This window comes from Caballeronia sp. LZ065, from assembly GCF_031450975.1.
GTDB lineage: Bacteria > Pseudomonadota > Gammaproteobacteria > Burkholderiales > Burkholderiaceae > Caballeronia.
Window position 1 is genome coordinate 299,825 of the sequence record NZ_JARUXV010000003.1, and the last position, 57,671, is coordinate 357,495.

A 57,671-nucleotide genomic window follows, 5' to 3' on the forward strand; every position below is an offset into this window, starting at 1 on the left:
TTATCCATGCCCTCGATCTCATCGCTACGATGCTCAAGGTTAACAGGATGCCCATGGAGTTAACAGCCCCTTCAACGTCTTTTTGAAACCACCTCTAAGCAATTTGCACTTGATCAACATTGCGAAGGGCATAAGAATGCTTGGCTGAAAGAAAGTTGATAGAACGAACTTTCTTGCGTGGCCACCAAGGTCTTCTCTTTCCGTTTGGAGCAACTCATGCAGCTTATTTCCCGTCTGGTTCGAATCCTTTCCGTGACCGCTACAGCTGGCTCGGCGCTGATGGTCCTGTCCACCGCTCATGCCAATACGCCGGCTGCCTCGGAAGTCGGCGCGCAAGCTGCACCGCAAGCCCATACACTCGACATGAAGGCAACCGTCGTGAAGGTCCACGCTGATGCCAGCAGTGTCGAGGTGAAGGGGCCGAAGGGACACGTCGTGGTCATCGATGTGGATCCCACGGTCGCGGACCTGAAAAAGCTCAAGGCCGGCGACGAGGTACACGTGTCCTATCGCGGCGCCCTGTTGATTTCGGCCGACCCGGTGAATCCGAAGGCCGCCGAGTCGCGCGTGATCGCCGACGAAACTTTGCCGGCTTCAGGCGGTGTCGTCGTGAAGAAGCACGGCGTGCAGGTGGTGGCGGTGATCCAGAAGATCGATGCGGCGGCGCGTGAAGTCACCTTGGCCGGTCCGAAGCATACGGTCACGGTGCAGGTGGCGCCTGACATGCCGCTCGACAAGATCAAGGTCGGCGACCGCGTCAGGGCCACCTACGTCGCGGCCACCGCCATGAACGTCACGCGCAACGGGCACGTCGTCAAGTAATCGGCTTGAATGCATCGGCGGCTGCGGCCGCCTCGCGTCACATGTTGGTCCAGGACGAGCACCAGCCTCGTCCGGCCACGAGCTTGTCGCCGAACAGCGTGCAGCCGCCCCATGCATCCGTGGATTTACCTTGAAACAGCGAGCAATTGGCGCAGGTCTGATCCGCCGCGTAGTTCGGGAATTTCTTCTTGTCGACCTTCGCGGCATTTTCCGTGTAACCGACGGCCACGGCCGCCGGGTCGGATTCGCTCAAATGGGCGGCATCCGCGCGGACGCGCGTCAGCCACAGCGCGGGCAATGCCCCCGCGCCGGCAATGAGGAAACTGCGGCGGCTCATGGGCTTTGTGGGTTTCATGGCGAACCTTGGTTTGTGCGGGGATGTCCTGCGCGCCAGTTTTTCCTGTCTTTTCCAGCACTTGGCGGCAAGCGTTTGCGAATCATACGGCCGGTCGTTTTTCTGCGGAGGCCGTGGGGCTATTCTCGTGCAACGCGCAGGCTACGTCGCGCAATCCGTGCGCTGCTAAACCTTTGCGCGCCGCTGCCGTAATCAGGCCAGAACGCGTTTGCAACTGCGTGAATCATGCCCGCGGCGCCCCGGCTGCGGATCAATTCGAAGGAGAAGAACCGTGAGTGGAATGGACTGGATGATGGCAAGCGTGTATCTGACGGGACTCGTCGGCAGCACGCTGTTCATGAGCGCGCTGGCGCGGCGCAGCCTGAATCGGGTGGAGGATCACGGTCACTGAGCTTTACAGTTCGCTTTAAATGACCTTCCTTTGTCATTGGAATACCGCCTTTCCGCAGGCGGCGCAAGAAGGGTTGCAGGGATAGTCCCGCGCAAGGCGCAAAAACAAACGCGTCGGGCAATCGGCTCGAAAGCCCATTGCCCGGCGCGTCATTCAAAAGCTTCCCGCGTCTTAGTGAAACAGCTTGACGGCCTGCGTCAGGGTATTCGTCACGCCCCATGCAAGCGGTATCAGAACATACGCCCAGAACAACACCAGCAGCCCCATGTTCGACGAACTGCCTTGCTGGCCATCATTACCCGAGTGACGCATATTCATTGCGAATCTCCTTTCTTCAGTCTCAGTTCGCGGTCTGCGCCGACAGGTTCATGTGATGCTTCTCGTGTACGCGCGTCACGAGCAGGTTGCAGACAAAACCGATCACGAGCAGGACGGCCATGATATGCAGCGTCATCGTGTAGGCATCCGCGCCGGTCACGCCGTGGGCGACCTGATAGGCGCGCACATAGTTGACGAGCACCGGCCCCGCGATGCCCGCCGCCGCCCACGCAGTGAGCAGGCGTCCGTGAATGCCGCCGACGAACGCCGTGCCGAACATGTCCGCGAGATAGGCGGGGATGGTGGCGAAGCCGCCGCCGTACATCGACAGGATGATGCCGTAGGCCAGCACGAACAGCGCGATGTTGCCGGCGGTCGCGAACTGCGGCACGAGGAAGTACAGCACCGCGCCGAGCACGAAGAACACGAAGTAAGTGTTCTTGCGGCCGATCCAGTCCGACGCCGACGCCCACACGAAGCGCCCGCCCATGTTGAACAGCGACAGCAGCCCGACGAAGCCGGCCGCCGCGCCCGCGGTGATCGAGGTCTTGAAGCTTTCCTGGATCATCACGGAAGCCTGGCCGAGCACGCCGATACCCGCCGTGACGTTCAGGAACAGCACGAGCCACAGCAGATAGAACTGCGGCGTCTTGAGCGCCTGATCGATATGCACGTGGTTCTTCGTGATCATCTTGCTGGCGGTGACGGGCGGCGTCCAGCCGGCCGGTTTCCAGTCCGCCGGCGGAATGCGGATGGCGAGCGCGCCGATCGTCATCGAGATGAAATAGAGCACGCCGAGCACGAGGAAGGTTTCCGCCACGCCCGCGCTGGTCGCGCTCTTGAAGTAGTTCATCAGCGCGACGGAGCCGGGCGCGGCAATCATCGCGCCGCCGCCAAAGCCCATGATCGCCATGCCGGTGGCCATGCCGCGGCGGTCCGGAAACCAGCGGATCAAGGTGGAGACCGGCGACACATAGCCGAGCCCGAGGCCGATGCCGCCAATCACGCCATAGCCGAGATACAGCAGCGCGATCTGATGCAGATAGACGCCGAGCGCCGAGACGAGGAAGCCGCCGCCGAAGCAGCAGGCCGCCGTGAACATGGTGCGGCGCGGACCGACCTTTTCGAGCCACTTGCCGGCGAAGGCCGCCGAAAGGCCGAGGAACACGATGGCGAGCGAGAAGATCCAGCCGAGCGTCGTCAGCGTCCAGTCATCGGGCGCCGATTTGGTAATGCCGATGATCTTCGTGAGCGGCGCGTTGAACACCGAGAATGCATACGCCTGGCCGATGCACAAGTGAACAGCGAGGGCGGCGGGCGGCACCATCCAGCGCGAGAATCCGGGCCGTGCGATGGTCGCCTCCTTGGAGAAGAAGGGTGTCGGGCCGTGGGCGGCCCCTTGATTGATTGTGCTGTTCATGGTGGTCTCCGTGGCGCGTCATGCAAGCACGTGCGCGCGCATCGTTACTAAGGTGCATGTGCCGGGGTCGCCGGTGCCGCAGCCCGCCGTGGTTCATGCGTGCGCGCGATGCGGTTTGCATCCGCGCCTGCAAGGCCATTTCGCGCCGCAAACATGCTGCGAAAGCACATATGCATGCGGCGCTTTGCCACGGCTGGGCATGAACATAGACAACTGTGAAAGGCTTTGCAATATGAACACTCGTGCCATAAGCGTTTGCCCTCAGCGCAAGGCACTGGCCGGTGTGGCGCATCGCTACAGCGGGGCGCAGGTGTTCTGAATGTGAACAGCGCAGATTCTCCCCGTACAAACCCTGAGCACATCGCGCCGAGCCGCATGCCGGCGCGGTCGGCGAACGCGCAACGCGCCCGACAGGCTCATGGCATGGAACTCGCAAACAAGAGCGACCGGCGCCGGCCTCGGCTGTGCCGGCCCGTTCACGTCGACATGCGAGGAGCACACAGAATGAATCACGCGGAGATGCAGTTCCTGAGCACGGAGTACCCGTACAAGAAGCAATACGGCAACTTCATCGGCGGCAAGTGGGTTGCGCCTGCAGGTGGCGAGTACTTCGACAACATCTCGCCGATCACGGGCGAACCGTTCACGTCGATCCCGCGCTCGCGCGAGGCCGACATCGAAGCCGCACTGGACGCGGCGCACGCCGCCAAGGTGGCATGGGGCAGGACGTCGGTCACGGACCGCTCGAACGTGCTGTTGAAGATCGCGGAGCGCATGGAGCAGAATCTGCAGCGGCTCGCCGTGGCGGAATCCATCGACAACGGCAAGCCGCTGCGCGAAACCATGGCCGCCGACATTCCCCTGGCTATCGATCATCTTCGTTACTTCGCGGCGGCGGCGCGCGCGCAGGAAGGTGGCATTTCGGAGATCGATCACGATACCGTTGCGTATCACTTTCATGAGCCGCTGGGGGTCGTCGGGCAGATCATTCCGTGGAATTTCCCGATCCTGATGGCAATCTGGAAGCTTGCGCCCGCACTGGCCGCGGGCAACTGCGTGGTGCTCAAGCCCGCCGAGCAGACGCCGGCTTCCATCCTTGTGCTGATGGAAACCATCCACGACCTGCTGCCGCCGGGCGTTCTCAATGTGGTCAACGGCTTTGGTCTGGAGGCCGGCAAGCCGCTCGCGTCGAACAAGCGCATTGCCAAGATCGCCTTTACCGGCGAAACCACGACCGGCCGTCTCATCATGCAGTACGCGAGCCAGAACCTGATTCCCGTCACGCTGGAACTGGGCGGCAAGAGCCCGAATATCTTCTTCGAAGACGTGCTGAACGCCGACGACAGCTTCTTCGACAAGGCGCTCGAAGGCTTCACGATGTTCGCGTTGAATCAGGGCGAGGTGTGTACGTGTCCGTCGCGCGCGCTGATTCAGGAATCGGTCTATGAGCGCTTCATGGAACGCGCGTTGAAACGGGTTGAGGCGATCTCGCAAGGCCATCCGCTCGACACGAAGACGATGATCGGCGCGCAAGCTTCGCAGGAGCAACTGGAGAAGATTCTTTCGTATATCGATCTCGGCAAGCAGGAAGGCGCCGAGTGCCTCTCCGGCGGCGAGCGGAGGAACTTCGACGGCGAGCTGAAGAACGGCTATTACATCAAGCCGACCGTCTTCAAAGGCCATAACAAGATGCGCATCTTCCAGGAAGAGATCTTCGGACCGGTGCTATCCGTGACGACCTTCAAGACCGAGGAAGAGGCGCTCGAAATCGCCAATGACACGCTTTATGGACTGGGCGCCGGCGTGTGGACGCGCGATGGTACGCGGGCCTATCGCTTCGGCCGCGCGATTCAGGCAGGACGCGTGTGGACCAATTGCTATCACGCCTATCCGGCGCATGCGGCGTTTGGTGGTTACAAGCAGTCGGGCATTGGACGCGAGAATCACAAGATGATGCTCGATCACTATCAGCAGACGAAGAACATGCTCGTCAGTTATAGCGACAAGCCGCTCGGTTTCTTCTAAAACCAAGCCTTTCCGACAGTCTGTCAGGCCGCCGTTGATGCCGGCGGCGGCCGCTTCGAACACGGGGACATCATGAGCGAACAGGATGTGCTGCGCGTGACTGCAACACCGGCTGCCATTGAACTGATCGAGAAGCTCAGGGCCGAACATGGCGACGTATTGTTTCATCAATCCGGCGGCTGCTGCGACGGCAGTGCGCCGATGTGCTTTCCAGTCAACGAGTTCATGGTCGGCGGGTCGGACGTGAAGCTCGGCGCGATCGGCGGCGTACCGTTCTACATGACCGAATCGCAGTATGAGTACTGGCAGCATACGCAACTCATCATCGATGCGGTGCCTGGGAATGGCGGGATGTTCTCGCTGGAGCGTCCCTCTGGATTGCGTTTTCTCACGCGTTCGCGCTTGTATAGCGATGACGAGAATGCGTGGCTGGAGACGCATCCGGTGGAGAAGGTGCAATAGACTCGACAACGCGTGTATTCGCGCCGATGGATGATTTCTCTGAAGGCGCGTGCCTCGTTGCTTCAGCGTCAGCAGCGATTCCTGATCAAGGGAACGCGCCCGAAACAATCCCGGTTTCCAGCGATGCCTCGCCCGATTGAAAAATATCGGCGCGGGTTATCGCTTTCTGTTTGATGGCTTTGCACTCAATGCTCTGAGTCAATAAAGTCATATTCTGATGAAGGCTAAAGGCTTACGACTGCGTCACGTCACTATCGGCGTAAGGCAAGCTCAAGCCTGCCAGGCACCTGAAGAATTGCGACTCTGGAGATGAGTCTCGCGAGCGAGGCTTCGCATGGCGTCAACGAACCTGCTCTCCATGACGTTCTCCTCGCGTCGAGACTTGTTTCGTCTTCTGCGTGAACCAACGAGATGTCGCAGGCGGTGCCGTCAAGGCTCGGCGTGCCATGCCGAGCATGAATTTCCCGAACAGGAGAGAGTCCGATGAGCGTGACGACAAGTTTTCCCGGTGTCTATGTAACAGAAGATCAATCCGCAGCATTCTCGATTGGAACCGCTTCGACTACGATTCCGTTGTTCAGCATGCACTATGAGTTCGCGCAAACTGCGGTAGGGTTTGAATCCTGGCTTGACGTCGTGAACTATTTCGGGTCCGGTCTGAGCCTTGAAGATCCCGCAACAGCGGGACTTCGGGCTTACTTCGCTGCCGGTGGCGGGCCTTGTTATGCCGTCTCACACGATTACCTCGAAAGAGAGGCCGCCAATCTGTCTTCCACAGTTAGTCTGGTAGTCGCGAACAACTTCGACATTCCCGCTGAGTTTACGGATCTGAACTCGGACGATGGCATCTTTCTCATCCTGGATGGACCCAAGGACGAACTCACCACCGCAAACCGGCCGACCCGCTATGGCAAGAATGCACTGGCAGCCGTGTATTATCCCTGGCTTAGAGCGGGATGGACCGAGACTGACATCGCGCCAAGCGCGGTCATCGCGGCGCTCTACTGCAAGAACGATCGAACCCGGGGAGTATGGAAAGCGCCCGCCAATATCGCGTTGCCTGGAGGTTTCACACCCAAGTACAAGGTCACCGATGATCTCCAGGGGCAGTACATGTCAGCACCGGCGATCAATATGATCCGTACCTTCCAGGATCAGAATCCGGTTATTTGGGGCGCACGGACGCTGGATGAGAGCGGTGAGTGGACCTATGTGTCCGTACGGCGCCTGTTCATCAGCGTCGAGCGGGATATGCGCGCCGCGATGAACACCTTGATGTTCGAGCCAAACATCCCACTCACATGGGAGAAAGTGAGATCCGCTGCGGCGAACTACTTGCGTCGCCTATGGCAGCAGGGCGGTTTGGCGGGCTCCTCGGAGGAAGATGCCTTTTTTGTGCAGATCGGCAAGGACGTCACGATGTCGGACACGGACATTGCGCAAGGCAAGATGATCATGAAGATCGGCCTTGCCGCCGTACGGCCCGCCGAGTTCATCCTCCTCCAGTTCACCCAGAGCATGCCGGGAGGCTGACACTTACTCCCAGCGCGGCGGCCGCTTTTCAATGAACGCCTGCGTGCCTTCGAGCGTGACGTCTTCCATCATGTTGCAGGCCATCGTTTCAGATGCAAGCGCATACGCGTCCTCGATGCCGCTTTCAAGCTGCCGATAGAACAAGCCCTTGCCGGCCGCGACGGCTTCACGCGGCTTTGCGGCAATGCTCGCGGCAAGCCTGCGGACGGCATCATCGAGGTCGCCCGGCGAGGCAACGCGGTTCACCAGCCCGCGTTCCCGCGCCGTGGCGGCATCGATGAATTCGCCTGTGACCAGCATCTCGAACGCCGCCTTGCGCGACAGGTTGCGCGACAGCGGCACGCTCGGCGTCGCGCAGAACAGCCCGAGATTCACGCCCGATACGGCAAAGCGCGCATCGCTCGACGCCACCGCCAGGTCGCACATCGCGACGAGCTGACAGCCCGCCGCCGTCGCAATGCCATTCACGCGCGCAATCACCGGCTGCGGCATCTGCTGGATCGTGAGCATCATCCGCGAGCAGCGTGTGAAGAGCGCGCGATAGTACTCGCCCGAGGGCTCGGCGCGCATCTCCTTCAGGTCGTGGCCCGCGCAGAACGCGCGGCCTTCGCCGGCCAGCACGAGCACGCGCGCCTGCGACGACGCCACCTCCCGCAACGCGTGTTCGAGCGCGTCGAGCATGGCTTCGGACAGCGCATTGAAGGCTTCCGGCCGGTTCATCGTCAGCTTGACCACGCCCTTGACGTCATACGCATCGTGTTCGACCCGCACCAGTTCGCTCATTGGATCCGCTCCTTCAGACGTTGAGTGCCGCAACCGATCCCGCGCGCTTGCGTAGTTCGAATTTCTGGATCTTGCCGGTCGAGGTCTTCGGCAGCTCGCAGAATTCGATGGCGCGCGGCACCTTGAAGCCCGCGAGCTTCGATTTGCAAAACGCGAACAATTCCTCGGCGCTGACCTGCGCGCCCGCCTTGAGCTCCACGAACGCGCAGGGCGTTTCGCCCCAGCGGGCATCCGGCTTCGCGACAACCGCCACGGCCAGCACCGCCGGATGTCCGTACATCACGTCCTCGACCTCGATGCTCGATATGTTCTCGCCGCCCGAGATGATGATGTCCTTGCTGCGGTCCTTGATGCGCACATAGCCGTCCGGATAGGCAACGGCAAGATCGCCGGTATGGAACCAGCCGCCCCGGAACGCTTCTTCGGTGGCGGCCGGGTTCTTCAGATAACCCTTCATCGCGATGTTGCCGCGGAACATGATCTCGCCGATGGTTTCGCCGTCAGCGGGCACCTGTTCCATCGAATGAGGATCGCGCACGGTCACGGCGTCCTGCAGGTGATAGCGCACGCCTTGCCGGGCATTGAGGTGCGCGCGCTCGTGAACGTCGAGCGCGCTCCATTCCGCCTGCTGCGCGCAGACCGTGGCCGGGCCATAGACTTCGGTCAACCCATAAACATGCGTCAACTCGAAGCCCATCCGCTCCATGCCTTCGATCATCGCGGCAGGCGGCGCGGCGCCCGCGACCATCGCGTGCACTTTCTGGTTGATACCGGCTTTCCATTCGTCCGGCGCGTTGACGAGCAGGTTCTGCACGATCGGCGCGCCGCAGTAATGCGTGACGCCTTCGCTGCGGATCAGGTCGAGCACGTCTTTCGCATCGATCCGTCGCAGGCAGACATTCACGCCCGCGCGCGCGGCGACCGTCCACGGAAAGCACCAGCCATTGCAGTGGAACATCGGCAGGGTCCACAGATACACCGCGTGCTTCGGCATGTCCCATTCGAGAATATTGCTGACGGCATTCGTGTATGCGCCGCGATGGTGATACACGACGCCTTTCGGATTGCCGGTGGTGCCCGACGTGTAGTTCAGGCAGATGGCGTTCCACTCGTCCGAAGGCGGCGACCATTCATACTCGGGATCGCCGCCCGCGAGCAGCGCCTCGTATTCGATCTCGCCGATGCGCTCGCCGGGACCGGTGTATTGCGGATCGTCGATGTCGATGACCAGCACGCTCTGCGGCACGTCCTCCAGCGCGCGGCGCATGACCTCCGAGAACTCGCGGTCCACCAGCACCGCCTTCGCTTCGCCATGCGTCAGCATGTAGCCGAGCGTGGCGGCGTCGAGTCGCGTATTGAGCGTGTTGAGCACGGCGCCCGACATCGGCACGCCAAAATGCGCTTCGACCATCTCGGGCGTGTTCGGCAGCAGCGCGGCCACGGTATCCCCCCGGCCGATGCCGCGCGCCACAAGCGCCGACGCGAGCCTGCGCGTGCGCGCGTAGGTCTCGGCCCAGGTGCGTCTGAGCGTGCCATGCACGACAGCGGGGCGCGCCGGATAGACCGACGCGGCGCGCTCGATGAACGAAAGCGGCGTAAGCACCGCGTAGTTGGCGGCGGTTTTGGGCAGGCCTTCTTCGTACATGCCGGTGGACATCGTGATCTCCGTGTGCGCAAGGGTGCGGGTGATGGCAGTGTCACCCGGTTGTATTAGCTGATGGTTATGATGCCCGCGAGCGGCGTCCGCAAGACGCCCGGCTCGCTCATGGTTTGCCCTGATCAGGCGAGATCGTCGAGCTTCACCTCGAAGCCGCGCTGCACGCTCGGGCGGGCAAACAGCGTGTCGTACCAACGCTTCACGTTGGGGAAATCGTCGAGGGAAACCTGATGACGCTCGTGACGCCAGGCCCAGCCGAGGATCGCGAAGTCCGCCACTGACAGGGCGCCGGCGACGAACTCCACCTGACCGAGACGGGTGTCGAGCACGCGGTACAGGCGGCGGGTTTCGTCGGAATAGCGCTTGAGCCCGTAACGACGGTCGCTCTCCGGCTCGACGGCGCGAAAATGGTGCACCTGTCCCGGCATGGGTCCGAAGCCGCCCATCTGCCACATCAGCCATTCGAGCACCGGCACGCGGTCGCGCAGGCTCGCCGGCAGAAACTTGCCGGTCTTCTCGCCGAGGTAGAGCAGGATGGCGCCGGATTCGAACACGCTGATCGGCTGATTGCCGGGGCCGTCGGGATCGACGATTGCCGGGATGCGGTTGTTCGGGCTGATGCGCAGGAACTCGGGCGCATGTTGTTCGCCCTTGCCGATGTTTACTGTCCTGACTGCATAGGGCAGTTCCATTTCTTCCAGCGCGACGCTGATCTTGCGTCCATTCGGTGTATTCCAGGTATGCAGTTCGATGCTCATGGCGGCGGTCCTTATCTTGTGTTCAGCTCAGAGCGGGGGCGACATGACGTTGAAACCCCGCGCGCTGCGTGACGCCGATGTACCAGCGTTCGAGGTCGGGCAGCGCGGGACGGACGAGTTCCGTGATGCCGAACCAACGGCGTGCATACGCGCCGATGACGATATCCGCGAGCGTGAACGCATTGCCTTCCAGATAGTCGCGATCCTTCAGATGCGTATCGATCACGCGCCAGAGCTTCTCCGTTTCGCTTGCGGCGGCGGCGAGCTGCGCCGCGTTGCGTTCGGCGGCGGGTGTGCGGACGTAGCCCCAGAAGACCGGGCGTTCGGCGGGCTGGAGCGTGGACAGTGACCAGTCGAGCCAGCGGTCGGCACTTGCGCGGGTCTTTGGATCGGAAGGATAAAGCGCGTTGTGCGGCGCGTATTGCATCGCAAGATAGCGCAGGATGGAGTTGGATTCCCACAGCACGAAGTCGCCATCGACCACGGTGGGCACGCGGCCTGTCGGATTCATGGCGAGATAGCCTGACTCGTTGTTGCGGCCGTATTGCATGCCCGCGTCGATGCGGTCGAAGGGAAGATTCAGTTCCTCACAACCCCACAAGACTTTCTGCACATTGACGGAGTTGGCGCGGCCCCAGATTGTGATCATCGGGTGGATCTCGTTGAGTGGAGAAGTATCGCTATCTTAGCTGCGTTCGGATCCTCCGGGTTTCGGCCGGTTTCTGCAGGTACGGAAAGAACGCCTTGACGTCGTGTCCACCGCTTCAGAAAGTCATCCCGACGCACTGCACACATGCTGCTTCAACGCGCGAAGTTATCTCGCGCTTATTGTCATGCTTCCGATTCGAATCGCGTCTGCATTGCTCTGCACATTACTCTGCATTCGATGCTTGATTGGCCACACTGATGCGCTTCGTTTCCAATAACTTCTTATAAGAAAACGGCGCCTCCCTCTGTTGGTTTAGATCTATCCGAACGTTCGATATGACCGATCGGAGAACGCTTGAAATTCAATCAGCTACGGCACACAGGTGACATTGTAATGAGCGTTAAGCGCCTGCTTCGCGCGGATTCATGATTGCCGTGTTCCAACGATCACTCAGCAGAGTGTGAGGCGCGTCACGAAAACAGGAGCTCCAGCAAATGGCGACAACTTCGGCACAAATGGCTTCGTCTTATCCCATCCCGACTTATCGATTCATCGTGTCGGTCGGAAGCGAGGATATTCCCTTCAACAACGTCTCCGGTCTCAACATCACGTACGACACGATCGAATACAAGGACGGTCTCGGCAACTGGTATCGGATGCCCGGCCAGCTTCAGGCCGTGGATATCACGTTGAGAAAAGGTGTGTTTCCTGGCGATTCGAGGCTGTATGACTGGATCAACCAGATCGCGCAGAACAAGCTCGAGAAGAAGGATTTGACGATCAGCCTGACCGACACGAGCGGTACGACTCCGCTCATGACCTGGACGGTCGACAACGCCTACCCGAAATCAATGTCGTCGCCTTCGCTGGACGCGACGAGCAACGAGATTGCGGTTGAAGAGCTGTCCCTGGTGGCGGATCGCGTGACGTTGAAGATGGCGTCTTGAGCAAGGAGCTTCCCATGACTGTTGTTACGAGTTATCCCGGCATCTATATCGAAGAGGACGCGTCGCCGGCGCTGTCGGTCAGTCAGCTTGCAACCGCGGTGCCGCTGTTCTGCATGACGGAAAGCTTTGGCGACGACGTCATTCGCTTCGGCAGCTATCTCGACGTGGAGCGCTATTTCAATGGCAACCCGAATTTCGCGGACGCGAGTGTGTCGGGCCTGCGCGCCTATTTCGAATCGGGAGGCGGGCCCTGCCATGCGGTGTCGCTCAAGAGCGTCGTGCACGCAGCGGACGTCTGGAGGGACTCCATCACGCTGGTCGTGGCCAACGGCAATGACATCTCCACGAACGTTGGCAGCATCGCGGATCTGGCCGCCTCGCTGTTCGTGATCCTTGACGGGCCGAGCAAGGAGATCATCGACGAAAAGGCTGCGGACGGTTACACCGCCAGCCCGTACGTCGCGGTGTACTACCCCTGGTTGACCGTGGCATGGAGCGAGGCGGACATTCCGCCGAGCGCGGTCATGGCCGGTCTCTATTGCAGGAACGACCGGTCCCGTGGCGTCTGGAAGGCGCCGGCCAATCTGGCGGTGCCGGGCGGATACACACCGAAGTTCATCGTGAACGACGACCTGCAAGCGAAGTACAACACGGGTCGAGCAATCAACATGATCCGCACCTTCAACGGCACGGGGCCGCTCGTCTGGGGCGCGCGCACGCTGGAGGACTCGGACTACTGGCGCTATGTGTCGGTGCGCCGGCTGTTCAACAGCGTAGAGCGGGATGTCAGAAGCTCGATGAACACGATGGTCTTCGAGCCCAACACGCCGCCCACTTGGGAGAAAGTGCGTTCCGCCATCAACAGCTATCTGCATGGCTTGTGGAAGCAGGGCGGCCTTGCGGGTGCGTCGGATGAAGAAGCCTATGTGGTGCAGATCGGCGAGGGCGTCACGATGTCGCGCGACGAAATCAATCACGGAACGATGAAGGTCGTCGTAGGACTGGCTGCGGTCAGGCCAGCGGAATTCATCATCCTGCAGTTCACGCAGGACATGGGTTGAGCACGCGGCATTCGCCGTAGCCGGATGCACATTCCTCGCGGAGAAGATTCCAATGACAGAAGTTGTCTCTTATCCAGGCGTTTATGTAGCGGAGGATACTTCTCCTTCGATTTCCGTCAGTCAGTCTGCCACTGCCGTGCCGGTTTTTATCGGCGAGGTGTATAAGACCGACGGCAGCCAGTTCAAGGAATTCGAATGCGTGCGCGTGAGTTCCTGGCTCGATTTCTGTTCCATCGCGAAGGTCGACGCCCACGTGCTCGTGACGATAACATCCTTTCCCAACACAGACAACGGAACCTATACGTATGCATCCTCTTCTACCATCTCCATGCCGAAAGTCTCCATCGGTATCAAGCACTATTTCGAGAATGGAGGCGGCGCCTGCTATATCTGCCCGTACTACGATATATCGCAGGGCAGCAAGCTCCCGACAGCGATAAAGAATTTTCCGGAAATCACGTTGCTAGTGCCGCTCTGCGAAACGCGCGGCGGCTTTCTGGATGCAACGTATGTGGATCTGAACGAGCTGCTGGGTTCGGGCTCGAATTATTTCCTGATTGCGGATTCGAGCGATGGCTCCAAGGTGCCCTCGACCACAGCCGAATTCACCGCGGTGTACTACCCGGCGTTGATCAGGGACACCCGTGCGTGTATCCCCGGCGACGCGGATATTCCAGTCGTGGGATATATCGACGAGAAAGGCAGCATTGTCAATACCATGGCGGACCTCAAGTCGATCCAGCCGAGTCTATATCAGGCTCTTACCGAGGGACAAGCTCCGTTTTTGCCGACGGAATATCCACTGACACCCGCCGCCGCGATGGCCGGCATCTACTGCTCGGTGGACCGGACGCGCGGGTGCTGGAAGGCGCCGGCCAATGTTCCCATCCATGGCGTGCTTGCCTTGGAGGTGACGGTCACCAATGCCCAGCAGGGCAAGATGAACAGCATGGGGATCAACGTGATCCGTGACCTGCCGGGTCGCGGCATCACGCCGTGGGGTGCGCGCACCCTTGCCAACTCCGATGCCGACACGAGCTGGCGCTTCGTGCCCGTCCGGCGCCTGTTCAACAGCGCCGAGGCGGACATCAGAGAGTCGATGCGGACCATGATGTTCGAGCCGAACGTCGCGCCAACCTGGGAGAAAATGCGCAGCGCGATCGACAGCTATCTGTTCTCGCTGTGGCGCAGCGGCGCTCTGGCCGGCACTGCTCCGGAAGAAGCGTACTTCGTGCAGATCGGCAAGGGCGTCACGATGAGCGACACCGATATCGCCGCCGGCAAGATGATTGTCAAGGTTGGCATGGCGGCCGCCGCCCGGCTGAATTCATCATCCTGCAGTTCACGCAGGACATGGGTTGAGCACGCGGCATTCGCTGTAGCCGGATGCACATTCGTCGCGGAGAAGATTCCGAGGACCGAAGTTGCCTCTTGTCGGGGCGCTTGTGTGGCGGTGGATTCTTCTTCCTCGATTTCGACAAATCATTCGGCCACTGCGGTGCCGGATGTACGCAATCGCAGGATAGGGCTTGAACGCCCGGCATCCGTCGTAGCCGGATCAACATTTTTAAAGGAGAAGATTCCAATGACCGAAGTCTCTTATCCAGGCGTTTATGTAGCGGAGGACTCTTCTCCTTCGATTTCCGTAAACCATTCTGCTACCGCCGTTCCGGTTTTCATCGGCGAGGTGTTAAAGAACGACGGCAACAAGTTCACGGAATTCGAATGCCTGCGCGTGAGCTCCTGGCTCGATTTCTGTTCCATCGCGACAGTCAACGCGACCGCGAGCGTGGCCGTGACACCCACGCTCGACAAGACGGCCGGGACCTATTCGTACACGGCCGAATATGATTGCTACATGCCGATCTTCTCGCTCGGTATCAAGCATTATTTCGAGAACGGAGGCGGCGCCTGCTATATCTACGCACAATATCCTGTTGATGACGCCACTGAGCCTTCGGAAGATACTCCGACCGTAGACGATAAGATTTTAGGTGCAATAAAGAACTGTCCCGAGATCACGCTGCTGGTACCGCTCGACGACAAGTACGCGGATCGTTCCACCACGTGTACGAAACTGAACGATCTGTTAATTGCCGGATCGAATTATTTCCTCATTGCAGATTCGGATGATGGAACAAAAGTTCCGTCGACCGAGGCCGCATTCACTGCGGTGTATTACCCCAGCCTGATAAAGGACGTCAGCGGGATGCGCCCCGGCGATGCAAGCATTCCAGTCACCGGGTATGTGGATACAGAAGCACATGAGGTCAAGACCATGGCCGACCTCAAGTCGTGCAACACCACGCTTTACGACACCGTCACGGAGGAGCTTGCCGCGACATACTTTCCGCCAGTCTCGCTGACACCCGCCCCCGCAATGGCCGGCATCTACTGCTCGGTGGACCGGGCGCGCGGCTGCTGGAAGGCGCCGGCCAATGTTCCCATGTATGGTGTGCTGGCCCTGGGAGCGACGGTCACCAATGACCAGCAGGGCACGATGAACAGCAAGGGGATCAACGTGATCCGTGACCTGCCGGGCCGCGGCATCACGCCGTGGGGTGCGCGCACCCTTGCCGGCGCCGACTCCAATGCCGACACGAGCTGGCGCTACGTGCCCGTCCGGCGCCTGTTCAACAGCGCCGAGGCGGACATCAGAAAGTCGATGCGGGCCATGATGTTCGAGCCGAACGTCGCGCCGACCTGGGAGAAGGTGCGCAGCGCGATCGACAGCTATCTGTTCTCGCTGTGGCGCAGCGGCGCGCTGGCCGGCACTGCTCCGGAAGAAGCGTACTTCGTGCAGATCGGCAAGGGCGTCACGATGAGCGACACCGATATCGCCGCCGGCAAGATGATTGTCAAGGTCGGCATGGCGGCCGCCCGCCCGGCTGAATTCATCATCCTGCAGTTCACGCAGGACATGCCGGCCTGAGCCATTGCGACGACGCGCGCGCATCTGAGGAGAGAGTTTCCATGATTGGCATCGAACAGCCCGACGTGAGCTACAGCGCAGAAGTCCTGACCGGCGAGCCTCCGCCGGAGGATACCGCCGTGCCCGTCTTCATCGGGTTCACCGAAAGCGGTCCGCAATGGTCGCTCGCGGCGGTTCATTCGCTCGCCGATTTCGAGGCCGCCTATGGGGGCCCCGCACCCGAAGGCTTCGTTCTCTATCACGCGGTCCGGCATTACTTCGACAACGGCGGAAGAACGGGTTACGCGCTGTCGCTCGGCCTGTACTCCAGTCTGACCGACTTGAGTCGCGACGCCTTGCTCGACGCGCTCTCGGACGAGCGCATTGCCCAATGCGTGCTGGAGGAGGATCGCATCACGCTGGTGTGCATGCCGGAGATGATGCGCCTGTCAGATACCGACACGGACGGCTGGACCGAGGCGTGGAACGCGTTGTCGCGCATCGTCCAGGCGCGTCGCGGCGTGTTCGGCATTCTGGACACGCCGGAAGATCCGGCCGTGGCGCGTGCGGGCCTGGACCGCTTCGCCACGCAGCAGGCGGATGCGGCTCAATGGACCGGCGCCTACTGGCCGCGACTCCGCACGGACTACGTGGACGATGTGGGCGCCGCGATCACGATTCCGGCTTCGGCGGCCGTCGCGGCGGTCATGGCGTCGGTGGACCAGGAGTACGGCATCTGGAGCGCGCCGGCCAACGTCGCGCTGTCGCGGGTGGTCGAGCCGACCCGTCCGTGGCTGCAATCCTCTGGCTTGTTTCAGACGAACGGCGCGTCGATCAACCTGATTCGCAGCTTTCCCGATGGTAGCGTCCGCATATGGGGCTGCCGCACGCTGATCCAGGACGCCGGCTCGGCCTGGCTGTACGTTCACATCAGGCGAACCCTCGCGTGGATCGAAGCGCAGGTCGCGCAGATCGTCAGACCGTTCGTGTTCGAACCGAACATCCTGCTCACCTGAATCCGCTTGCGCGGCATGGTCCATATCTGGTTGCGGGAATTATGGCTCGAAGGCGGACTGTATGGCGAAGAGGAGAGCGACGCCTTCTTCATCCAGATCGGACTTGGGGAGACCATGAGTCAGGAAGATATCGACCAGGGGCGGATGGTCATGCATATCGGTGTGGCCGTCGCCTATCCGGCCGAGTTCATCGAGGTGAGCATCACGCTCGATACCCGGTCGTCGCTCGTTTCTTCAATGGAGAAAAGCTGATGGAACGTGGCTATTTCGAACCCTCAACGGCGCATCATTTCTCGGTTCTTTTCGTACTCAATCGGGTACCGATACCCGACGTCCTCGACATGAGATTTCAGAAAGTCCATGGCCTGTCGCGCGAACTGAACGTCATGACGCACAACGAAGGCGGTGAAAATCTGCGCAACCAGTATTTCACCGAAAAGCTGTCGCACGGCTCACTGGTGCTCGAGCGTGGCGTGATGGCGCTGACGCCCCTCACCGCCTTGCTGAGCGCTCAGTTCGCGAGCGGCAAGATCACGTATCTGAGTGCCGTCATCACGCTGTTGCATCCCGGACTGATGCCGCTCACGAACTGGCTGGTGACCAAGGCGGTGCCGGTGCGTTGGCAGACCGGTGACCTCAACGCGCAAGGCAACGAAGTGCTCATCAATACGTTTGAGCTGCGTTACCGCGACATGATCCCTCTGGGAGTGAAACTCTGATGCTTGAAATTCGCGAGTTGATCATTCAGGCCCGGGTCACGGCCGAGGAGCCTGGCAAGCCAGGCAGCGAGCAGTCGGGGCGCGATCCGGGCGAGCGCATGGTCGAGGTCATTGCACGCCGGGTCTTGGAATTGATGCGGGAACGTGAACGGGAGCGGCTGCAATGAGTTTTCTGTCGAGACGACCCGCCAAGCTCAAGATCGAATCTTTCAACAACCCGGACGCGAACGGTCGGCCGCTGTACATGTATGCGATGTACAACCCCGACTCGGTGACGCTTGGCTATCACACGGACTTTGCATCGGACACCTTCATCAACACGAACGGGAGAAGCAACCGGTTCGTTCAGACCAAGCCCAGCGGGCTGTCCATCGAACTGCTGTTCGACGCGAAGATGCCGGGCAAGCGGGTCGACATCGACCGGCAACTGGGCGGGTTGCGCGAGCTTTGCTATGACGTCGACGAGACGCGTTGTGAACCGCGCTATATCAAGGTGATCTGGGGCAAGATGAAGTGGAGCGGCTCCGGCTATTTCTTCGGGCGTCTGCAAACCCTCTCGGTGCGCTACACGCTCTTCGAAAAAGATGGCAGGCCGCTGCGAGCCACGGCGACCCTGCAGCTCGCCGAGGATCAAAGCTTGAAGAACCAGCTTGCCGGGGCGCTGAAGAAATCGCCTTCGAAAGCGGTCGCCATCGCGACGGCCGCCTCCTCGCTGGCCTCGATAGCGAAGAACCTGAAGGGCAAGATGAAGAAGAGTCCCGGTTATCTGAAGATTGCCAGGGACAACGACCTCGACAGCATCGATGGCTTCAAGACCGGCGACAAGCTGAAGGTCGAGTCGGACAAGGGGAGGCACTGATGCGCGCGAGCCCTTCCGTTAGCGTTCTGGTCGGCAAGGCGCGCCTGCCGCTCGACGGGTTCAGTCCCGAGCGCGTCGAGGTCCTGCATCGCATCAATAGCGTGCCCAGCGCGCGCGTGGTGCTGACAGTACAAGGCAATCCGCTCAGGGACATCTTCGATGAGTTCCAGGCGGAAGTTGCCCGATGCGCGGCGGGCGAACCTGTCGCGCTGATGCTGCTGGACACGCTGGAGCGCGAGCATCTGATCTTCAAGGGCGTGATCGAGCAGCAGACCATGAAGGCTGACCGGGAGCGCACCGAATTGACGCTGCGGCTTCGGCACGACCTGGAGAAGCTGCGCAATTCGCACCGCTCGCAGGTCTTCCAGAACATGTCGGAGGCTACCGTCGTCGGCAGCCTGCTGGCCGCGCAGCAGATTCCCGCGACCATCGACGACATGGACCTGCGCTGCGAGCAACTGGTTCAGTTCGGCTGCTCGGACTGGCGCTTCATTCGTGAGCGTCTGAGCGCCAACGGCGTATGGGCGTTTCCGTCTCCGGAGCGCGTCGTGATCGCGGCTCCTCCGGGTACCGCTTTTCCCACGCTCATCATTCGGCAGCGTGCCATATCCGACTCCGTGCTCGTGGAGGATGCAAGCTGGAGTTTCAGTGAGCGGGCCCAGCCGGAGAAACTGAAGACGTCCACTTGGGACGATCACGAACAGCGTCTCGACACTGTCAGTGCCGCCGACGTTTCGCTCGGCGCTGGGGCCTTCGACAGCACGCGCGGTAACGCCATCAACCGCGAGCCCTGGCAATTCAGCTACAGCGCGCCGCTCGGGCTGCAACGGACGACGGCTCTTTCGCGCGGCCTGTTGTTGAGCCTGCAGGCAGGACGGGCAAGCGGCGAGTTCAAGATCAACGGCACGGCTGAAGTCGATCTGGGCGATACGGTTTCAATAGAGGGATACGGCAAAGCTTTCGACGGCGATGGAATCGTCACCGCGATCCGGCATCACATCGATAAAGAGGCTGGCTGGCGCACCACCTTGACGCTCGGATGCGACGACATGAGCAGCGAGGTCGTGCTGCCCGCACAGGCAAGCGGTTTGCAGATCGGCGTGGTCAAAGACTTCAAGAAGGACTCGGGCGGCATGAACCGGCTGCAAGTCCATCTCCCGGTGCTGGGCGACAAGAGCGATCCGTTGTGGGCGCGTCTTGCCAAACCCTATGCAAGCGACATGAGCGGCTTCTGCTTCTATCCGGAACCGGGCGATGAAGTGATCGTCGGTTTTCTCGATGGCGATCCTAGCTTCCCCGTGATTCTCGGCTCGATGCATAACCCGAAGAACCGCGCGCCGCTTGATCTGGACGCGAAGAATGACGCGAAGGGGCTCATCGTGGGGAAGCAGGGCGCTTCATCGCAGCTTCTTTTCGATACCGGCAAACCTCGCGTCGAATTGAGTTCTCCGCAGGAGCAGCTGGTCTTCGAGAAGGGCTGCAAGCTGATGTCGGGAGGAACGCTCGCGGTGACGAGCAATCAGCTGAAGCTCTCGGGGGCGAGTTCCGTTTCCGTCGAGAGCATGTCCGTGGACTTCGCGCAGAAGTCGACCCCGCCCAAAAAGTCCTAGTGATCCCGAGGTGATTTGCCATGATTGACGACTCTGTTCTAACCAGCATCTACGGTCGTGGCTGGGCGTTTCCGCCGGCGTTCTCGCTCGAGGAGGGCGTGGTCATGTCGGAAGGCGTCGAGGACGTCAGGCAAAGCCTGCGCATCCTCTTCGGCACCGAGCCCGGCGAACGGATCATGCGGGAGGAATACGGATGCGCGCTGTATGACGTCATGTTCAAGAACATCGACAGCGAGCTGAGCAGCGACATCGAGAGGCGCATTACGGATGCCGTCCTCCGCTACGAGCCGCGCGCGAATCTCACGGAGATTCTCATTGTGCAGGCGGAGAGCAGTCGAAGCGCGGTGAAAGTGGGCGTGACCTATCGGCTGCGCGGCAGCGAGATCGATGAGTACCTGTCCGGAACGCTCGATTTGAATCAGGCCCTCAGAGGGGACTTCCAGTGAGCACTCCAATCGTGTGCGACGGAGACCAGGTGATGTTCGAGCCGATGTTCGGTGCGCGCCAGGTGGTGCTTTCCGCGCCGGCGTCGATCACCGGAACGGGGCTGGCGACGATCGGCAAGCGGCGCATCTGCGTGACCGGTGATGAAACACGCGCGCAATGGACTGCGCAGTATTTCATGCCCGGCTATACGCCCGGCACGGGCACGGTGCGGATCCTGATGCTGGATTCGAGCCAGAGCGCGCCGTTTGTGAAGGGCCGCACGCCCTTCATCCTCAAAGGGCTGCAATTCACGGCGCAGTTCATGCCGACCGTGCCGGCCGTGCTCGCCTCACCGCCCGGGACGCCGGACTCGACGGCGCCCAGCACCGGACGCGGCATGTTCATGCCGCGCCAGATGTTCGCATGCGCGTGATGCAAGTGAATGGGTGAATAGGTGATCGGGAAGGAGGATGTCATGGATAAGACGACAGTGAACGGGCTAAGGACAGGACATGGCGGACATTAGTCATCTGATGAACAAGCTTGTTCCCCATGGGGCAGGCGAGCGCTTCCGTCTCGATGGACGAAGCGACGAACACGTGCTGCAGCAGTTGAAGGACTATGCGTCTCTGATTCCCTTCGATGCATCGCATAGCTGGGCGGATGTGCTGTTCACGGCCGACGTGACGCCCGCATCGCTGGCTGAAATATTCAGCCAGCCGAACAAAGCCGATGGCGAGCTGGGACCCCAGCAGGCGTTCATCCTGGCGTTCATGCAGATGCTCAAGACGCCGCGTGCGCTGCTCAATGCATTGCCTTTCGCGCACCGTGAGATGTACTACCGGGACCTGCTGGGTCTGGCAGAAGCGCCTGCGCGAGGCGATACGGTGGCGCTTGGCTTCGCGCTCGCCAAATCCGCACGCGAGTGCTTCCTTCCGGCGGGTACGTTGTTCGACGGCGGCGAGATCGATGGCGTGAAGCTGCGCTATGCCCTCGATCAATCGTTGCTGGTCAATCCGGGCGTCTGGACGGACCTGCGCTGGAAGATCCCCGGCGAGGGCAGCGCGGCGCTGACGTGCATCGCCTTCGATCAGACGCAAGGCGAATGGAACGCCGATGGCGTGCGGCTGTTCGATCCGGAGGCCACACAGACGCCGATGTTCGAGGGTCGCCTCGTGGCGTCGGGCGCGCTTGCCGCGCCTGCGGGAAAGCGCACGTTCACCGTCACGTTTGCAAGTGCCGTGGATCGGACCAAGGTCGCGTCCGCACAGGTCAGCAGCGAGGACGGATGGCTGCCCTTGAGCTATTCCTCGCTCTTCGACGACGGGTTGACCATGACCTGGTGGCTCGGCGACGATCAGCCGGCCATCGTCGCGCCGAATGACCTCGATGGCCTGACGTTCGACACACCGGTCCTCCGGCTCGGCAATGACGGCGGCTTTCAGGTGCCGGCGGTGACGGAACTGACTGTCACCGTGGAAGGCGATAGCGCGCTGGTTTACGGCACCGACAGTGGCGCCGCGCCGCTCGATGGAGCGAGCTATCCGTTCGGCACGCTGCCGGTCACGGGCGCGGGCTTCAATCTCATCGCGCCGGACTGGTGCGGTCAGGCCACCATCGCCGGGCTTACCGTCACGCCTCGCTGGGTGGGATTGCCGACGACGAAATTCTCCGACTGGTACGCAAACTACAGTAAGCCGCCTCAGAGCAATGGCGACTTCAAGGTCCAGGCGCTTCTGATGTCGGGCGTCGAGCGTGTCGAGCTTTCCTCGAGCACGAGCGATCCGAGCACGACCGCGCCGCAGTCGCTGTTCGCGGACGGGGCCAATACCGTGCCGGTCGCGGCCTCGCTCACGGTTGCCGTGCCGGCAGCGCTGGCCGCGCCGAGTGAAGCGGCTCCCAATCCCACCGACTGGCCCCGCTGGATTCGCTTTGAACTGACCGGGCGCGATTTCGGTCATCAGGATTATCAGAAGCTCGCGGGCAGCAAGACGCTCAATCCGCCTTATACGCCGCAGATGAACGGCGTCGGGGTCAAGTGGACGATCCACGTCACGGATCTTGCGCAGTACGTGCTGACGCCCTTTGGCTATGACGATTCCCCGGAAACGGCGTCCCAGGATGCGTCGCAGGCTTGCCTCTATCTCGGCTTCACGGATGGAACGCCGGGCGAAACGATCTCCCTGTATTGGGAGCTGGTGAGTCCGCAGGCAGTCGAGCCGGAATGGCAATACCTGACTCAGCAAAACGACTGGGCGAGTCTGGCCGATACGCTCGTGGACGGCACGAACGGTTTGCGCGACAGCGGCATCATGAGTGCCGTCCTGCCGCACGACGCGTCGGACTGCGCTGCCCAGATGCCCCCGGGACGCTACTGGATGCGGGCGCTGGTGGCGAAGCCGACGCTGGTCATGGACGATGGCGACGCTTCGACTCCTGGCGCGGATCCGGAGTATGCCTATGTATGGCTCAAAGGCATTCTGGCGAATGGCATGACCGCGTCGCTCGAGTCTCCGGAGAGCGCACCGGCGAGCCACTTTCTTGCGCCACTCGCGGCATCGACGATCACCCGGACGGTGGAACCTGTCGCTGAACTGTCGCCGGTGGTGCAGCCTTGGCCTTCGAGCGGCGGCAAGGCGGCGGAGACGTCGGCGCAGTTCATGTCGCGCAGCGCGGAACGCCTGTTTCATCGCTCGCGCGCGTTGACGTGGCACGACATGGCCTCGCTCATCAAGGCCCGCTTCGACAATGTGTTCGAAGTCGCGGTGCCGTCGGCCGACAGCATTACCGATCTTCCAGCACCTGATCCCCTGAACCTGCTCGTCGTGCCCGTCACGGAGAGAAAGGATAACGACGATCCCTTGCGGCCGCGCCTGAGCCAGTCACATCTCAATGCGATTCAGGCCTATGTGCAAGGCATGGCTTCGACGTGGGCCAGGATCGCAGTCGTGAACCCGACATACCGCGATGTGCTGATCACCTATGAGATCTCCTTCAATGTCAATCCGGACTACGGTTATCGCCAGCTCCAGGAGCAACTCGAACGCCGTTACATGCCGTGGATGCAGGGCGGTCAGCGCGGTCTCACGCTTGGCACCACGCTGGACTTCTACGGCATGGTTGCCTTCATCAAGGCGCAGCCCTTCGTGACGGAAGTGGTGAGCATGACGCTCGATGGCGACTGGGTGTCAATCCATGCGGCGTCGAACGAAGTGCTGATCCTGACCTGGACGAGCGCAATGGAAACCATGCTGAAGCTGGCGAACCCTGGCAGGAGGAATGATGCAGTCGAAGCTTGATGTGTTTGAGCAGGTGCAGGACGACGTTCATTTCGATTCACTCTGGGAGCAGGCGAAGCAAACCGTCGAGCAGTTCGGTGGTCAGGTCTGGACTGACACGGGCGATCATGACCCTGGTGTGACCTTCCTGCAGGGTTATGCCTACGGCGTGTCCGACCTCGGGTACCGGCATACCTTGCCGCTGGTTGATCTGCTTACGCCGCCGCTGGCCGAGCAGACCGAAGGCGGGGGCGTATTTCCGTTGGAGTTTGGTCCTCACCAGGCGCTGACTTGCGGGCCGATCACGCCGGAGGATTACCGCCGCGCGCTGCTGGATCTGACGGACAGCACTGGAAGCTACTTTTTGTTTCGCAACGTGCAGTTGCTTCCGCTTGATTCGGATGGTACTGATGCCCGGCAGCAGGACTATCGCTATTACTATTCGCCGCAAACGCTCGAGTTCAGCTTCAAGCAGCCGCAAGACGAGACCGCCGTCAAGTACTGGCTTCGCGGAAATTATTCCTTGCGCTTTGAGCGGACACGCGAAGGGCTGATTAATACGACTGAACCGGATAAGCAGCTGAACGCGTTCTTGACTGACAACCGGAACTTGTGCGAAGCCGTTACGCACACGATTTGGGAAAAATGGCAGAAACTCGACCCGATAGTCGAGATAGAGCTGAAGGAGCACGTGCAGGATTACGCGGCTGTCTTCGCAGAACTCTACCGCACGGGTGAGGATCATGTTTCGCCGCGCGTGTCACATGAAACCGCCGAGACGCTGGAAGGCCGGGGCGCTTCGGCGGCTGAAATCTATAACGGTCCCGCTTTGTCCCATGGCTGGCAGAGTCGGCTGCCTCCGGCAACGGATTACACCACCCAGATTTCAGTGAACCTCAGCGGTCTCGCTGCCCGCTGGACGCGGGTAGCGGGCGTCAAGAGCGTCCTGTCGATTAAAACCGACATGGCATCAAGCGAACCTGGCTGGGGCTGGCTGTCCACTGCGGGATACTATCCGCTGCTCTGGGGCGACGACCCGCTAACCTTGATGACGAAGTCCGTCAAGCTGATCACCGCGGACGGAAAATATGTGACGGCAACGAAAGCGGAGATTCAGGCGAAGCTGACATCGACGCCGGTGGAAGACAATCCGCCAAGGGTTCTGCCCTACGGAAAGGCACGCGACGTCGCGCAGTATCACCCTGTCACCGACAAGATGCCTGCCTGCTACAACCTGCAATTGCCGCCAGACTTGGGTGGCCCTCAGGCGCTGTACCAGTTTCTGCTGCCCTTCGAACAAGCGATGTCGAACGGTTGCAGCCAATTGTCCATGCTGCCGAAATTGCTCTCGTTCGTCCGCGAAGGCGAAACGACGTGGGGTGCGCAATGGCCCTATTCCGAGGGCAGCGCGGGGGATGTGGCGCACGCGTCGTACAAGGCCGGACTCGTTGAGCACAGCGCCTCTGTAGCGGTGGATGGGGCTCAGGAGCGGAGCCTGATCGATCATCTGCTTGGCTACTTCGGCACTGAAGCGGCTTCCCCGATGCTCGACACGTCCGAGAGCGAGTCTCTGACGATCCAGCAGTCCGCTCTGAGTCAGATCACCACGCTGGCCTATCAACGGGCGAACATACGCGTCGATCAGGTGTCCGCGTTGCAGAAGCGAATCGCCGCGCGCATGGGATGGGGGCAGGCACTGTTCGACGAGGATGTCGACATGGGCGCGCTGCCGTTCTATCTGGTCGAGCATCGTGCGCTTCTGCCGCAGAAGCCGTCTTCGCTCTACGACAGTCCCATGAAGCCGAAGAAGCTCACGCTCTCCGCCGACAACCTGACGCTGACTGTTGATTGTGGCAACGCGAAGCCTATTGACCAGATGGTGGTCGGACAACTGGTCGATTTCACCTACACCGAGGCGAGCGGTACACACACGGTGCAGGGTGTGATCGTGGATAGCTACGATTGTCACGCTTATACGTTCACAGTGGATCTGGTGGATAACCCGCATCTGCGGGTCGTACTTGAACCCGTCCTGACGGCGCAGGACGAGCAACAACTGACCTGGAATAACACGGCGGCGTGGCTGAAGGAGATCGTCTATCCGTTGCAATACGGACCTGGCACGTCGGAGACGCCGGGTCAGCGAGTCCAGCTGACAATTCCGCAGGGCTTGCCTTTTCCTGCCCTCCTTCAAAAAGGCTACGCGCTGTCGATCGATTCGATTACCCAGATGGGTCTCGAACCGTGGTCGATGAAAGTCGAGCTCGTGAGTGTGGACAGAATCGCAAGGACCCTGTCGATCAAGGTCCCGGACGACGAGACGCGTGCGCTGCCGCCGGTATCGACGCAACAGAAGTATTCCTGGCACGCGCTCGACACGACCGACCGCTTCTCGATGATCGTGAGCCTGGTGTTGAATCGCAACATGCTGCCGGAGAACGGTGATGTCCAGGCGACTGAAGCGTGGATCAAGCGCTGCGTACAGGCTGAATTGCAGGCGCATATCAGGCTGATGATCCACTGGCTCGATGCGGACGAGGGCAGCCCGCAGTCGTTCGGCAGCTTCGCGTTGAGCTATGCCGCGTGGCAGAACGAGCAGACGGCGACCAGTACGTCGAGTTTTCAGCTTCTGTGGAAGCTGGGATTGGGGAGGCCGCCCGCCGCAATGTACACCGGCCTCGGCGCCGTCCGGATTGCCACGCCCGAACAGCGGAGCGCTGCGCTGGGACCCGATGGCGACCAATGGAATCTCGACGTAATCGTCAAGGACGCACTGTTTATTGTTCCGGACGATGTATACCGCAAGCGCAATGGACTCAATTGAGGAACAAGGCACCATGGAAAAGGAAACGAACCAACTGGCAGGCGAGTCGGTCTCCGGCAGCAACGGGCCGACCAGTTCGGAATTGAAGGCCCGCTTCGAAGCCGGATCGGTACCGCTGGACACTGACTTCGCTGCGCTGATCGACATGGCCGAATGTGGGCGCAGGGCCGTGGGACAAAGTGCTGATCAGACCAGCAATACAGTGGGACAGGGCTTGCAGATCGCGGCGGATAGCGATGCCGCCAACAAGGGCAAGCTCTCGGTCAAGCTCGCGAAAGGCCTCGTGTTCGAAGGCGGCGGAATCAGGGTGGGCGAGGGATCCGCCATTAACGTAAGCGATGAAAAAGTCAGCGTCCAGGTGGGTGTCGGTTGCGAGATAGCCAGCGACGCCGTCTGTGTGAAGGCCGACAAGTACATCAAGGTCAGCGCCTCCGGCGTGACGGTCGATGTCGATGCGCTCTTCCCGATGGGCATGATCGTAGCGATCAACGTCACCAAAGAATCCGACATTCCGGCTGGTTGGGCACTTTGCGATGGCCGTGCTGTCACGATGAGAACCGGGGCTACGTGGCATACGCCAGATCTGCGGGACAGGTTCATCATTGGCGGTACGCCGGGGGAAATAACCAGGAAGGGCGGCTCGACTTGGACGTGGACGGATTCCAATCATACAGCTGGATCGTTCTCTTCAGCGACGGATACGGCAGCTTCAAATATCAAGGTTGGAGACCATACTCTCACAACGGAGAATCTTTCCAGCCATACGCACGATCTAACTCTTATGCAAAAAGACATTTACTACACTGAGGGCGACACCCACCTCTATTTTTACAGTTCCATAGGTGACCGGCCTAATGCCTTCGAAGTCGGATGGACCGGAGAAGGCAAATCCTTCAGCCACACAGTAACGGATAGCAAGCATTCGCACACCGTTTCCGTGACTCCGCCTTTCCAGGTGCTCGCCTACTTCATGAAACTCTAGCCACCCGGCTCTCGATCATTCGGTCTTGATTATCATGCGCACGACTCTCCAGAGCGTCTCACTAATCGTGGACACGCGCCACGATATCCACGCCACGGTGACGGACCATTGCGCGAGGCTGTTCCGTGGCCCGTTGAAAGAGGATATCTCCAGCCTGATAACCGAGGTTTTTCATCGCGAGGGGTATATTCGAATTGCCGCATTGCATCTGGATATCGGGACTCTGCGGTATGACGAGATCGACGCCGTCATGCCGAAGCGCCTTCTCGGAGCATTGCGTCAGGCGCTCGCGGAGCATGTCGTGGCGGAAAGGACTTGCGAGGTCGAGTCGATGGAATACAAAGAAACGCATATTCACCCGGTCGACATCTCTGCGCCCGAAGGCGAGCAGGCTTCGCCGTCAGCAACCGTACCGGGCGATATCGACTCGCCATCAACAACCGTGCCGGGCAATACGGATTTGCGACAGATCGACACCTCGCCGCAAGAACGCGCAATGCGATCCCACTCGGCCATTCGTGCCCTGCTCGAACGGCACCTTGCTTCGCTGAATCAGGATGAGCCGCCTGAACGCATCCTCGCCTGGCTGGCGCCCGCTTGCCTGCACCGCGAGTCGAGGCAGTTTCTGTTGGAGCGCGCCAGGACGATGCCTGAAGCGGCTCATGCACTGAAAGCTTTATTGGGCGAAACGGAAGCGACCGAAATCGCACTCTGCCTCAAGGCGCTCATCTGGCTCCGAAACCATCCGTCCTCGACTCATTCAAGCGAGATTCCCGAGTTACCGGACATCCCTGAACTGAAGGGCGCGCTTCTGAGCGACACGCTCGCATTCATGGAGAAATCTCCACACCCGGAAATACGGCGCTGGCAGGCCCGGCTGTGGCGCCATGAAACCGTGCGCACGGGTCTTCGAAAAAGGCTCACGCAAGCGGAGACGCGACGACTGGAGCGCCTGGCGCGCGCTTATCCCGAACGCCGCATCGCACCGCGGCGTGAGAACGAGAGCGTCGAGGCCGCAAGCGCGGTGTACGTGCCGGGGGCCGGCCTGATCGTTCTGTGGCCCTTGCTGCCCGATCTTTTTCGCAGTCTGCATGTATGGGACGGCGAGCAATTCGTCACCGCCGAAGCGCAGGAACAAGCGGCCGCATGGCTCGACTGGCTCGTCTGGCAAGACGTCGATAACGCGGCGCGCACGCACAGCTTCGCTCGCCGTCTGTGCGGTCTCTCGAGTCTCACAGTTGAAGATGACGACGACCCGCCCGCCACCTCCGAAGAACAGGCAAAGACACTGCTCGAAAACTGGCTCTTGCAACTGCCGATGAAACTGCCCGGATGGAGATCGCTCCAGCCGGAAGACATCCGGGCGCTGTTTCTGCAGCGTCCGGGGGACCTCTCCATGCAAGGCCCCGTGCCCGTGCTGAATCTGGAACCCCAGCCCTTCGACATCCTGTTGCGGGACTTGCCGTGGCCCTTGTCCACCGTCGTCCTGCCGTGGCTCCCGACACCGATCGAAGTGAACTGGCCGATACCCAACCTCGACCCGAGGATGTTCTGATGACGTCATCGCTCATGTTCGACCCAGCGGAACAGCAGCGTTCCGCGGATGCCTGGAATAGCCTGATGCATGAGGTCGAGCGCATCGACCTGTTGTTGCAGCGTGAATATCACGAGCGCATGGAGCGGATGTGGTCGGGTGACGTGTGTCTTTCGCGTCAGGATATCGAGGCGCGGCTCGACGCCCCGCGCGGAATCCCGTGCTGGATGGAAGCGGAAGATCTGGCGAGCGCGCATTCCTCCGGCGCGAGCGTGCTGTCCGAGGCAGGCGCGCCGCTCGATCAGCTTGCGGCGCGCTTCGATCTCGACCGCTTCGAACGCGAGGTCATCCTGCTCGGCGTGCTGCCGCATCTGGACACGCGCTATCAGACCTTGCTGTCGCTCCTGCAAGGAAAAGGACGTCACTATCCCACCGTTGAACTCGCGCTGAACCTGTTCTGTTCATCGTGGACCGAGCGTCACGCCGCGCACAAGAGTTTCCTGCCCCAGGCGCCGCTGCATGAGCATCAACTCCTGGTGCCCGTCCATCCCGGCGACTCCGCGCGCGACGGCTGGGGCCGCACGCCGCTGTGCACGTCGCTGGAAGTGTTCCACTTCCTGCAGGGCAACCGATTTCAACCGCTGGACCTGCAAGCGTTCTGCCGATGGGAACAAGCAGCGTCCTCGCCAGCCGGCGATGCGCGCATCGCGGCGCTGATCGATGTCGTGCGCGACGCCATCTTCGACAGCGCCTCTCCGGCAGTGGTGACGCTGCGCGATGCGTCCGAGAGCGACGTGGTCAGCGCGCTCGCGGCATACCGTTGCGGCGCGCTCATCATCGATGTGCGTCGTCTGCCCGCGGAAGACGAGCCGGCGTCGTTTCGCTTCGCTCAGGCACTGCGCAACGCGCGCCTGCAGAATTGTGCCGCGGTCATCTGCGGACTGGAAGGCGCGGCGGCGGCAGTACGCGAGGCGTTGTTCGGTCAGCTTGCCGCCTGCGCGCGCGGTGCGGCGGTGCCGATCCTGCGCCTCGAGGAACGTCACGCGAGCGTCACCCGTCTTGCGCGCGTCCCTCACGTCACGTTCGACATGCCGCAGCGCACCGCGCAGGAACGGGCCGCCGCGCTCGTCGTGCAAGTCGGCGACGCAGCGATCGACGCACTGGCCCTCAGCCGTCGCTTTGCCTTCCAGCCGGAAGACCTGGCGCATATCGGCTGGGAGGCGTCGTTCTACCGCAGCCGGCGCGCGCCCGATGCGGAAACCGGCCAGGGCGACTGGACCGAAGCACTGCGTCATCGCGCGCGGCAGAACTTCGGCAACCTGGCGACGCGGGTCGAACCACAGCGGACGCTCGACGACCTCATCGTCACAGCCGACATGCGTCGTCAGCTTGGCGAGATTGTCGCGGCGGTACGGCATCGCGAAGCCTTGCTCGAACGAGGCTTCCTCGAAAAGATTCATTACGGCACCGGCATCAGCGCGTTGTTCCATGGACCGTCCGGAACCGGCAAGACGATGGCGGCGGAAATCCTCGCCGGACAGCTTTGCACGGATCTCATCAAGGTGGATCTGTCGAGCGTGGTCAACAAATACATCGGCGAAACGGAAAAGAACCTCTCGCGCATCTTCGACATGGCCGAGGCCGATGCGGGCGTGCTGTTCTTCGACGAAGCCGACGCGCTGTTCGGCAAGCGCAGTCAGGTCAAGGACGCGCACGATCGCCACGCCAATATCGAAGTGTCGTATTTGCTGCAACGCCTCGAGTCCTTCCCAGGTCTCGTGATTCTCGCGACCAATAATCGCGGTCATCTGGATGAAGCATTCATCCGGCGCTTTACCTTCGTGACACGTTTCGTCTATCCGGACCCGGCGCTGCGGGAGGTGATGTGGAACGCCATCTGGCCGACTCAGATGAAAGTGGATGACAGCATCGACTTCGCGGACCTGGCCAGGCGCATCGACGTCACCGGCGCAAGCATTCGCAACATCGCCCTGCTGGCGGGATGGCTCTCGATGTCCGAGGACTCGCCGATAGTCAGGAAACATCACATCGAGCAGGCCAGCCTGCGTGAACTCGCCAAATCAGGGCGCTTGAAAATCTGAGGAGCAGAAACATGGCAGACATCATCGCGTCCGATACCACGATCCTCAACCTCAACCAGGCCATCTACGATGCGCTGGCCGAGTATGTTCCCATCGACCTGGATTCGGGCGTGTCGATCATTTTCGATCTTCCCAATGCCGAGAATCCGCCGTCCGAACCGACGCTGAGCGTATTCCTCTATCAGATTTCCGAAGACCTCCAGATGCGCACGTCGCCGATGCGCGTGGCTTCCTACAACGCGGAAACGAAGCAGTCCACTCTCGCGCCGGGATGGGTGAACGTGTGCTGCAACTACATCATCACGTACTGGGATATTGGCCAGACCCAGAGCATCAGCCCCGGCAGTCCCGGCAGCGCGCCTGACAATCCGTCGCTCAAGGTCATGAACCAGGTGGTCAACGCGCTTATCAACAATCAGGAAATCGGCGGCATGCCCGGCGCCTATGCGCGCATGATTCCGCCAAAAGCGGAGTTGAACAGTCTCGGCAACTTCTGGCAGTCGCTCGGCAACAAGCCGCGTCTGTCGCTGAACCTGTCAGTGACGGTGCCCGTTGTTCTGACGGACAAGAACGACACGGTCGCGAGCGTGCAGCAGACGGAAGTCAAATCGCAGCAGCCGCCGTTCGACGAGGCAGTCTGACGGCGGAAGCACGTTCGGCGGTGAGCATCGCTTTCCAACATGGAGTGGGGGCTATCGATGCTTGTTTCAGAATCGAATGTCTTGCGCAATCGCAGACTGTCAGGACAACCACAACCCGCGAACGCATGGATCATCGAACACGGCGAAGAAGACGCATTCGAGCCGTTACCGACGGCCGCCACGGAGAAGCCGGAAGCTGCGCTGGCGGGCATGCTGGAACGCTTGCTCGTCCCCACGGTGATGAAGCTCGCGGGAGGAGTATTCCAGCATGCATTCGTCGCGAATCGCGCGCTGGAGCAACTGGCGGAAATCAGCAAGAGTGACGCGCCGTGGGATCAGAAGCTTCTTCGAGCCGCGCGGCTCTCCGCGACCTACGAGGAATGGTTGCCGTCTTCCATCAGGCCACGCATCAAGGGCATGATGCAAAGCCTGGAAGACGCCATGCAGCTATGGCGAGCCTTCCCGCGTGTGCTCGCTGCCCTGCAAGCGCTCGATGATCCACGACGTCCATGGATGCAGAGGGCCGAAGACTGCATCGGCGTGCTCGACCTCCATGGGCATCGGCTGCCTTCCCATGTTCAGCGCACGCTTGGCACGCTCAGAAGGGTGGTTCAGTATGGAAAGGCCGTCCGTGAACTGCGCCGCCTGTTGGAAGCGACGCCCGAGCAGGTCTTGCTCAAGGCGGGCGGCTCGCCCCTCGGACTCGATGCGGTCCTCGATGAACTGGCCGGGCAGTTGCCTCCCGTCCTTGCACGTCGGCTCAACGCGCGCCGTGAGGGCAGCGACGCGCTGACGGTCTGCCGGACCGAGACGGAGCGCGCGTGTCTCGCCTTCGGGCAGGTCAGTCAGAGCAGGAGCTGGCAGGAGACTTTCGCGGCCGTCGGCGGCTGGCTGGAGAGTGACGCGTCCGATGACGTCGACGCGCTCACCACGATCAAGCAGCAACTCGATGCCTTCCGCGCAGGCTATGACAATGTTTGCGCGATCTTGTCTGACTCGACGAACTTCGAGCTGCTTTTGGTGCGCCTGGCCGACCATATCGCCTTAGTGGATGACCGCGTCTTGCGAACGTTCTTGGCGGAGCGGCTCCATCCGGCCATCGACGCATTGACTGGCCTGTTGCGGACAGCCGCTGCGGCTAGCGAGTTTTATCAGGCGTTCTCGGCCATCTATCGCAATGATTTACCCTGGCAAGGCAAGCTGCAAGACCTGCACCATCTGATGGAGCAGTTCGCTTGCGGCCGCCTGGCCGACTGTCCTGCTTCAGTGCAGGAAGTCTTCAGGCTTGTGACTCAGGTGATGCACATCGTCGCGGAGCTGTCGTCGCTCGGGCGGACACCGGGATTACGCGGGGTGACAGGGCGCGTTGCGTCCGTCGTGGAGCGGCTCGAACCGCTCTTGCCGGCCTTGCAGGCTTCGCTGCCCGAAGACGCGATGGCGCGGGTGGAGGGCATCTTCCGCACCGTCGGATGGTTGGCTCGACACATCCAGACGCTGGCAGAGCTTCCGGAGGACGCGACCTTATCCGATTATTTGCGGCGATTGTTCCAGGAGGGCGAGGCGCCGTCATGGTTGCCGACCTTCATGGAACCGCTGTCGGCGCTCGGGCGCCAGCTTGGCGACGTGCTGGAGGCCTGCGAGGACGCGCACTGCCCGGCCTTCCCGCGTTCGGGGCCGTTGAGCGAACAACTGGGCTGGATTTTCGCGGTGCTGCAAAGCGACCGGCTCACCGATTCGACCATGAAGTTTCTGCCCGCCCGCCACGCGCCGATGGTGCGCCGGAGCCGCGCATTGCTGCTGCGCGCGAATGCGTTTCCGGCTGAGGCCTCGGCGGTCGAACGCGCCAGCTGGCTGGTCACGGAGCTTTCCGGACCGGATGTCCGGGCGCTTCTGCACCACCACGGAGGTTTGCAGGCCGGCTTGCTGGGCGAGTACATCGGCGATGAGGATTTCCATACATGGCTCGACATCCTGCACCTTCTCATGAAGGGAAGTCAGGAGGCCGGATGGTCCGGCGGCTTGATGGCGGCGATGCGGGAGCACTGGCGAACCATCGGGTCTGCGCTGTGTTCGGTGGCCGTGCGTTATGTTCCGGGCGGCGTGTTCATCCAGCAGGTGCGTTCATGGGTACACCGGGTCCGGCCGCAAGAGGACTGGATGGCGACTGCGGAAGACTTCATCAGGATCGTCGCAAGCGATATCAACGAGGATGTGTCAAGCGGCCGTTTTGCGATGCTCCGTCTCTTTCCTGGAGCGACGGCCGAAGGTCTGGATCATGCCGCCATGGCGATCCGGCATTTCTCGCTGTATTCGGAGCAGTGGGACTGGACCGCCCTGTTGCAGGAATATGGCAAGGACCCCGCCCGCAAAGTGCTCTTCGATGCGTTGATCCTGGTACGGCTGACCTGGTCGCTGCATCGGCTGGCGACTTCGGACCCGCTTGGCCGGGATGGAACCCTTCAGAGTCTGCAACGCGACGTCGAACACCTTCGGTTGCTGGGCTGGCGCGGCATGACTTCGCTTGCGCACCTGCTGCCGCTGGTTCCCGACCTCTGGGCCTTGCGTGGACGGATTCAGGTCGAACCATCGAAGACCCACAACTGGTTCGATTGGGCCGCCGCCGTATGCGGCGCGCTTGCCGACGATGACACGCCGTCGATACGGAGGTTCAGGCAGAAGCTTGAAGAAGGCACAGAAGCCTTGTTGGCGAGTGCGTTTCAACAGACGCTGGCCTCGTTGTCAGGGGGCTTGTTCGTGGCGCCTTCCGCTGGCGATTCCGATGCCATGCGTTTGTCGGTCATTCCTCCGCAACTGGCCCAGCGGTGTGCGATCGCGGAAGAGGAGGATCAGGACGGCTTTGTCGTGAGCGAGGGACGTCGTTATGTCCGCGACGACGGCCGGCTTTTTCTCGTGCGCTGGGACAGCGACGAGCGTGCCCATGCGGTCGTGTCCGGAGAGCGTGTCAATGATCGCGCGGCTGGCCTTCCGCTGGAGCGGGTCATGGGACGGTGGTGGGTGAGGCCTCGTATCGCGAAGCTGCCAGGCGGAGGGATCTTGTCCGGCTGGTTTTCGACCACGCCGACAGCGCGTCCGGCAACGGTCTCGCTGTCGACCGAAGCTCCCGGCGCCGTTCTGGACATCAATGCGGATCACCACGACTCTCCCGACGCGTTCGTGGCCCACAACCTCGAATACTGGACCGAAGATGGGCAGATCAGACTGCGCGATTTCGTCATCGCGCCCGGCGAGACGGCGCAGTCGGACAACAGGCTGGGGTGGGCGGTCGGCCTCACGGGCGCATTCGTATTGTTTCTGACCTCCGTCTATTTCTGGAGGGCATTTCGCAACGGAGCGGTGCCTGAGCCGTCACTCCAGGCAAACGACGGTAGCGCCATCACCCAGTCCGAAAGCGAAGCGCTGGTGATGGGCGGCGGGCAGGCGTTCGAGATGGGCGAGATCGTCGAGGGGCAGGCCGCGGTGGACATCGAACAGCCCATGCTCGGCCTCGAACCCATTCTGGAAGCCGTCCCGGACGCTGTACGCGACGAACGGGCTGGCTGGCGTCCGACGCGTGGTCAGCGGACGGCGCTCGCGGTGCTCGGCGGTGCGGCGCTCGGGATGATCGGCTGGGCGTCGGTCCACGCGCGGCAGAGCCGTCGCCCGGAGGCGTTGGTGGCGCCGGACGACCTGGACGCGGGACGTCGACTAACGGAGCGCGAGTTTGAAATCGTCGTGGATGCACCGTTTGATACGCAGGCCGTCGAACCCGCCGGACGCGAACGTCGAAGCGTGACCGCCGCGCGCGGCAAGTCCTCGATCCCGCCATGGCCGTTGCCGAGGAATGCGGAAATCGATGCCGGTTTGAGTGCGGAAGTATCGCGACGCTTCGATCCGCAAGACAGCTATATGCCATGCCGGGGAGACTTCGGCGCCATGCATCTGGGCGGGGTGTATTGGGACGCTCCGGGAGTGAGCGCCTATCTGTTCGTGTCGGGTCGTTACTGGCCCTACACTTATTTCGGCAAGCAAGGCGCATATCACGAGGCGACGATCCGTCCCGTGAACAAACCGGAGACATTCCTCGACGTCAGGAAGCGCGACGGCGGCAAATGGTGTCTCGCGTTTGGCGCCACAGTCACGCAAGCCGCTGTCGTTCCGCCAGGCACAAGCCGTTTCGATGAAGATGTGCGCGTCGCGTTCAGGCAATGGGACGCTGGAAAATCCTTCAAATATGCCGAGCAAGCCGCCGGTCGGGAGGGCCAGGTCTATACCGACTGGGACGGCGCCTATCTCTATGCAGACGGCAGTTTCTGGCCGGCCGTGGTGGTGCACGAGAACCTGCTTCGAGTGATGCAGGAGAAGCAGACGGCGGGACAGTTCCTGTATCTCAAGCGCCAGGAGCCGGGCAGCGTGTGGAAGCTTGCGAAGGTCGTCAAGCCGGAGCGTCTGCCGGTCAGGCTTGCGTTCTCTCCGGACCTCGTTGCGCGAGCGAAGGCCACGCTCGCTGGAGAGCCGTGGACGTCGGCATGGATGGCCGCCGAACCCCCGGGCATGTATCGCAAAGCAGGCTCAGAAGCAAAGTACCTGCGGATCGACGACACCCTATATCGATGCAGTGAAGTCGGAACCAAGCGGGTCAGCTATTTCCCGGAGGAAATCCTGACCCTCGTATGGCGGCTCGACGTTGACGTGGCGACCGCGACGTCGGCTCCGTTGCTTGTCGGTCAGGACACAAGCGGGGCCTGGCGTTCGATATTGAACGGTGGGGCTCACGGGTACTGGGTAGAAGAGCGCGTCAGGGCGTCACGGGCGCTCGAGCGACGGATGGCGGCCGCACCCGCCGCGCCGCAAACGCCCGATCTCTGGCAGTTGGCGCCGGTATCTCCGGGTCTCTATGCCACGCTGGACTGGAGCCGGTATCTGCGTGTCGGGGGCAGACTGCATCTGTGCCGGAAAGTCGTTCTGGATCCGAGGGCATTCGCGGATGGGGCTCCCGAGACGGTGATGCGGGTGGACGATGCTTATGCAGGTTATGTCGCGGGTCGAGGCTGGGCGCTCTTCAGCACGGGAGCCAGCGGCAAACTGGAGCTCGTTGAGGACAAGGAAGATATTGCTTCAGGCTTTGGCGCGCTCCCTTCGGTCAGTGTCGAACTGACGGGGATCATCGACACGTTCGATACGGCGCATGCGCTTCGTCACGATGGCGTCGGCATGGGTCGTGAAGGCGTCGTGTATGCGGAGGCGGGACAGTTGTGTATCAGCGTGAATGGTCGCTATTGGCCGTTCACGCTGCTGTCGCCGCACATGGGGATCATCTTCGGCGATTCATCGGGGCGCGCGTCCTGTGTCGCGATCATCTCGGACGGCCAATGGCAGCTCTATGGCGGCAGTGTAGCTTCCCTTGGCCTGCAGGATATTCTCGAAGTCGGCACGTTCCATGGATTCAGTGCATCGCTGGAAGTCGCCCTCGGCGGCAGTGGACCGCATACCTGGTCGCAGACAATCGAACTGCTCGATAACGCGGCGGATCATGCGTTCCATGGCAGTTACCTGAAGCCAGCGAGTGGCGAATTCCGTCGGGCACTCGGTTTGAAATACCAGCTTGCCTACCTCAAGTCGATCTCGGACTCCTCGGGCAGCTTGAGAACAACCGTCTCGCCTCCGACATGAGCGAACTCAAACAGACGTGGGATGCCGAGACCATCAAGCGCTACTGGCCGCTCTTCCAGGCAGATCAGGATGCGCTTTCCGATCCCGACTTCACCGAGTGCTGCGCCGTGCGCGGCCTGACGCCTGAACAAGTCAGTGAGCAAGCAGAGAGATTGCGCGTCGCAAAGGTGGATCTGGCCGCGCAGAAGAAGACGGTGGATGCGCAATTCACGTCGGCTGACTGGGAAGAGACGACGGCCGCCATCGGAGTCCAGCTGAGCATAGACAGCATAACGAGAACGATCGCGCTCAACAACTGGAGCAAGAAGAAAGTCACGCGGGATTATTGGGAGAAGGAACAAACGCGTCTCAACGCGCTTCAGGACGAGATCGAAAAACTCGTGCTCGACCAGGATGCACTAACCGATCTTTATAGTGAGAACCGCTTCGTCGAAGGCGTCAAGCTTGGTTTCGAAAGAGAAAGGGTAGCACTCGAAGCACTGAAATCTCAGCCGCCGACAGGCGGTCACTGGCGGTATGGGCTCATGTACAGCGATCTGATAGCGGAACTCACCTACGAGATGATCCGTGAGTCCTCGCAAAACAGCGAGAGCGAACAGTTGCACGTCATCGACGCTGCCCGTCTCTATCTCCAACAGCAGTTCGCCAGCATGGACGACTTTGCGGCCTGGATAGGAAAGCTGTCGTCGGTGCCTTCCGGGCAGCGCACTTTTACCTGGCGCGGGGACTATCGCGACATCGTCGCCGCGCAAGAACTGGCCGACAAGCTGATCAATTCCTGCATGAAGGCGGCCAAAGACGAAGAGCGCGCGGAAGGCACACGCGCTATTGCCGCGACGCTCTACCATCTTGTGAAGACGGGGGACGAGCCCGCTTCCATCGATGTCATGCTGGTGGAATCGATTCTCGATGCGTTCGAAGCGGCATCGAGAAAGTTCAATCCGCTGTACGTTCCCGAACGTCCGAAAGAATTCTTCTCGCTGTCGCAGGTCAAGCCGAATACATTGACAGACGGAGATGCCGCCTATTATCAGCAGTTCGTCGAATATGAGAAAAGCGGTTCGCTCGACTACGAGGCCGCATGGATCGCGAATTTCACGCTGCTGAATGTGCCGTTGCAGATCGACGACTTTTATTCGATCAGGCAATCCTATTTCGTTAATAACGCCGTCGAGAACTCAAGCGACCTCCTGATCAAGCTGAACAGCGGCAAGTGGATTCTGACGCGTTACCATGGCGACGGGCTGGGTGATCCGCGTGACACCTGCGAGCTTCAAACCTACGCAGAGATGGAGAAGCTTCCATACTGGTACGAACTTCCGTATATCGGCGACGGGTACGGATGTTCAGCAAGCTGGCTAGTATGGGACATCGGCGTCGACACGCCCGAGAACTACCTGAAAGCTGGGAGCGCTGTGCCGTTGCGTGCAGAAACGGGGCTGGCGCCGGAGTTGGTTCGGCTTACCCGTCAACATCTCGTTACGTTGAAACAGGGTTTGAAAACTTCGTTTTACGCACCGGAACTGTGGCAACTTTATGCCAGTCTTGTGCCTTTCTGGGACATCGGGCATGGCTTGGCGCTCGATCCGGAACACAGCGTCAGGGTTGAACAAGTGTTGTCAGACGTCATGGCAGTCGCCACTGCGGTTATTCCCTGGGGAGCAGGGATGGTCCGCGCAGGAGCGAAAGTCGGCTTCGAAAAGATGGTCATGCAAGGCTTGCGATATGGTTTGAGAGGCCGGGGGCTTTTCAACTATGTCGCCCTCAAGGTGTCCGCGACGCTCCCTGAATTTTTCCGGACCTCGTTTCTCCTGCTAACCCGGATGTTGATTGAAGCCTTTTGCCCCATTCCGCTTCCAACATTTTCTTCGTCCTTCCGCGTCAAGCCCGTGAAGTGGAGCAACGTCGCAGGATCAGGGAATCTCGCTTTCGTTCGCACTCCGGGTGCGCTTGTTCCCGCGGTGGCAAGCAGGCTCGCTTTCACTCCGTTGAGCGACGCTTTCCAGCTGTCGTTGAAGCAGGTTCCAGCAGGCGAGTATCTGCGAGCGGATCTGCGTGGCAACCGGTTGCGGGCTGACCTCTCGGCGGGTCCATCGAGCGGCCAGCTTGCTCCAGGTGCGGACGTGGGCCTTTCCATCGTCAGGGAGCAACCCGATCAGCTTGCTCCGTGGAAGTATGTTGTGAGTTCCGATGGGAAAAAGTATGGGCTTGTCCTCGATCAAAGGCTGAACCAGTTTCGCCTCGTTTATCCAGACGACTGGACCCGGCACGGGCCTCTCGTCTCCTACACCGCCGATGGATGGCGGCAGGCGCCGATGCTTGGCGCGGCGCGCGCCGCCTCTGAAAGCAAGGCGATCCTGCAGAAGGAACCAGGCTTGAGCGACGTGCGCGCGCGCGTGCTCAGAGGCGACGTGCGCGCCGGACGAAAGTCGGCACGGGAATCGCTGACCGTGGCACTGAAAGTCCTGGATGACCCAAATGAGACCGCTTCGGTCAACAGACTCCTGGACATGTTCATGGGACAACATTCGCCCGCGTTGAAAAGCGAACTGCAATCGAAAATGCAGAATTCCCTTGCTGCGTTCAGGCGCTTGCGAAGCTCGAAGGACGTTTATTACCGGGGGGGTGATGAAGTTGAAAGAGCAGCGGTAATGTCGGTCCGCGGCGGCGATGAATTCGAAGCGCCGCAGGTTGTCAGTACCTCGTGGTTCGGCAGAAGAACTGTAAGTCCCGCGGACAATGCCGGGGGACGTCAACCTTTCATGATGAGCGTCTATTCCGACGGAGTGCAGGATTTGCAGGACTTTACTCATCAAGCTTATCCCCATGCTTTTGCGCGAGCCATGATTCATGAGAGTTTCCATATGGTGAACGATACCAGCATTGACATGTATGCTTCGATCAGCAATCAAGGTTTTCGTCTGGAGCGAATAGTCAGCAACGCCGCGGGCTTTCTGAAAACCAGCGATGCCGCTGGAAACACGGTAGACCTGCCGCTCGATCAGGTGGCAACGCTGCCGCGGTACGAGGGAAGGGTGAGGTTGATGCTTCCTTACGCTGCCGAGAGCTTCACTCCCTTTGATGTCACGTTCAAGTTCAGGGATGCTGATGGGCGCCTGAGGACGCAAGAGGTAGTTGATGTTTTTAATAATAAGTCTGAATTGGAAGCTGTCTTGCGGAACGTGAGAGACAGGATTTCGCCCGCGATGAAGGACAATCCGGATAGCTATAGCTTTGTCGTGCTCGGGCTTGAAAAGCTCCGCAAGCAGCCCACTGACATCCGGAAGTTGTTGGACGACCTGGATTACATTCTGGAACATGGGCCAAGCCGGGACAACCCGCTTGTATGGCCCTGGTGACAGGGCGCGACCCCGCCATGAATCCAGATTTGCTGCATCGCAAAACCGGATCGCTCGCGTGGCGCCTCATTTGTGCGCGCTTCCCCCTTCCTCGTTATCACTGATTCATTCGCTGCACTTCACGGTGTTACTGTTCATCGGCAAATCCTTAATTGCTGCATGTGTCTGACTTGCGTCGCTCCACAATCGAAAACAACGCGCTTCGCGCAAGCACCGTTATCGCCCGCGATACCGGTCGACAGGAGGCTGATGATGTCCAGGATCAAGACGTGGCGGGGATCCCGTGCCGCAGTGGCCATGAGCGCACTGATTGGAGCGGGGCTGGGCGTGTCGCCCGGCGCGCATGCAGCAGTAGAGCCCATCAAGATCGGCGTCATCAGCGAGGAGTCCGCGGTCGCGGGCGCTTCCATCAGCAAGGCCGCGCAGCTCGCGGCGGAAGAGATCAACGCTCATGGCGGCGTGGACGGCAGGCCGATCCAGATCATCGCGTACGATGACCACTCGTCGGCCTCGGACGGCGTGCGCGCCTTTCAGCGTGCGGCCAGCCAGGACAAGGTGGTGGCGATCATCGGCAGCTATATCAGCGAAGTGGCGCTCGCCATGGAGCCGTGGTCCGCGCGCCTCAAGATGCCCTTCATCACGCCGGGCGCCGCGAGCAACGAGATATCGAAGCGCGTCCACGACGACTACAACAACTACAAGTACACCTTTCACGGCTGGATGACCTCGGCGTTCATCGCGCAGTCCATCTGCGATTTCTCGCACGACGTGCTGGTGGGCGAGTTCAAGATGAAGACGACGGTCGTGATGAGCGAGGACGCCGCCTGGACCAAGCCGCTCGACGAACGCTACCTCGAATGCCTGCCGAAAGCCGGCCTCAAGGTGCTGGACCATATCCGCTTCAATCCGGATACCTCGGACTTCACGCCGATCTTCAATCAGATCGAGGCGAAGCATCCTGATACGATCACCACGGGCATCAGTCACGTGGGCGTGCAGCCCACCGTGCAATGGCATGACCAGCAGGTGCCCATTCCGATGACCGGACAAAGCTCGCAGGCCACCACGACAAGCTTCTGGAAGGACACCAACGGCGCCACGGAAGGCGTCATCACGGCGTCGGCGGCAGCGCCGGGTGTCGCGGTGACGCCGAAGACCGTTCCCTTCGTGGACTCGTACCAGAAGCACTTTGGCGGCGTGTCGCCGGCTTACGATGGTTTCACGAGCTATGACCTCGTGTACATCATTGCCGATGCGATTCATCGCAATCAAGGCTCGACGGACCCGGACAAGATGGTCGATGCGCTCGAAAAGACCGACTACGTGGGCACTATCGGACGCTGGCAGTTCTATGGCAAGAACGATCAGTTCACGCACGCGCTCAAGTACGGCGAAGGGTATATCACCGGCATCAACCTGCAATGGCAGAACGGCAAGCAGGTCGCGATCTGGCCGAAGTCGGTGGCGAACGCCAAGGTCAAGTTCCCGGCCTTCGTCAAGGTGCAGGCAGCAGCGAACTGACGTCCTCTCTTCCAAAGCGGGCGAGCATGCGCGTCCGCTTTTTTTTGCTTCCTGCGGGGACCGGTTCCACCTGAACATCGATCCGACAAGGACCGCCTATGCTTGCGCTGCAGATCCTCATCGATGGTTTTGCGATCAGTTCGCTCTATGCACTCGGCGCGCTCGGCTTCACGCTGATTTTCGGCGTCTCGGGCGTGCTGAATCTCGCGCACGGCGGCGTGATGCTCATCTCCGCGCTGCTCGGCTGGGCGCTGGCGGGCGAGGCCGGCCTGGGCACGTATCTCGGCACGCCGCTCGGTGTGATCTGCGGGATGATTGCCGCCTACCTCACGTACTTCATGGTGGTGCGGCCCATTCAGCGGTCCAGCGCGATCCCGCGTGAGGAGAAAGAGATCTTCGTGCTCACCGGCACGCTGCTGTGGGGCATCATGATCCAGCAGGGCATGGCCTGGCTGTTCTCCGACAACCCCGTCACGATACGTCCGCTGATTCCGGGCGTCACGAGCCTGGCGGGCGTGCGCGTGCCCTATAACGAGATCATGATCGCCGTGGTGTGCTGGGTCGTGATCGGTCTGCTGTGGCTCTTCGTGAACCGCACGAAGGCGGGCAAGGCGCTGCTCGCGGCATCGATGAACCCGCGCGGGCTCACGCTGCTCGGCTCCGAACTGTCGCGCATCTATCTGCTGGCATGGACGCTGTACGGCGTGTTGGCGGGCGTGGCCGGCGTCCTGCTGGCGTCGTTCCTCGGCGTCAGCACGAACAACGCCGGGCAGCTCACGGCGAGCGCGTTTTCGATTGTCGTGCTGGGCGGGCTCGGCAGCGTTTCCGGTTCGTTGCTGGCGGCCTATGTCGTCGGTTATCTGGAGACCGTGACCGCGTATCTGATCGCGCCGACGCTGCGGCCCTTGCCCGCGCTGCTGCTGCTCGTGCTGGTCGTGTATGTGCGGCCGCAAGGCTTTCTTGGACGGCGCTGATCATGAAGGATATCGGAGGTTCACGCCTGATCGTCGCCGCCGTGGTGCTCGCGGTGATCGCCGCGACGCTGCCGTGGTGGCTCACCGGCTATATCCTCGGCGTGCTGACGGTGGCCTATTACTTCGGCGTCTTCGCGATGGCGTGGGACCTGTTGTTCGGCTTCGCGGGCGAGGTCAACTTCGGGCCGACCTTCCTGATCGGCCTCGGCGCCTATTCGGCCGCGATCCTCAACGCGCATGCGGCCGCGCCCATTGCGATATGCGTGATCGCTGGCGGTCTCGTCGCGCTGGTCGGCGGTCTTCTTCTCGCGGTGCCCGCGTTGCGCCTGCGCGGTCCGTACTTCGGTCTGGTCACGCTCGTGGCAGTGCTACTGCTGCAGAACGCCATCGTGATCTTCGCGGGCATCACGGGCGGCGAGATCGGCATGATGGTGCCGGACGTGATGTCCGTCGATGCCGGCATCAACTACTGGATCGCGCTCGCCTTCCTGATTGTCTGCGCGATCATCCTGTTCGGGCTGTCGCGCTCGGCCATCGGGCTGATCCTGCAGGCAAGCGGCCAGGACACCGTCGGCGCGCAGGCGCTCGGCTTCAACGTGGTCAAGCACAAGCTCGCGGCCTTCTGCATCAGCGCGGTGTTCTCGGGTGTCGCGGGCGCGATGCTGGTGTTCTATCAGGGCACGGCGTCGGTCAGCACGGTGGTCGATATCGGCATTGGCGTGCAGATCATCATCGCGGCGGTGCTGGGCGGCAGGCGCACCATCCTCGGCGCGGTGCTCGGCTCGATTTTCCTCATCGTCGCGGGCGAGTTCCTGCGGCCTCTCGGCCAGATCAATACCTTCGTGGTCGCGGCCGTGGCGCTCGCGGTCATCCTGTTCTTTCCCGATGGCCTGCTCGGCAACCTCCTGCGCGTGAGGGAACACGAATGAACGACCACGAGAATCCCGCGCCTCTGCTTGCCGTGCGAGGCCTGACCAAACGCTTCGGCGGCCTGGTCGCGGTGAAGGACATTGGCTTCGAGATCCGGCCGGGAGAGATCCTGGGCCTCATCGGACCGAACGGCTCCGGCAAGTCGACGGTCATGAAGCTCATCATGGGCATCGAGCGGCCCAATGCAGGGTCCATCAAGGTGGATGGCGTGGAGATGGCCGGCTGGCTGCCGCATCGCATTGCGCGCGCCGGCGTGGGTATCGTGTTCCAGCATTCGCGGCCACTGCATCGGCAGACCGTGCTCGAACACATCAAGCTGGCGCTGTTGCCCGATTCGCTCGTGAAGCTTGCGGCCGATCCGCATGTCAATCGACGGGCACGCGAGATTGCGGAACGCGTGGGGCTGGGCGGCGTGATGCATCGGCATCCGGCTACCTTGCCGTTCGCGGATCTGCGGCGGATGGAAATGGCGAAGGCGATTGCACGCGATCCGCGTGTCGTGCTCGTCGATGAACCTTTCGCCGGTCTCACTGCCGCCGAGTCCGAAACCTTCTCGGAACTGATTCGCGGTTTTCGCGCGGAGGGGCGGGCGGTGCTGCTCGTCGATCACAACGTGAAGAGCCTTGCGGCGCTCGCGGACCGGGTGCTTGCGATGTATCTCGGCGAGTACGTGGCCGAAGGAACGGCCGACGAAGTGATGCGCAACGAGACCGTGCGGCGCGTCTATCTCGGCGGCAAGATCGAGGCACGGGAGCGCGGCGCGGAAGTAGTGAACAGCAGGCCCGCGATCCTTCAGGTGGAAGACGCTGGCGTGCTGTACGGCAAGGCGCGCGCGCTCGATGGCGTGAATCTGCATGTGCGCGAGGGCGAGTTCGTCTCAGTAGTCGGGTTGAATGGTGCGGGCAAGACGACCTTGTTCAATGCCATCTCAGGACTGGTGCCGTATCAGGGGACGATACGTTTCGGCACACGGGACCTGAAGGGGATGAGCGGCGCGGCGATTGCGCGATCGGGTATCGTGCAGTGTCCTGAAACGCGCGAGTTGTTCGGCGACATGACGGTGCGCGAAAACCTCGATCTCGGTGGTTATCATCTCGCCGACAAGACTCGCGCGGGTCAACTCGAATGGCTCTTTGAGCTGTTTCCCATATTGCGGGCACGCCAGACGCAGACCGCCCGCACCTTGTCGGGCGGTGAACAACAGATGCTCGCCATTGCGCGTGCGCTGATGATGCAGCCCAAGCTCCTCATTCTCGATGAACCGACGCTCGGCCTCGCACCGGTGATACTGGAGCAGTTGTCGAAGGCGCTGGAGCTCTTGCAGAAGACCACGCCGATCACCGTGCTGCTGGGCGAGCAGAACGTCACCTTTGCCTTGCCGCATGCAGATCGCGTATATGTGCTCGAACATGCGCGCATTGTGTGGGAAGGCAGCCCCGCTCGTTTCGAAAAGGAGATGGGGCACGGATTTCTCGAAGCTATCCCGTCAGGCACCGCATCTGACGTGCAGGCGAAGGTATGACGCTTCGATCATCTTCCGCGCTACAGCCTGCCTACGCTTCATTCAATCGATCCACGTTTGCCTGATTGATCTTCGTCCTCAGTTTAAATCTTTCTCGCGAAGCTCCCTGCTCCATTCGGAATGGAAAAGCTATCAGATGCTTAAGTCTGAATCGTCGCATTTTTACGTGCGTCAAGTCTTCATGACGATCGGCTGCATCATGCGCGATGCGCGTCGCGCGGGGAAGTTATCCGAACCGGAATCCGAACCACTCGACTGAGCGCGTGTCATTGCACGTGTAGGAGCAAGAGTGGATCTGTATTTCGAAGAGTGTGGTTTGAGAAATCGCACGGCGTCGTCATTTTCGCGGCGCGCGCACCGTTCGGAGTGGAGTATCGAGCACGCCGAGCCGGATGAAACCGAAGCGCCCGATCATGTTTCACGAGGCGGACAGGCCGGCCTCCAGCAGATGTTCGAGAAGGTACTGGTTCAGGCCGTGTTGCAGGTGGCCGGAGGCGCATTCCATCATGTGTTCGCGGCCAAGACCGCTTTCAACGATCTTGAAGCGATCTGGTCAAGCGCTGCGCCATGGGATCAGCAATTGCTTCAGTTGGCGGATATTCTTCCGCGTTATTCGCAGTGGCTTCCCGGGCCCATGCAGCCGCGCCTCACCGCGATTGCCGATAACCTTAAAGATGCGATCAGCATCTGGCAGAGCGCAAAGGAGATCGGCGAGATCTTGCGCGGAGTGGACGAACGCGGCGGGTCGTGGATGGACAAGCTTGACAGTTCACTACGCGCGCTGACGGGTTTCGAAAGTCGCCTGCCGGCGCGGATTCAGCCCATGCTGGCCAGCCTCAAAGGGATCATCCGCCATGCAGATGCGGTGCACGAGTTGTACGCGCGACTGCGCGCTGAGGACGAGGTTTCGAACGAGGATCATGACGAGCACGGACGTGGCTGGGTCGAGCGGCTTGCACGCAGACTTCCCTCCGAGCTTTCACGCATGCTTCTGGAAGACGCGGATTCGCCGGCTCTGCTGCGTGAAGCCGCTCGGGCCTATGAGGCATTCGAGGCAGCGCGTCGAGGCGCCTCGGTAAAAGAGGTTATGGAAGCGCTGAAGGATTGGGCGGGCGCTGAACCTGGCGAGACGATGGATTTCCTCGATACGATCAGGCTTCATATCGGCGCATACCTGCAAGCGTATGAAACGATGAGCGCAATCATGAGCCGCCCCAGGACTCTGGATGTGCGTCTGAGAGAGTGCGCGGCCTTTATCGCGTATGAATGCCCGCCGCAGCTGAAGGATTTACTTCTCGCGCGCGCTTCCCCAGCCATCGATCTATGTGTTGGTCTGACACGGAGCTATGCCGCGGCGCAAGGCTTTTATGAATCGGCGATGACCATTGCCGCAGCCGACACGCCCGTGCATGAAAAGCTGACCGGCTTGATTCAAGTGATCGATCGATTTGCCTCGGCCGATCTCCAGCCATTGCCTCAAAGCGCACAAAACCTGATTGCGCGGGTGTCGCAGGTATTGCACGTGACAGCGGCGGGTTTCGCGCTCGGCCAGGCAGCGAGCGCGCAGGAGACGATTTCGCATTTGCGCGCGGTCGTCGAGCAACTCGGGGCCTCGCTGCCGCACTTGCTCGACGTGCTTCCCGAAGGCTCCGGAGATTCGGCAGAGACCGTGGTGCGTGTGCTGGACTTGCTGGTACGACAGTTCGAAGCGCTCTCGCGTCTGCCTGAGCGCCCGGGATTCGAAGATGTCATGCAGGCGTTTCTTCAGGACCAGGGCTCGCTGCCCTGGCTGCCCGAGTTCATGCAACCGCTGCTGCAAGTGGCGCGACAATTGAGCAGACTGCTGCCGTCATGGAGAAGTTATCCGGAATCCGGATCGCTGGCCGATCAATTGAGCTGGACGCTGGAGACGCTTCAGAGCGAGCAGCTCACTGACGAGACCATTGGACTGCTTCCCGCCAGGGTCGCCGGCATTGTGCGTCCCGGTCGCGTCGTGTTTCTCCGCATGAAGGGCTTTCCGGTCTTGGCGTCTCCTGTTGAGCAAGCACAGTGGTTGATGAGGCAGCTGTCGGAAGCGGAACTGGGTGAACTTCTGGCGGCCGGCGGCCTGCCGGTTGCGGAGTGGCGGAGGGCGTTCATCAGCGACGAGCATGTGGGCGTCTGGTTCGACGCACTACTGGACCTCACGCGGTGCAAGTCGTGGACGGCCGCCGCGAATACCGTGTTCAATCTTGCGACGCTGAGTCATGTCCGAGCGGCTTCGCTGTCAACCGTGGAGGCTGCGCTGGCCTATGTTCCATTCGGTGCTCAGGCGAAGCAGATCCTGCATTGGGTGAAAGGCACTCAGATCGCAACGACTTGGCAGCAAACGGCGCGTAACTTCTTCAGCGCCGTCAAGAAGGATGTCATGCATGATCCGGCGGCAGCATTCCGACTTCTTCCTGGTGCGATGTCCGCCGACCTCGCGAGAACCATGAAGCTGGTGAAGCGACTGTCGATCTATGCCGATCGCTGGGACTGGGCGGGTGTGCTGTGCGATCTCCGCGAGTTTTCGGAGTCGAAAGCGCTTTGCGATGCCTTGCTTGCCATGCGGATCGCGTGGTCATTCCAGGCGCTGGCCCGCGCGGACGTGCACGAACGGATCGAGCGGCTGGGACAGCTCGAAGCCGATGTGCGCAAGTTGCACATGCTGGGCTGGACCGGCATGAATACGCTCGTCCATCTGTTGCCGTTGTTGCCCGCTTTGTGGGAATTGCGTGGGCAGGTCAGGATCGACGTTTCCGGGGCGCGCAACTGGTTCGATTGGGCCGCCGCGATGATGCGCGCACTCGCGGCGAGCAACGCACCCGCCGCTCAGCAACTGAGGACGAGAATCGAAGAGCAGACGCAGGCATGGGTTGCCGGCGCGCTTCAGGGCGCCATCACGTCGGTGTTGGGCGAGGCATGCGCCACGACCCTGGGCGGTCGACCCGGCGGGGCAATGTTGACGCCGCTTGAGCCGCGCTTCGCGCGTGACCTTTCTCTTGCTGGCGTGGAGGAAGACAGTGAAGGCATCTTCCGCGTGGACGGGCGCTGCTATGTTCAATCCGACGGACGCGCGTTTCTGGTGAAGTGGAATTTGGACGAGCGCGCGTTCTGCTTGATTGCTAACGAGCGAGCGGGGGAGGGTCATGGACGGCGGCCGCTGGTGCGGACGATGAATCGATGGTGGACCAGGCGTCGTGCCCAAGGGGGCTTGGGCGGCGGCCCCATTCTGTTTGAGCCGTCAGCGGAAACGGGCATCGGCGCGCCGCAACCGGCTGCGGACACGGGGGACATCCTCGAGGCACGCGGGATCGAATACTGGAACGACGATAACCAGGTCCGGCTGCGTGACTTCGTGATCGCATCGGATGAACAGGAGTCGTCCGCGAGCTGGAAACCCATCGTGGCAGGTGTGGCGGGCGGCCTGGGCCTGCTGGGTGTGATCGGGTACTTCTGTTATATGGCGGCGGGCCGAGCGCGCACAGCGCGGTCAGGCAATCAGGACAAGGACGCCAATGAGCCATTGCTCGAACCGGCCGTGCCGCTGCAGGATCTGGCGGAATTGCGCCCAAGCGAGTCGTCTGAGGAACTGAGCGAATTGCTCGATAAACCAGTGGCAACGCACGCCATACAGAGCGCCGATGTGAATGGTCCATCGGGCGCACAGCTTTCGACATGGCGCCCCACGAATACCGAGCTGATCTTGGGCGTGCTGATAGGGGGCGTGTCGCTGGCGGCGGCCGGATGGGCGTCGCGTCAGGCGTGGATCGGATATAACCGCTCCACTGGCGTTGTGGACGATGCGGTTCTGAGTGTGGCTCGTCAAGCTCCTGCGCGGCAGTTCGACATCGTCATCGATGTGCCGTTCGATGCCAGCGCCCTTCATTCGGGTCATCACGTTTCCAAGCGTCAGGCAGCTCCTTTCAGAGCAGCCGCTCAGAACGATTCGATTGAACATTGGGCTTTGCCCCGCTACTCGGAGGCCAGCGATTACCTGACGGCCATGGTGCTGGAACGCTTCGATCAGTCGGCCAGTTACAAGCCGAACGAGGGCGACTTTGCGACGAAGGTGGCCGACGGCATCTATTGGAATGCGCAGCGAAGCCGCTCGTATATCTGCATTGCGGGTCGCTACTGGAGAATTCATGTGCTTACAGCTGAAGACTCCCGAAGAGTAGGCTGGGACCGTCGCATCGCCAAGATTTTTTCATTGAATGACGCCGACAAAAGCATATTCGTCAAGAAAGAGGATGAAAAATGGAGGCCGTTCGCGGATCCCATCAAGCCGCTGCCCAGCAACGCCGCAGCGGCGATCTGTCTGGATCCTTCGGTTTCAAGAGCAGTCAAGCGCTGGTCCTTCGAAGAGGTGTTTCACTATCCCGACGAGGTTCCCGGCGTTGAAGGGCGGCTGTACACCCACTGGGGCGGCGCCCACTACATCGTGATAGACGGCAAATACCGTTCCGCCACGCTATTCCACCCCAATCTGTTGTGCGTCATGGGCAGCGCCTCGGGCGCTTCCGCTGAGCGGCTGTATCTCAAGCGGCATCCGTTCGGCAGCATCTGGACGGTCGCAGCGGTCGTCCGGCCTCTGCCGTTGCCGAGGAAGTTTTCTGATGATCTCATAGGACGAGCAAACGCTCTTCTTAACGGAAAGCCCTCGGTGCCTGATCTGAAAAAAGACGAGACATCGGATGTGTATCGCAGCGTGAATGAGCCGAATCAGGGGTATGTGCTTCTCGACGGTCTGTACTACAAGTGCAAGAGCATCAGTGGAGGCATGTTCACCTATCCGGCAGGCAGCTGTCATGAGGTATGGGAGATTTATAACGTCAACCCAGTTCCGTTCCGCGATTCGATCTATGCGGGAGTGGATGCCGAAAGGAACTGGAGATCGTTGATTCAGAACAACAAGAATGAACTCTGGCTGGAGGACATCGACTATGCGTCCATCGCCCTGCAAGATCGTGTGACCGCTAGTGTCCAGCCTGCCTTTATCAACTATCCCGCAGCGGTGACCGCGCTCCTTCCGGGAAAATTCGAATCCTTCGATGAAACTCCGTTCCTGAGGGTCAATGGAAAGCTCTACCGCTGCGAGACCGTGACGATTCCAGCGGATGAATTTGCGGATACGGTGTTGACTGAAACTGTCAAGTTTGGCAATTACTACGCCGCTTACGCGCGTGCTTCCTGGGTACTGCTGCAGAAGGATGCACAGGGAAAATGGGGGGTGGAAGAAAGCGGCACAACGACATCCGCGGCGACCGACGACCTTTCATTCTCGGTCAGCGCCGGCGTGTATGGAATCGCGAAGTCGTTCGACCCCGCCTATGCGCTTGCGGACGGCGACACAGGTGTGGGCAAGGACGGAAATGTGTACCGCCGCGACGATCAACTGTATTTGAGCATCGACGGAAAGTATTGGCCGTTTTTTCTTCTGGCTCCTCACATGGGAATCGTGTTCGGTAATGCGACACGCACCCGCATGGTCAACTTGGTCAATGCCGGAGGCGTGTGGACGGCCGATTCCGTCGCCCCGCCGCTCGCGGCGTTGAGCCAGCTGTTCGAGACGAGATCATTTGATGGCTTGCAGGCTTCCTTAGGTATGCTCTTGCAGAAGCGCGGCTTTTCGATCTGGTCTCAGCTGCTCGATGCGCTTGATTATGCGGCGGATCATTACATCTACTCCAGCTATCTCGAACCGGGAAGTGAGAACTTCAAAAGAGCGCTGAAGCTGAAATTCCAGACAGCATTCTTGAAGAGCATCACGGACCAGAGCAGCGCCGGATTGAATCTGTCAGAGCCCAAGGCCAGGGTCGACCCCGATCGCGTCTGGGACGTGAGGAAAATAAGCCAAATTTTGACCTTCGTCGCGCAAGAGCGGGAGGCCTTCGACGACGTCGATTTTCGTGAGGCGTATATCGTGCACGGCTCATCGGCTCAAATACAGGCGGAGTTCGAGAAAGCCAAAAAAGAACATGAGGCGGTTGATGTTCAACTAAAGAATGCCAGAAGGAAAAAACTAGATCTTCTGTTATACGGGGAGGCACGCGGTAACAAGACGAAGCAAGACTTGAAACTAGACTATTGGGAGCGTGAAATCACCCGGCTCCGGCCGTGGCGCGGCGCGCTTTCCCTAACCATCCTGGATCTCGAGCAATGGCTGAGCTGTTTCGAGGACAATGTCTTCGCAGCTGGAGTCGCGATGGGGGTGGCGCGGGAGACTGCCGGGCTCAAGGCTCTGAAGGGTACGGGCGGGAGTTCCAGTCATTGGCTATACGAGTTGATGTACAGCGGCCTGGTGGCCGACCTGACCTGGGAAATAATCGCTCAGGCCAGCGCTAGTCCAGAGGCGCCGCAATTGGCGGCTTTGGAAGGTGCTCGCCTTTATATCGAAACCCAGTGGGCCATTCATCACAAGTTCTCGCAGTTCACTGCGAAATTGGCCGCCCTGCCTGAAAACAAATATTGGTTCAATGCGAAGGGAGATTACCGCGACATCCTGTCCGCGCAGAATGCAGGCAAGGCCTTGGCTACCGATCTCTTTCCCATCAAAGATGGCGTGGAGCAGGTTGGCAGCGCACAGGTTCTCTCGGCTTTGGTCTATCACCTCGTCACATCGAACAAGCGTGCATCTTCAGTCGGTGCCGGCGAAATGGACGGGCTGTTTCAGCAGTTCGATCAAGCGAAGCGGGATCTCAATCCGTTGCAAGCTTTTGGAGCGCCGCCCGAGAATTTCTTCTCAATGTCGCAATTCAAGCCGAGTTCGCTGACCGATAGCGACAAGGAATACTACGACCAGTTCGCGGACTATGTGGACCGGGGTTTCATGAACTACGAAGCCTCGTGGATCACCTCGCAGAAGCTCATCGAGGGAAAACTGACTGTCGATGAGCTGTTCGATGTGAAGCGGGTTTATCTGATAAAGAACCCGCTCGAAAGGCGTCGTGAGGCCTATATCAAGCTGAGCAGTTCGGAATGGCTGGTGGTCATCCTTCATAAGCCGGTAGGTTCGAGCGGGAAAGTGGACATCTGCGAAAAGATGCCGGAAGCGGCGCTAAGGACAAAACCGTTTAACTGGTTTCTTATTCCCACGAATGTAGTGAGCGACGGGCATTCCTGGTCCGCGTTGAGGCGTGGTCGGACTATTGGTAGGCCCAGATATGAGTTCTTCGTCCACGCCAAAATCGGGCAATTAAAAGCGGGAGAGACAGTCTTTTCAGCGTTATTCCCGCTGGTTCGCGACGCGCTCTCTGATACGGTCGAGGCGCGGAAGAAGGAGCTGTACACCAATTCCTTCGCGAAGTCATTGCTGTCTTTCTTGCCGTTTTATGGAGAGCTCTACATGTATTTCGTCGACCGCAATTACAAGCCGTCGTTGTGGGAGATTGGCATGGACGTGGGAATGACTGTTCTGTTGCTCTTACCCGGGTTCAACGAGTTGTACAAGGCGGGAACCAGTGCAATCCGCGAAATTTTTGCGCAGGGCGTTCGAAACGGCTTGTCCGGGGCGGACCTTCTCAGGTATGCGGCGTTCGAAGCGGGCGACGCAGCAGCGGACGGCGCCTTGTATACGGCAAAGGCAGTGGCCATGATGATCTTCGACCTTCATTGTCCGGTCTCCTGGCGCATGTTTCATCCTGAGCCCGGTTTCAAGGCGCGAAATTATGGCCGGGCCATGGTCTCGAAGGATCGGGATCTGTTCTTCGGTGCAAGGGCTTACATGCCTTCGGATACGATCAATATGGTGTTCAGGAAGTTAGACGACGAATTCAAGCTCGTGGAAGGTCAACTTCCCGAGGGCAAACTCGTAGAGGTCCATGCCGTGTACAGAGGTTCTCAAATGGAGCCCCTCGCAAGCGCCTCGACGAGCGCATCGGCAAGCTCGACTCCGAAACTCTGGAAGATCGTGGGCAATGATCGCTTGAAGAATCTCTATCTGCTTGAACAGGATGGCAACCGCTATTTGCTGACATTCGACGGTGCGCGCAACCAGTACCGTTTGGTGAACCCTGCTAACCCGACGGAGGCCAGCGACTACGTCTTCCACACGGATCGTGGATGGAGACAGTCTCCACCCAAGGGGCTCTGGGGATTTCCATACGAAACCAAGCCAATCCTGCAATTCGATGCCCGCTTGACCCACGATCGCGGCAATGAAATGCGGGCCCTGATACGCGCAAGTCGCGATGAAGGCCGCAGGTTGCTGACGGGCGGGCTGGAAACATTGCTAACGCCTGGTCCGGAGGTGGACAAGGTGCTCGATATCTTCATGGGCGGGCATTCACCTGAGATGAAGAAAGAGTTGGTGACGAAAATCAACGCATCGGTCGTCGCGCTCGAGCAGCTAAGGCCTTCTAAAGACGTCTCCTACGACCTCATTAATGCGGAGGAAAGGACCGCCATCATGGCAACGGTCACCGGACCCAACCGGGTGCCGCCGCGAGATATCGTCATGACGTCCGGGTCGTCAGTGAGACTCAAACCGGCGAACCATGTTGGGGGCGAATCCGTGGTGCTCATGGCCGCGTACTCGGATGGCATGAAAGTTTTCGAGGACCATCTGGCGGATAACTTCTCGGCAGGCATGGCGCTGACCATGGTTCATGAGAGCTTCCACGTGCACAGCAAGAGCCCATTGGACTGGTACGCCGGGCTGACGCAGGGTGGAATGCATATCAATAACCTGATCTCCTATGCTGGCCGCCATCTGAAGGAGGCAGGAGCAGACGGGCAACTGAAGAACCTGAGCATCGATACCTTGGTGTCGGACAGCCGGTACGATAGCCGTGTCAAATTCACGCTTGCTTATGCGCGCAATCCGCCGAACATCAAAGACTCGGTTTACCGGTTCAAGACCCCTCAAGACGTGGAGAGGGCCTTTGCAGACAAGCCCTTGGTTCGGACCATTCTCAATGACACGTTGACGAACCTTTCGCCCAAGATGGCCTCGAATCCGGATAGCTTTGCATTTGCGATATACGCGCTGAAAAGCCTTCGTTCGGATCCGGAGCGGATGCAGGAATTCTTTCGAAGGTATGACAGCTTGTTCAACACGGACACGGCGGTATTCGAGCCTTTGAGCTGGCCTTTCGTGCAGCCTGGCGGTTAGCGCACGCCCAATGTATAGCGCGTGCGCTGGCGGTAGGATTCACCGGGCCGGAGCACGGCGTTGCTTCTGGCCAGACCGTCCATATTGATGCCATTGGGAAACCCGCCGGCTTCGAGACACAATCCCGCATGCTTGCGGTACCGTGCTTCGTCACGCCCTGTCTCTCCTTCGAGATGGTTGCCCGTATAGAACTGCAATCCGGGCGCGTCAGTTGCTACCTGCAACTTGCGGCCGCTCGATGCGTCGTGCACGATGGCGACGGTGCGAAGTTCCTGCGCCTTGCCGTCGTGCAGCACATAGCAATGGTCGAAACCTCCCGCAAGTTTCAGTTGCTCGTTTGACTCATCGAGACGTGCGCGAATCGACTGCGGCTGACGCAAGTCGAATGCCGTGCCCGCGACGTCTTCGCGCGCCACGGGTATCGAGGCTGCATCGATCGCGAAGATTGCATCCGAAGCAATCGTGATTTCGTGATCGCGAATGTCTGCCGCGGGCGCTGGGCTGCCGCTCAAATTGAAGTAGGCGTGGTTGGTCAGGTTGAGCGCGGTGGGCGCATCGGTGTGCGCTTCGTAGTCGATGGACAGCGTGCCGTGTGCATCGAGCGCGTAGCGCACGTTGACGTCGAGATTGCCCGGAAAGCCCGCTGCCCCGGCTTCCGAACGCAGGCTCATGATCAGCGCAGCGCCGTCGATGCGCGCCTGCCACACCTGCCGGTGAAATCCGGCCGAGCCGCCATGCAGGTGATTCACGCCCTCGTTGCGCTCGACCTGATAGTCAATACCGTCGATAGCAAACCGTCCGTCGCGAATGCGATTCGCCCAGCGCCCGATGATCGCGCCCATGAAGGCCGTGCTGTTCAGATAATCGTCGGGCGCATCGTGGCCGAGCAGCACGTCGGCGAAACGGCCGTCGCGGTCGGGCGCACGCCACGAGAGCAGGGTCGCGCCGAGATCGCTGATGTCGATCTGCATGCCGCTTTCATTGTGCAGCGTATAGACCTGAACATTGCCCCAGCGGCGCAACGTGATGGAAGTCGAGTGTGTCATGCAGTCGGGACCTCAGGGACGCGCGGCGACTTCATCGAGATGCAGCAGCAGATCGGCGGGATCTTCATAGACGCGCAGTGCGCCCGAGCGCTCCAGTTCGTCGCTGCCATAGCCGCCGGACAGCAAGCCCACGCCCAGCGAGCGGCAGCGGCGCGCCGCGAGCATGTCCCAGATGCTGTCGCCGACCACGACTGTATTCTCGATCGGCACGTTCAGGCGCGCGGCGGCGGCGAGAAACAGATCCGGGTCTGGCTTCGCGTACTTCACCTGGTCGCGCGTGACGACAACCTGCTTCGAAGGATCCACGCCCAGCGCTTCGAGGTTGAGCTGAGCGGTTTCCATGCGTCCGCTCGTCGCGATGGCCCAGCGCGTGCCGGCCTGCGTCAGCGCATCGAGGAGTTCGCGCGCGCCCGGGAGCGGGCAGACCTGTGCGCGCAGCCGCTGGTACGCCGCCGCATGCAGCTGACGCAGCCGCTCAACGCGATCCGGACTGATCTGGCCATGCGTCTCGCGCAACAGCTGATTCGTGAACAGCCCACCGCTCATGCCGATCTTGCGATGAATGCGCCACACCGACAACTCGATGCCTTCCGCATCGAGCGCTTCCTTCCACGCCAGCACGTGCTGATAGACGCTGTCGACCAGCGTGCCGTCCAGATCGAACAGGAATGAGGTTTCGATACGCATGGTCTGCTCCCTTTGAATGAACCCGCTGGCCTTCATCATACGCACTGTTGCTGAAGCGGCCCGGCGTGCCGCCCCGTGCCGAATGCGATAATGGATGTTTGCACCGCAAGGGGCATCGGGCGCGGATTGTTCGCGCCGGACACTGGTATTTTGCATCGATAACGCATGACGGAGCCCATCTTGACCCGCATCGACAATCCCTCCCGCGATCAGGAGGCAGGCGTGGCCGACTCCACGCAAGACACGACCCGCATCGACGACACCCGCATCGGCGCGGTGCGTCCGCTGATTTCCCCCGCGTTGCTGCTCGACGAACTGCCCGTGACGCCGGGCGTGCAGACGCTGGTGGAAGAATGCCGCGCGGCTATCGCCCGCATTCTGCATGGCCAGGACGACCGGCTCGTGGTGGTCGTGGGGCCGTGTTCCATTCACGATCACGATCAGGCCATGGAATACGCCCGCCGCCTGAAGGCGGTTGCGGAGACGCTGCGGGACGATCTGCTCATCGTGATGCGGGTGTATTTCGAGAAGCCGCGCACCACGGTGGGCTGGAAAGGCTATATCAACGATCCGCGCCTGGACGGCAGCTTCCGCATCAACGAAGGCCTGCGCCGCGCGCGCGAGCTTCTGCTCGACATCAGCGAGCTCGGCTTGCCGACCGCAACCGAGTTCCTCGACCTGCTGAGCCCGCAGTACATCGCCGATCTGATTGCGTGGGGCGCCATCGGCGCGCGCACGACCGA

General features: G+C 60.8%; 38 protein-coding genes (1 of these 38 cut by a window edge). 29 read left to right on the forward strand and 9 right to left on the reverse strand.

Translation table 11 applies throughout. From position 1 onward, the window contains the following. Positions 1–252 precede the first annotated feature (252 nt). Positions 253–822: a hypothetical protein gene (locus tag QCE63_RS21680; RefSeq protein ID WP_309835895.1), complete on the forward strand. Its 570-nt coding sequence runs from the start codon at positions 253–255 to the stop codon at positions 820–822. A gap of 37 nt (positions 823–859) precedes the next feature. Here the strand turns inward: QCE63_RS21680 and QCE63_RS21685 are convergent, their stop codons facing one another. The 3 genes from QCE63_RS21685 to QCE63_RS21695 form a co-directional block, all read right to left on the reverse strand. Further along, positions 860–1,177, reverse strand: a complete 318-nt coding sequence (locus tag QCE63_RS21685; protein WP_309835896.1) for a high-potential iron-sulfur protein — start codon at positions 1,175–1,177, stop codon at positions 860–862. A 562-nt stretch (positions 1,178–1,739) separates the two neighbouring features. Then, on the reverse strand, positions 1,740–1,880 hold the full coding sequence (locus tag QCE63_RS21690) for an oxalate:formate antiporter (protein ID WP_404990185.1): 141 nt from the start codon (positions 1,878–1,880) through the stop codon (positions 1,740–1,742). Positions 1,881–1,908: 28 nt separating this feature from the next. Further along, complete coding sequence (locus QCE63_RS21695; RefSeq protein WP_309835899.1) at positions 1,909–3,306, reverse strand: OFA family MFS transporter; 1,398 nt, start codon at positions 3,304–3,306, stop codon at positions 1,909–1,911. Positions 3,307–3,810: 504 nt separating this feature from the next. Between QCE63_RS21695 and adh the strand changes: the two genes are divergently transcribed. The 3 genes from adh (at position 3,811) to QCE63_RS21710 (ending at position 7,326) form a co-directional block, all read left to right on the forward strand. Beyond that, positions 3,811–5,331, forward strand: a complete 1,521-nt coding sequence (adh, locus tag QCE63_RS21700) for an aldehyde dehydrogenase (RefSeq protein ID WP_309835900.1) — start codon at positions 3,811–3,813, stop codon at positions 5,329–5,331. A gap of 72 nt (positions 5,332–5,403) precedes the next feature. Beyond that, the gene (locus QCE63_RS21705) at positions 5,404–5,793 is read left to right on the forward strand and encodes a DUF779 domain-containing protein (RefSeq protein WP_309835902.1); all 390 of its coding nucleotides are present in this window, start codon (positions 5,404–5,406) and stop codon (positions 5,791–5,793) included. Between the two features lie 483 nt (positions 5,794–6,276). Continuing rightward, positions 6,277–7,326, forward strand: a complete 1,050-nt coding sequence (locus QCE63_RS21710) for a phage tail sheath C-terminal domain-containing protein (RefSeq protein WP_309835904.1) — start codon at positions 6,277–6,279, stop codon at positions 7,324–7,326. 3 nt (positions 7,327–7,329) lie between these two features. Here QCE63_RS21710 and QCE63_RS21715 read toward each other — a convergent pair whose 3' ends face one another. The 4 genes from QCE63_RS21715 to QCE63_RS21730 form a co-directional block, all read right to left on the reverse strand. Then, the gene (locus QCE63_RS21715; RefSeq protein ID WP_309835905.1) at positions 7,330–8,109 is read right to left on the reverse strand and encodes an enoyl-CoA hydratase; all 780 of its coding nucleotides are present in this window, start codon (positions 8,107–8,109) and stop codon (positions 7,330–7,332) included. A 13-nt stretch (positions 8,110–8,122) separates the two neighbouring features. Further along, complete coding sequence (locus QCE63_RS21720; RefSeq protein WP_309835907.1) at positions 8,123–9,766, reverse strand: acyl-CoA synthetase; 1,644 nt, start codon at positions 9,764–9,766, stop codon at positions 8,123–8,125. Positions 9,767–9,888: 122 nt separating this feature from the next. Further along, entirely contained in the window at positions 9,889–10,524 is a 636-nt protein-coding gene (locus tag QCE63_RS21725; RefSeq protein WP_309835909.1) for a glutathione S-transferase family protein, read from the reverse strand. A 22-nt stretch (positions 10,525–10,546) separates the two neighbouring features. Next, positions 10,547–11,173, reverse strand: a complete 627-nt coding sequence (locus QCE63_RS21730; RefSeq protein WP_309835911.1) for a glutathione S-transferase family protein — start codon at positions 11,171–11,173, stop codon at positions 10,547–10,549. Positions 11,174–11,667: 494 nt separating this feature from the next. Here QCE63_RS21730 and QCE63_RS21735 point away from each other — a divergent pair, with 494 nt between their 5' ends. The 24 genes from QCE63_RS21735 (at position 11,668) to QCE63_RS21850 (ending at position 55,195) form a co-directional block, all read left to right on the forward strand. Beyond that, positions 11,668–12,120: a phage tail protein gene (locus QCE63_RS21735; RefSeq protein WP_309835913.1), complete on the forward strand. Its 453-nt coding sequence runs from the start codon at positions 11,668–11,670 to the stop codon at positions 12,118–12,120. A 14-nt stretch (positions 12,121–12,134) separates the two neighbouring features. After that, on the forward strand, positions 12,135–13,181 hold the full coding sequence (locus QCE63_RS21740) for a phage tail sheath C-terminal domain-containing protein (protein WP_309835914.1): 1,047 nt from the start codon (positions 12,135–12,137) through the stop codon (positions 13,179–13,181). A 52-nt stretch (positions 13,182–13,233) separates the two neighbouring features. Next, positions 13,234–16,113, forward strand: a complete 2,880-nt coding sequence (locus QCE63_RS21745) for a phage tail sheath C-terminal domain-containing protein (protein WP_309835915.1) — start codon at positions 13,234–13,236, stop codon at positions 16,111–16,113. Positions 16,114–16,154: 41 nt separating this feature from the next. Beyond that, positions 16,155–17,108, forward strand: coding sequence for a phage tail sheath subtilisin-like domain-containing protein (locus tag QCE63_RS21750; protein ID WP_309835917.1), 954 nt, complete (start codon positions 16,155–16,157; stop codon positions 17,106–17,108). 15 nt (positions 17,109–17,123) lie between these two features. After that, entirely contained in the window at positions 17,124–17,360 is a 237-nt protein-coding gene (locus QCE63_RS21755) for a hypothetical protein (RefSeq protein ID WP_309835918.1), read from the forward strand. Then, a complete protein-coding gene (locus tag QCE63_RS21760; protein ID WP_309835919.1) occupies positions 17,360–17,827 on the forward strand; it encodes a phage tail protein in 468 nt (155 codons plus the stop codon). Before QCE63_RS21755 ends, QCE63_RS21760 begins: the two co-directional genes overlap by 1 nt. Further along, positions 17,827–17,994, forward strand: a complete 168-nt coding sequence (locus tag QCE63_RS21765; RefSeq protein ID WP_309835921.1) for a DUF5908 family protein — start codon at positions 17,827–17,829, stop codon at positions 17,992–17,994. The genes QCE63_RS21760 and QCE63_RS21765 overlap by 1 nt, the downstream gene beginning before the upstream one ends. Continuing rightward, the gene (locus QCE63_RS21770) at positions 17,991–18,686 is read left to right on the forward strand and encodes a hypothetical protein (RefSeq protein ID WP_309835922.1); all 696 of its coding nucleotides are present in this window, start codon (positions 17,991–17,993) and stop codon (positions 18,684–18,686) included. Before QCE63_RS21765 ends, QCE63_RS21770 begins: the two co-directional genes overlap by 4 nt. After that, positions 18,686–20,296 (forward strand): phage baseplate assembly protein V, encoded by a 1,611-nt coding sequence (locus QCE63_RS21775; RefSeq protein WP_309835923.1) that lies wholly within the window; start codon positions 18,686–18,688, stop codon positions 20,294–20,296. Before QCE63_RS21770 ends, QCE63_RS21775 begins: the two co-directional genes overlap by 1 nt. Positions 20,297–20,316: 20 nt before the next feature. Further along, positions 20,317–20,742, forward strand: coding sequence for a GPW/gp25 family protein (locus QCE63_RS21780; protein WP_309835924.1), 426 nt, complete (start codon positions 20,317–20,319; stop codon positions 20,740–20,742). Next, positions 20,739–21,155 carry a hypothetical protein gene (locus QCE63_RS21785; RefSeq protein ID WP_309835925.1) on the forward strand — a complete coding sequence of 139 codons (417 nt, stop codon included), beginning with the start codon at positions 20,739–20,741 and terminating at the stop codon, positions 21,153–21,155. Before QCE63_RS21780 ends, QCE63_RS21785 begins: the two co-directional genes overlap by 4 nt. Before the next feature lie 79 nt (positions 21,156–21,234). After that, entirely contained in the window at positions 21,235–24,021 is a 2,787-nt protein-coding gene (locus QCE63_RS21790) for a hypothetical protein (RefSeq protein ID WP_309835926.1), read from the forward strand. After that, positions 24,002–26,824 (forward strand): hypothetical protein, encoded by a 2,823-nt coding sequence (locus QCE63_RS21795; protein ID WP_309835927.1) that lies wholly within the window; start codon positions 24,002–24,004, stop codon positions 26,822–26,824. The genes QCE63_RS21790 and QCE63_RS21795 overlap by 20 nt, the downstream gene beginning before the upstream one ends. A 13-nt stretch (positions 26,825–26,837) precedes the next feature. Continuing rightward, positions 26,838–27,806: a hypothetical protein gene (locus QCE63_RS21800; RefSeq protein ID WP_309835928.1), complete on the forward strand. Its 969-nt coding sequence runs from the start codon at positions 26,838–26,840 to the stop codon at positions 27,804–27,806. A gap of 34 nt (positions 27,807–27,840) precedes the next feature. Continuing rightward, entirely contained in the window at positions 27,841–29,361 is a 1,521-nt protein-coding gene (locus QCE63_RS21805) for a contractile injection system tape measure protein (RefSeq protein WP_309835930.1), read from the forward strand. Further along, positions 29,361–31,442, forward strand: a complete 2,082-nt coding sequence (locus QCE63_RS21810) for an AAA family ATPase (protein ID WP_309835931.1) — start codon at positions 29,361–29,363, stop codon at positions 31,440–31,442. The genes QCE63_RS21805 and QCE63_RS21810 overlap by 1 nt, the downstream gene beginning before the upstream one ends. An 11-nt stretch (positions 31,443–31,453) precedes the next feature. Beyond that, positions 31,454–32,083, forward strand: coding sequence for a DUF4255 domain-containing protein (locus tag QCE63_RS21815; RefSeq protein WP_309835932.1), 630 nt, complete (start codon positions 31,454–31,456; stop codon positions 32,081–32,083). Between the two features lie 57 nt (positions 32,084–32,140). Continuing rightward, complete coding sequence (locus QCE63_RS21820) at positions 32,141–37,753, forward strand: hypothetical protein (protein WP_309835933.1); 5,613 nt, start codon at positions 32,141–32,143, stop codon at positions 37,751–37,753. After that, entirely contained in the window at positions 37,750–41,112 is a 3,363-nt protein-coding gene (locus QCE63_RS21825) for a hypothetical protein (RefSeq protein WP_309835935.1), read from the forward strand. The genes QCE63_RS21820 and QCE63_RS21825 overlap by 4 nt, the downstream gene beginning before the upstream one ends. 297 nt (positions 41,113–41,409) lie before the next feature. Continuing rightward, the gene (locus QCE63_RS21830; protein WP_309835936.1) at positions 41,410–42,633 is read left to right on the forward strand and encodes an ABC transporter substrate-binding protein; all 1,224 of its coding nucleotides are present in this window, start codon (positions 41,410–41,412) and stop codon (positions 42,631–42,633) included. A 98-nt stretch (positions 42,634–42,731) separates the two neighbouring features. Further along, positions 42,732–43,607: a branched-chain amino acid ABC transporter permease gene (locus QCE63_RS21835; protein WP_309835938.1), complete on the forward strand. Its 876-nt coding sequence runs from the start codon at positions 42,732–42,734 to the stop codon at positions 43,605–43,607. Between the two features lie 2 nt (positions 43,608–43,609). Next, positions 43,610–44,536, forward strand: coding sequence for a branched-chain amino acid ABC transporter permease (locus QCE63_RS21840; RefSeq protein WP_309835940.1), 927 nt, complete (start codon positions 43,610–43,612; stop codon positions 44,534–44,536). Continuing rightward, positions 44,533–46,059: an ATP-binding cassette domain-containing protein gene (locus tag QCE63_RS21845; RefSeq protein ID WP_309835941.1), complete on the forward strand. Its 1,527-nt coding sequence runs from the start codon at positions 44,533–44,535 to the stop codon at positions 46,057–46,059. Before QCE63_RS21840 ends, QCE63_RS21845 begins: the two co-directional genes overlap by 4 nt. Positions 46,060–46,348: 289 nt before the next feature. Continuing rightward, a complete protein-coding gene (locus tag QCE63_RS21850) occupies positions 46,349–55,195 on the forward strand; it encodes a hypothetical protein (protein ID WP_309835942.1) in 8,847 nt (2,948 codons plus the stop codon). Here the strand turns inward: QCE63_RS21850 and QCE63_RS21855 are convergent. Then, positions 55,192–56,241: an aldose epimerase family protein gene (locus QCE63_RS21855; protein ID WP_309835943.1), complete on the reverse strand. Its 1,050-nt coding sequence runs from the start codon at positions 56,239–56,241 to the stop codon at positions 55,192–55,194. The two genes, QCE63_RS21850 and QCE63_RS21855, sit on opposite strands and share 4 nt — an antisense overlap. 12 nt (positions 56,242–56,253) lie before the next feature. After that, on the reverse strand, positions 56,254–56,928 hold the full coding sequence (locus QCE63_RS21860) for an HAD family hydrolase (RefSeq protein ID WP_309835944.1): 675 nt from the start codon (positions 56,926–56,928) through the stop codon (positions 56,254–56,256). Positions 56,929–57,108: 180 nt separating this feature from the next. On the opposite strand from QCE63_RS21860, the gene QCE63_RS21865 reads away from it, so the two are divergent. Next, positions 57,109–57,671, forward strand: partial view of a 3-deoxy-7-phosphoheptulonate synthase gene (locus tag QCE63_RS21865; RefSeq protein WP_309835945.1) — the 5' portion only. The gene runs 556 nt beyond the window's last position; the window shows 563 of its 1,119 coding nt (coding positions 1–563); the start codon lies at positions 57,109–57,111; the stop codon falls past the right edge of the window.

What these genes read in the sequence shown, in the direction of transcription:
- QCE63_RS21685 (WP_309835896.1), bottom strand. Translation starts at nt 1,177, where the DNA reads ATGAAACCCACAAAGCCCATGAGCCGCCGCAGTTTCCTCATTGCCGGC.
- QCE63_RS21690 (WP_404990185.1), bottom strand. Translation starts at nt 1,880, where the DNA reads ATGCGTCACTCGGGTAATGATGGCCAGCAAGGCAGTTCGTCGAACATG.
- QCE63_RS21695 (WP_309835899.1), bottom strand. Translation starts at nt 3,306, where the DNA reads ATGAACAGCACAATCAATCAAGGGGCCGCCCACGGCCCGACACCCTTC.
- adh (WP_309835900.1), top strand. Translation starts at nt 3,811, where the DNA reads ATGAATCACGCGGAGATGCAGTTCCTGAGCACGGAGTACCCGTACAAG.
- QCE63_RS21705 (WP_309835902.1), top strand. Translation starts at nt 5,404, where the DNA reads ATGAGCGAACAGGATGTGCTGCGCGTGACTGCAACACCGGCTGCCATT.
- QCE63_RS21710 (WP_309835904.1), top strand. Translation starts at nt 6,277, where the DNA reads ATGAGCGTGACGACAAGTTTTCCCGGTGTCTATGTAACAGAAGATCAA.
- QCE63_RS21715 (WP_309835905.1), bottom strand. Translation starts at nt 8,109, where the DNA reads ATGAGCGAACTGGTGCGGGTCGAACACGATGCGTATGACGTCAAGGGC.
- QCE63_RS21720 (WP_309835907.1), bottom strand. Translation starts at nt 9,766, where the DNA reads ATGTCCACCGGCATGTACGAAGAAGGCCTGCCCAAAACCGCCGCCAAC.
- QCE63_RS21725 (WP_309835909.1), bottom strand. Translation starts at nt 10,524, where the DNA reads ATGAGCATCGAACTGCATACCTGGAATACACCGAATGGACGCAAGATC.
- QCE63_RS21730 (WP_309835911.1), bottom strand. Translation starts at nt 11,173, where the DNA reads ATGATCACAATCTGGGGCCGCGCCAACTCCGTCAATGTGCAGAAAGTC.
- QCE63_RS21735 (WP_309835913.1), top strand. Translation starts at nt 11,668, where the DNA reads ATGGCGACAACTTCGGCACAAATGGCTTCGTCTTATCCCATCCCGACT.
- QCE63_RS21740 (WP_309835914.1), top strand. Translation starts at nt 12,135, where the DNA reads ATGACTGTTGTTACGAGTTATCCCGGCATCTATATCGAAGAGGACGCG.
- QCE63_RS21745 (WP_309835915.1), top strand. Translation starts at nt 13,234, where the DNA reads ATGACAGAAGTTGTCTCTTATCCAGGCGTTTATGTAGCGGAGGATACT.
- QCE63_RS21750 (WP_309835917.1), top strand. Translation starts at nt 16,155, where the DNA reads ATGATTGGCATCGAACAGCCCGACGTGAGCTACAGCGCAGAAGTCCTG.
- QCE63_RS21755 (WP_309835918.1), top strand. Translation starts at nt 17,124, where the DNA reads ATGGTCCATATCTGGTTGCGGGAATTATGGCTCGAAGGCGGACTGTAT.
- QCE63_RS21760 (WP_309835919.1), top strand. Translation starts at nt 17,360, where the DNA reads ATGGAACGTGGCTATTTCGAACCCTCAACGGCGCATCATTTCTCGGTT.
- QCE63_RS21765 (WP_309835921.1), top strand. Translation starts at nt 17,827, where the DNA reads ATGCTTGAAATTCGCGAGTTGATCATTCAGGCCCGGGTCACGGCCGAG.
- QCE63_RS21770 (WP_309835922.1), top strand. Translation starts at nt 17,991, where the DNA reads ATGAGTTTTCTGTCGAGACGACCCGCCAAGCTCAAGATCGAATCTTTC.
- QCE63_RS21775 (WP_309835923.1), top strand. Translation starts at nt 18,686, where the DNA reads ATGCGCGCGAGCCCTTCCGTTAGCGTTCTGGTCGGCAAGGCGCGCCTG.
- QCE63_RS21780 (WP_309835924.1), top strand. Translation starts at nt 20,317, where the DNA reads ATGATTGACGACTCTGTTCTAACCAGCATCTACGGTCGTGGCTGGGCG.
- QCE63_RS21790 (WP_309835926.1), top strand. Translation starts at nt 21,235, where the DNA reads ATGGCGGACATTAGTCATCTGATGAACAAGCTTGTTCCCCATGGGGCA.
- QCE63_RS21795 (WP_309835927.1), top strand. Translation starts at nt 24,002, where the DNA reads ATGATGCAGTCGAAGCTTGATGTGTTTGAGCAGGTGCAGGACGACGTT.
- QCE63_RS21800 (WP_309835928.1), top strand. Translation starts at nt 26,838, where the DNA reads ATGGAAAAGGAAACGAACCAACTGGCAGGCGAGTCGGTCTCCGGCAGC.
- QCE63_RS21805 (WP_309835930.1), top strand. Translation starts at nt 27,841, where the DNA reads ATGCGCACGACTCTCCAGAGCGTCTCACTAATCGTGGACACGCGCCAC.
- QCE63_RS21810 (WP_309835931.1), top strand. Translation starts at nt 29,361, where the DNA reads ATGACGTCATCGCTCATGTTCGACCCAGCGGAACAGCAGCGTTCCGCG.
- QCE63_RS21815 (WP_309835932.1), top strand. Translation starts at nt 31,454, where the DNA reads ATGGCAGACATCATCGCGTCCGATACCACGATCCTCAACCTCAACCAG.
- QCE63_RS21820 (WP_309835933.1), top strand. Translation starts at nt 32,141, where the DNA reads ATGCTTGTTTCAGAATCGAATGTCTTGCGCAATCGCAGACTGTCAGGA.
- QCE63_RS21825 (WP_309835935.1), top strand. Translation starts at nt 37,750, where the DNA reads ATGAGCGAACTCAAACAGACGTGGGATGCCGAGACCATCAAGCGCTAC.
- QCE63_RS21830 (WP_309835936.1), top strand. Translation starts at nt 41,410, where the DNA reads ATGAGCGCACTGATTGGAGCGGGGCTGGGCGTGTCGCCCGGCGCGCAT.
- QCE63_RS21835 (WP_309835938.1), top strand. Translation starts at nt 42,732, where the DNA reads ATGCTTGCGCTGCAGATCCTCATCGATGGTTTTGCGATCAGTTCGCTC.
- QCE63_RS21840 (WP_309835940.1), top strand. Translation starts at nt 43,610, where the DNA reads ATGAAGGATATCGGAGGTTCACGCCTGATCGTCGCCGCCGTGGTGCTC.
- QCE63_RS21845 (WP_309835941.1), top strand. Translation starts at nt 44,533, where the DNA reads ATGAACGACCACGAGAATCCCGCGCCTCTGCTTGCCGTGCGAGGCCTG.
- QCE63_RS21855 (WP_309835943.1), bottom strand. Translation starts at nt 56,241, where the DNA reads ATGACACACTCGACTTCCATCACGTTGCGCCGCTGGGGCAATGTTCAG.
- QCE63_RS21860 (WP_309835944.1), bottom strand. Translation starts at nt 56,928, where the DNA reads ATGCGTATCGAAACCTCATTCCTGTTCGATCTGGACGGCACGCTGGTC.